Origin of the sequence: Pseudomonas sp. Ost2 (assembly GCF_018326065.1) — a bacterium.
GTDB lineage: Bacteria > Pseudomonadota > Gammaproteobacteria > Pseudomonadales > Pseudomonadaceae > Aquipseudomonas > Aquipseudomonas gingeri.
Genome location: NZ_AP021904.1, coordinates 5,007,648 through 5,063,166 on the forward strand (window position 1 = coordinate 5,007,648; position 55,519 = coordinate 5,063,166).

At 62.6% G+C, this 55,519-nt stretch carries 55 protein-coding genes and 1 tRNA gene (2 of these 56 only partly in view); 21 read left to right on the plus strand and 35 right to left on the minus strand.

What is annotated here, in order from left to right:
* The 4 genes from hcnC to KI243_RS21855 all read right to left on the minus strand — a co-directional run.
* On the minus strand, positions 1 to 551 hold the 5' portion of the coding sequence (gene hcnC / locus KI243_RS21840) for a cyanide-forming glycine dehydrogenase subunit HcnC (protein WP_177086685.1). 718 nt of this gene lie to the left of the window's left edge; the window shows 551 of its 1,269 coding nt (coding positions 1-551); the start codon lies at positions 549 to 551; the stop codon falls past the left edge of the window.
* A gap of 3 nt (positions 552 to 554) precedes the next feature.
* Complete coding sequence (gene hcnB, locus KI243_RS21845) at positions 555 to 1,952, minus strand: cyanide-forming glycine dehydrogenase subunit HcnB (protein ID WP_212809904.1); 1,398 nt, start codon at positions 1,950 to 1,952, stop codon at positions 555 to 557.
* Positions 1,949 to 2,263 carry a cyanide-forming glycine dehydrogenase subunit HcnA gene (hcnA, locus tag KI243_RS21850; protein WP_017129443.1) on the minus strand — a complete coding sequence of 105 codons (315 nt, stop codon included), beginning with the start codon at positions 2,261 to 2,263 and terminating at the stop codon, positions 1,949 to 1,951. Before hcnA ends, hcnB begins: the two co-directional genes overlap by 4 nt.
* Before the next feature lie 105 nt (positions 2,264 to 2,368).
* On the minus strand, positions 2,369 to 3,274 hold the full coding sequence (locus tag KI243_RS21855) for a LysR family transcriptional regulator (RefSeq protein WP_212809905.1): 906 nt from the start codon (positions 3,272 to 3,274) through the stop codon (positions 2,369 to 2,371).
* Positions 3,275 to 3,376: 102 nt separating this feature from the next.
* Here KI243_RS21855 and KI243_RS21860 point away from each other — a divergent pair, with 102 nt between their 5' ends.
* From KI243_RS21860 to KI243_RS21870, 3 genes are all read left to right on the plus strand, one after another.
* Positions 3,377 to 4,219: a type 1 glutamine amidotransferase domain-containing protein gene (locus KI243_RS21860; RefSeq protein WP_177106589.1), complete on the plus strand. Its 843-nt coding sequence runs from the start codon at positions 3,377 to 3,379 to the stop codon at positions 4,217 to 4,219.
* A gap of 117 nt (positions 4,220 to 4,336) precedes the next feature.
* A complete protein-coding gene (locus KI243_RS21865) occupies positions 4,337 to 4,708 on the plus strand; it encodes a hypothetical protein (RefSeq protein WP_017129446.1) in 372 nt (123 codons plus the stop codon).
* Entirely contained in the window at positions 4,695 to 6,149 is a 1,455-nt protein-coding gene (locus KI243_RS21870) for a hypothetical protein (protein WP_212809906.1), read from the plus strand. Before KI243_RS21865 ends, KI243_RS21870 begins: the two co-directional genes overlap by 14 nt.
* A 41-nt stretch (positions 6,150 to 6,190) precedes the next feature.
* On the opposite strand, the gene KI243_RS21875 is transcribed toward KI243_RS21870, so the two are convergent.
* The 4 genes from KI243_RS21875 to KI243_RS21890 form a co-directional block, all read right to left on the minus strand.
* On the minus strand, positions 6,191 to 9,310 hold the full coding sequence (locus tag KI243_RS21875; protein ID WP_212809907.1) for an efflux RND transporter permease subunit: 3,120 nt from the start codon (positions 9,308 to 9,310) through the stop codon (positions 6,191 to 6,193).
* Complete coding sequence (locus KI243_RS21880; RefSeq protein ID WP_017129449.1) at positions 9,307 to 10,557, minus strand: efflux RND transporter periplasmic adaptor subunit; 1,251 nt, start codon at positions 10,555 to 10,557, stop codon at positions 9,307 to 9,309. The genes KI243_RS21875 and KI243_RS21880 overlap by 4 nt, the downstream gene beginning before the upstream one ends.
* Positions 10,554 to 11,819 carry a TolC family protein gene (locus tag KI243_RS21885; RefSeq protein WP_017129450.1) on the minus strand — a complete coding sequence of 422 codons (1,266 nt, stop codon included), beginning with the start codon at positions 11,817 to 11,819 and terminating at the stop codon, positions 10,554 to 10,556. The genes KI243_RS21880 and KI243_RS21885 overlap by 4 nt, the downstream gene beginning before the upstream one ends.
* Positions 11,820 to 11,919: 100 nt before the next feature.
* A complete protein-coding gene (locus tag KI243_RS21890; RefSeq protein ID WP_017129451.1) occupies positions 11,920 to 12,261 on the minus strand; it encodes a hypothetical protein in 342 nt (113 codons plus the stop codon).
* A 142-nt stretch (positions 12,262 to 12,403) separates the two neighbouring features.
* Between KI243_RS21890 and KI243_RS21895 the strand changes: the two genes are divergently transcribed.
* Positions 12,404 to 12,949, plus strand: coding sequence for a hypothetical protein (locus KI243_RS21895; protein ID WP_017129452.1), 546 nt, complete (start codon positions 12,404 to 12,406; stop codon positions 12,947 to 12,949).
* A 38-nt stretch (positions 12,950 to 12,987) separates the two neighbouring features.
* On the opposite strand, the gene KI243_RS21900 is transcribed toward KI243_RS21895, so the two are convergent.
* Positions 12,988 to 13,410 carry a hypothetical protein gene (locus KI243_RS21900; protein ID WP_017129453.1) on the minus strand — a complete coding sequence of 141 codons (423 nt, stop codon included), beginning with the start codon at positions 13,408 to 13,410 and terminating at the stop codon, positions 12,988 to 12,990.
* 345 nt (positions 13,411 to 13,755) lie between these two features.
* A complete protein-coding gene (locus KI243_RS21905; RefSeq protein ID WP_212809908.1) occupies positions 13,756 to 13,914 on the minus strand; it encodes a hypothetical protein in 159 nt (52 codons plus the stop codon).
* An 83-nt stretch (positions 13,915 to 13,997) separates the two neighbouring features.
* On the opposite strand from KI243_RS21905, the gene KI243_RS21910 reads away from it, so the two are divergent.
* Both KI243_RS21910 and KI243_RS21915 read left to right on the plus strand, forming a co-directional pair.
* Positions 13,998 to 14,225 (plus strand): hypothetical protein, encoded by a 228-nt coding sequence (locus KI243_RS21910; RefSeq protein WP_212809909.1) that lies wholly within the window; start codon positions 13,998 to 14,000, stop codon positions 14,223 to 14,225.
* 67 nt (positions 14,226 to 14,292) lie between these two features.
* Positions 14,293 to 14,368, plus strand: a tRNA-Asn gene (locus KI243_RS21915).
* A 136-nt stretch (positions 14,369 to 14,504) separates the two neighbouring features.
* Here the strand turns inward: KI243_RS21915 and KI243_RS21920 are convergent.
* The 5 genes from KI243_RS21920 to KI243_RS21940 all read right to left on the minus strand — a co-directional run bounded on the left by KI243_RS21920 (position 14,505) and on the right by KI243_RS21940 (position 21,290).
* A complete protein-coding gene (locus KI243_RS21920) occupies positions 14,505 to 15,866 on the minus strand; it encodes a cytochrome c (RefSeq protein ID WP_017129461.1) in 1,362 nt (453 codons plus the stop codon).
* Positions 15,867 to 15,878: 12 nt separating this feature from the next.
* Positions 15,879 to 17,654 carry a GMC family oxidoreductase gene (locus KI243_RS21925; protein ID WP_042937110.1) on the minus strand — a complete coding sequence of 592 codons (1,776 nt, stop codon included), beginning with the start codon at positions 17,652 to 17,654 and terminating at the stop codon, positions 15,879 to 15,881.
* A 2-nt stretch (positions 17,655 to 17,656) separates the two neighbouring features.
* A complete protein-coding gene (locus tag KI243_RS21930; RefSeq protein WP_017129463.1) occupies positions 17,657 to 18,400 on the minus strand; it encodes a gluconate 2-dehydrogenase subunit 3 family protein in 744 nt (247 codons plus the stop codon).
* A 162-nt stretch (positions 18,401 to 18,562) separates the two neighbouring features.
* Positions 18,563 to 20,245, minus strand: a complete 1,683-nt coding sequence (locus tag KI243_RS21935; RefSeq protein WP_212809910.1) for a methyl-accepting chemotaxis protein — start codon at positions 20,243 to 20,245, stop codon at positions 18,563 to 18,565.
* 124 nt (positions 20,246 to 20,369) lie between these two features.
* Positions 20,370 to 21,290 carry an alpha/beta hydrolase gene (locus KI243_RS21940; RefSeq protein WP_177086661.1) on the minus strand — a complete coding sequence of 307 codons (921 nt, stop codon included), beginning with the start codon at positions 21,288 to 21,290 and terminating at the stop codon, positions 20,370 to 20,372.
* Positions 21,291 to 21,398: 108 nt separating this feature from the next.
* On the opposite strand from KI243_RS21940, the gene KI243_RS21945 reads away from it, so the two are divergent.
* Complete coding sequence (locus KI243_RS21945; protein WP_212809911.1) at positions 21,399 to 22,295, plus strand: LysR substrate-binding domain-containing protein; 897 nt, start codon at positions 21,399 to 21,401, stop codon at positions 22,293 to 22,295.
* 182 nt (positions 22,296 to 22,477) lie between these two features.
* Entirely contained in the window at positions 22,478 to 23,098 is a 621-nt protein-coding gene (locus KI243_RS21950; RefSeq protein WP_177129372.1) for a glutathione S-transferase family protein, read from the plus strand.
* Between the two features lie 13 nt (positions 23,099 to 23,111).
* Here KI243_RS21950 and lepB read toward each other — a convergent pair whose 3' ends face one another.
* From lepB to KI243_RS21965, 3 genes are all read right to left on the minus strand, one after another.
* On the minus strand, positions 23,112 to 23,780 hold the full coding sequence (lepB, locus tag KI243_RS21955) for a signal peptidase I (protein ID WP_017129468.1): 669 nt from the start codon (positions 23,778 to 23,780) through the stop codon (positions 23,112 to 23,114).
* Between the two features lie 104 nt (positions 23,781 to 23,884).
* The gene (locus tag KI243_RS21960) at positions 23,885 to 24,658 is read right to left on the minus strand and encodes an L-iditol 2-dehydrogenase (protein ID WP_017129469.1); all 774 of its coding nucleotides are present in this window, start codon (positions 24,656 to 24,658) and stop codon (positions 23,885 to 23,887) included.
* A 58-nt stretch (positions 24,659 to 24,716) separates the two neighbouring features.
* Complete coding sequence (locus tag KI243_RS21965) at positions 24,717 to 26,033, minus strand: sugar ABC transporter substrate-binding protein (RefSeq protein WP_212809912.1); 1,317 nt, start codon at positions 26,031 to 26,033, stop codon at positions 24,717 to 24,719.
* Positions 26,034 to 26,320: 287 nt separating this feature from the next.
* Here KI243_RS21965 and KI243_RS21970 point away from each other — a divergent pair, with 287 nt between their 5' ends.
* Positions 26,321 to 27,271, plus strand: coding sequence for an AraC family transcriptional regulator (locus tag KI243_RS21970; RefSeq protein ID WP_177106573.1), 951 nt, complete (start codon positions 26,321 to 26,323; stop codon positions 27,269 to 27,271).
* Positions 27,272 to 27,367: 96 nt separating this feature from the next.
* Here the strand turns inward: KI243_RS21970 and KI243_RS21975 are convergent, their stop codons facing one another.
* From KI243_RS21975 to KI243_RS22010, 8 genes are all read right to left on the minus strand, one after another.
* Positions 27,368 to 28,702, minus strand: a complete 1,335-nt coding sequence (locus KI243_RS21975; protein WP_212809913.1) for an acetamidase/formamidase family protein — start codon at positions 28,700 to 28,702, stop codon at positions 27,368 to 27,370.
* Positions 28,703 to 28,776: 74 nt separating this feature from the next.
* Positions 28,777 to 29,835 (minus strand): alpha/beta hydrolase, encoded by a 1,059-nt coding sequence (locus tag KI243_RS21980; protein ID WP_177086651.1) that lies wholly within the window; start codon positions 29,833 to 29,835, stop codon positions 28,777 to 28,779.
* Between the two features lie 31 nt (positions 29,836 to 29,866).
* Positions 29,867 to 30,613, minus strand: a complete 747-nt coding sequence (locus tag KI243_RS21985) for a DNA-binding domain-containing protein (protein ID WP_017129474.1) — start codon at positions 30,611 to 30,613, stop codon at positions 29,867 to 29,869.
* On the minus strand, positions 30,610 to 31,461 hold the full coding sequence (locus KI243_RS21990; protein ID WP_017129475.1) for a DUF692 domain-containing protein: 852 nt from the start codon (positions 31,459 to 31,461) through the stop codon (positions 30,610 to 30,612). The genes KI243_RS21985 and KI243_RS21990 overlap by 4 nt, the downstream gene beginning before the upstream one ends.
* 158 nt (positions 31,462 to 31,619) lie before the next feature.
* Complete coding sequence (locus tag KI243_RS21995) at positions 31,620 to 31,886, minus strand: hypothetical protein (RefSeq protein WP_017129476.1); 267 nt, start codon at positions 31,884 to 31,886, stop codon at positions 31,620 to 31,622.
* A 46-nt stretch (positions 31,887 to 31,932) separates the two neighbouring features.
* The gene (locus KI243_RS22000; RefSeq protein ID WP_103033063.1) at positions 31,933 to 32,697 is read right to left on the minus strand and encodes an alpha/beta hydrolase; all 765 of its coding nucleotides are present in this window, start codon (positions 32,695 to 32,697) and stop codon (positions 31,933 to 31,935) included.
* A 64-nt stretch (positions 32,698 to 32,761) separates the two neighbouring features.
* Positions 32,762 to 33,199 (minus strand): DoxX family protein, encoded by a 438-nt coding sequence (locus KI243_RS22005; protein ID WP_017129477.1) that lies wholly within the window; start codon positions 33,197 to 33,199, stop codon positions 32,762 to 32,764.
* Complete coding sequence (locus KI243_RS22010) at positions 33,196 to 33,471, minus strand: DUF2282 domain-containing protein (RefSeq protein ID WP_017129478.1); 276 nt, start codon at positions 33,469 to 33,471, stop codon at positions 33,196 to 33,198. The genes KI243_RS22005 and KI243_RS22010 overlap by 4 nt, the downstream gene beginning before the upstream one ends.
* A 300-nt stretch (positions 33,472 to 33,771) precedes the next feature.
* On the opposite strand from KI243_RS22010, the gene KI243_RS22015 reads away from it, so the two are divergent.
* The 4 genes from KI243_RS22015 to KI243_RS22030 are packed head-to-tail and all read left to right on the plus strand — an operon-like array spanning position 33,772 to position 36,825.
* Positions 33,772 to 34,995, plus strand: coding sequence for a SpoIIE family protein phosphatase (locus KI243_RS22015; protein ID WP_212811241.1), 1,224 nt, complete (start codon positions 33,772 to 33,774; stop codon positions 34,993 to 34,995).
* The gene (locus tag KI243_RS22020) at positions 34,988 to 35,557 is read left to right on the plus strand and encodes a SiaB family protein kinase (RefSeq protein WP_017129481.1); all 570 of its coding nucleotides are present in this window, start codon (positions 34,988 to 34,990) and stop codon (positions 35,555 to 35,557) included. Before KI243_RS22015 ends, KI243_RS22020 begins: the two co-directional genes overlap by 8 nt.
* A gap of 19 nt (positions 35,558 to 35,576) precedes the next feature.
* Entirely contained in the window at positions 35,577 to 35,966 is a 390-nt protein-coding gene (locus KI243_RS22025; protein WP_017129482.1) for a DUF1987 domain-containing protein, read from the plus strand.
* A 22-nt stretch (positions 35,967 to 35,988) separates the two neighbouring features.
* A complete protein-coding gene (locus KI243_RS22030) occupies positions 35,989 to 36,825 on the plus strand; it encodes a GGDEF domain-containing protein (protein ID WP_017129483.1) in 837 nt (278 codons plus the stop codon).
* On the opposite strand, the gene KI243_RS22035 is transcribed toward KI243_RS22030, so the two are convergent.
* From KI243_RS22035 to KI243_RS22045, 3 genes are all read right to left on the minus strand, one after another.
* A complete protein-coding gene (locus KI243_RS22035; RefSeq protein ID WP_177146511.1) occupies positions 36,804 to 38,129 on the minus strand; it encodes an OprD family porin in 1,326 nt (441 codons plus the stop codon). The two genes, KI243_RS22030 and KI243_RS22035, sit on opposite strands and share 22 nt — an antisense overlap.
* Positions 38,130 to 38,546: 417 nt before the next feature.
* Positions 38,547 to 39,518 carry a hypothetical protein gene (locus KI243_RS22040; RefSeq protein WP_017129485.1) on the minus strand — a complete coding sequence of 324 codons (972 nt, stop codon included), beginning with the start codon at positions 39,516 to 39,518 and terminating at the stop codon, positions 38,547 to 38,549.
* Positions 39,518 to 40,651 (minus strand): aminotransferase class I/II-fold pyridoxal phosphate-dependent enzyme, encoded by a 1,134-nt coding sequence (locus KI243_RS22045; protein WP_017129486.1) that lies wholly within the window; start codon positions 40,649 to 40,651, stop codon positions 39,518 to 39,520. Before KI243_RS22045 ends, KI243_RS22040 begins: the two co-directional genes overlap by 1 nt.
* A 278-nt stretch (positions 40,652 to 40,929) precedes the next feature.
* On the opposite strand from KI243_RS22045, the gene KI243_RS22050 reads away from it, so the two are divergent.
* Positions 40,930 to 41,625 carry a PAS domain-containing protein gene (locus KI243_RS22050; protein ID WP_212809914.1) on the plus strand — a complete coding sequence of 232 codons (696 nt, stop codon included), beginning with the start codon at positions 40,930 to 40,932 and terminating at the stop codon, positions 41,623 to 41,625.
* Here the strand turns inward: KI243_RS22050 and cfa are convergent.
* Positions 41,607 to 42,794, minus strand: coding sequence for a cyclopropane fatty acyl phospholipid synthase (gene cfa, locus KI243_RS22055; RefSeq protein ID WP_017129488.1), 1,188 nt, complete (start codon positions 42,792 to 42,794; stop codon positions 41,607 to 41,609). The two genes, KI243_RS22050 and cfa, sit on opposite strands and share 19 nt — an antisense overlap.
* Positions 42,795 to 43,170: 376 nt before the next feature.
* Here cfa and KI243_RS22060 point away from each other — a divergent pair, with 376 nt between their 5' ends.
* Both KI243_RS22060 and KI243_RS22065 read left to right on the plus strand, forming a co-directional pair.
* Positions 43,171 to 43,632: a DUF1640 domain-containing protein gene (locus tag KI243_RS22060; RefSeq protein ID WP_177086641.1), complete on the plus strand. Its 462-nt coding sequence runs from the start codon at positions 43,171 to 43,173 to the stop codon at positions 43,630 to 43,632.
* 144 nt (positions 43,633 to 43,776) lie between these two features.
* A protein-coding gene (locus tag KI243_RS22065; RefSeq protein WP_212809915.1) for an IS3 family transposase occupies positions 43,777 to 44,999 on the plus strand; the annotation gives its coding sequence in 2 pieces (ribosomal slippage) (positions 43,777 to 44,128 and positions 44,128 to 44,999; 1,224 coding nt in all).
* A gap of 70 nt (positions 45,000 to 45,069) precedes the next feature.
* On the opposite strand, the gene KI243_RS22070 is transcribed toward KI243_RS22065, so the two are convergent.
* A complete protein-coding gene (locus tag KI243_RS22070; RefSeq protein WP_017129490.1) occupies positions 45,070 to 46,266 on the minus strand; it encodes an amino acid aminotransferase in 1,197 nt (398 codons plus the stop codon).
* Between the two features lie 325 nt (positions 46,267 to 46,591).
* On the opposite strand from KI243_RS22070, the gene uvrB reads away from it, so the two are divergent.
* Positions 46,592 to 48,607 carry an excinuclease ABC subunit UvrB gene (uvrB, locus tag KI243_RS22075; protein WP_017129491.1) on the plus strand — a complete coding sequence of 672 codons (2,016 nt, stop codon included), beginning with the start codon at positions 46,592 to 46,594 and terminating at the stop codon, positions 48,605 to 48,607.
* A 51-nt stretch (positions 48,608 to 48,658) separates the two neighbouring features.
* Here the strand turns inward: uvrB and KI243_RS22080 are convergent, their stop codons facing one another.
* The gene (locus KI243_RS22080; RefSeq protein ID WP_212809916.1) at positions 48,659 to 49,468 is read right to left on the minus strand and encodes a sulfite exporter TauE/SafE family protein; all 810 of its coding nucleotides are present in this window, start codon (positions 49,466 to 49,468) and stop codon (positions 48,659 to 48,661) included.
* A gap of 109 nt (positions 49,469 to 49,577) precedes the next feature.
* On the opposite strand from KI243_RS22080, the gene KI243_RS22085 reads away from it, so the two are divergent.
* Positions 49,578 to 50,354, plus strand: a complete 777-nt coding sequence (locus tag KI243_RS22085) for a helix-turn-helix transcriptional regulator (protein WP_212809917.1) — start codon at positions 49,578 to 49,580, stop codon at positions 50,352 to 50,354.
* Positions 50,355 to 50,380: 26 nt separating this feature from the next.
* Complete coding sequence (codA, locus tag KI243_RS22090) at positions 50,381 to 51,619, plus strand: cytosine deaminase (RefSeq protein ID WP_212809918.1); 1,239 nt, start codon at positions 50,381 to 50,383, stop codon at positions 51,617 to 51,619.
* Between the two features lie 19 nt (positions 51,620 to 51,638).
* Here codA and KI243_RS22095 read toward each other — a convergent pair whose 3' ends face one another.
* A complete protein-coding gene (locus KI243_RS22095) occupies positions 51,639 to 52,097 on the minus strand; it encodes a GNAT family N-acetyltransferase (RefSeq protein ID WP_212809919.1) in 459 nt (152 codons plus the stop codon).
* Between the two features lie 83 nt (positions 52,098 to 52,180).
* Between KI243_RS22095 and KI243_RS22100 the strand changes: the two genes are divergently transcribed.
* Positions 52,181 to 53,152 (plus strand): hypothetical protein, encoded by a 972-nt coding sequence (locus KI243_RS22100; RefSeq protein ID WP_017129496.1) that lies wholly within the window; start codon positions 52,181 to 52,183, stop codon positions 53,150 to 53,152.
* A gap of 6 nt (positions 53,153 to 53,158) precedes the next feature.
* Here the strand turns inward: KI243_RS22100 and KI243_RS22105 are convergent, their stop codons facing one another.
* Both KI243_RS22105 and KI243_RS22110 read right to left on the minus strand, forming a co-directional pair.
* A complete protein-coding gene (locus tag KI243_RS22105; protein WP_017129497.1) occupies positions 53,159 to 53,749 on the minus strand; it encodes a hypothetical protein in 591 nt (196 codons plus the stop codon).
* Positions 53,750 to 53,945: 196 nt separating this feature from the next.
* Positions 53,946 to 54,938, minus strand: a complete 993-nt coding sequence (locus KI243_RS22110) for a diaminopimelate epimerase (protein WP_212809920.1) — start codon at positions 54,936 to 54,938, stop codon at positions 53,946 to 53,948.
* A 165-nt stretch (positions 54,939 to 55,103) separates the two neighbouring features.
* On the opposite strand from KI243_RS22110, the gene KI243_RS22115 reads away from it, so the two are divergent.
* Positions 55,104 to 55,519, plus strand: partial view of a carboxymuconolactone decarboxylase family protein gene (locus KI243_RS22115; protein ID WP_177086629.1) — the 5' portion only. 238 nt of this gene lie beyond the right edge of the window; the window shows 416 of its 654 coding nt (coding positions 1-416); the start codon lies at positions 55,104 to 55,106; its stop codon lies off the right edge, out of view.

Below are 55,519 nucleotides of genomic sequence, written 5' to 3' on the forward strand. Positions count from 1 at the left end.
TCACAGAGAAACTCCAGCGCGCCTTGCGCCTCGGGGCTCACCGCCGGCTCGGCTTCGCGCAGGGACTCGCGATCCAGCCAGCGCAACTGGTCCGCCAGGTGCGGGATGCGCGAAACGATATGCTCGGCATACAAACGATCTTCATCGTCGTAGATCACGTATTTCAGGCCGGTGCGTTCGAACTTGAAATCCATGCCATGGCGCTCGATCAGCTCGCGATGCAGTTCCGGGTACAGCGCATTGGACTGCAAGGCAAACTCGAAGAAGGCCGGTGGCAGGATATGCGGCGTGCTGGCGTCCACCGCCACCGCCGCGCCATGGGCCTCGCGACGGCGTTGGGCGGACATCATGCGAAAGAAGATCACCCCGCAGCCCAGCCCCACCGATTCGCCGATGGCCCACAGGCCGCCGGCCGAAGCGCGGGTCGCGTTGCCCGGACGCTTGGCGTCGATCAGGGCAATCCGCAGTTTCTTCTGGCGCGACAGATGATAGGCACAGGAAGCACCGATCACACCGCCACCGGCAATCACGACATCGTAGGTTCTGCTCATGGTTCAGGCGTCCTTGCCCAGGTGCTGGAAAGCGGAAAAGGGAATCGGCTCGATGGGAAAACGTGGCCGCAACCAGCCGACATCGGCGCGCCCGGTGGCCTCGCGCAGACGGTCGCTGCAATAGCCGACACACATCCGCCCCTGGCAATCGCCCATGCTGACGCGGGTGCGCATCTTCAGGCCGGCCATGTCCTCGACACCCTGGGACAGCGCCCGGTCGATATCGGCCCGGGTCGCATGTTCGCAACGGCAGATCACCGTGTCGGCCTTCGCCAGGTCGATCTGCCGGATACCGCGCCGGGTGTAGCGGTCGACCCCCGAGCGGAATTTCCTGATGCCCGCCAGCTTGTCGAGATAGACCTGGCGCAACGCCAGGGCGGCCTCGGCGTCGAGGACATCGCGTTGCATCAGGATCGATACCGCGGCGATCCGCCCGGCCAGCATCGCCGCCTCGCCACCACGAATACCGCCCATGTCCCCGGCCAGGTGGATATGCGGCTCGCTGCTCTGCTGCCAGATATTGGTCTCGGCACACAGGTAGCCGTCGGCATTGAAGCCATGGCCCAGGCCCATCTGCTGGCTGAGCTGGGTGCGCGGGATAAATCCGTAGCCGACGGCCAGGGTCTGGGCCTCGACCTGATGGGCACGCCGCAGATCCGCTTGCCAGTCAGCGGAATAAGGCGCCAGGGTCACGCGCATCAACTCGTCCTGGCCCTGTGCCTCGACCACACCCCAGCCATAGTGCATGGCGATGCCGTGCAATTTCAGGTAGGCGAGCATGCTCAGGCCATCGAGGAACATCTGCGGCTTGTGCAACAGCGCCAGGCTTTCGCGGGCGATCCGAGCGAAGGCACTGGCCTCGTAGACACCGGCAATCGCTACGCCCGCCGCGTGCAACTGGCAGGCCACCAGCGGCAGCAACGGCCCGGTACCGGCGATCACCGTGGCCCCCAACGGCTTGACCACGCCGCTCTTGATTTGCAGTTGCAGGCCGCCCAGCAGCATCACCCCGGGCAGGGTCCAGCCGGGAAACGGCACATTGCGCTCATGGCAGCCGGCCGCCAGCAGCAACTGCGGGTACTCGATCTGTTGCAGGGACTCGTCGGCATCCAGCGCCATCAGCGTCCGCGCGCCCTCACCGCCGACGATACGGGTGTTGCAACGCACCTCGACGCGATCGACGCAGGTGGCGAATTCACCGTGGAGTTTCTCCAGGGTCGCGCTGTAGCGCGCGCCCAGGTAACCAAGGTCGACCCCGCTGCGCAGCGGCCCGCGATAGACCACGCCTCCCAGCCGCGAGGCCTCTTCGAACAGCACGCTGGACACCCCGTGGCGGGCCAGTTCAACCGCGGCGGCCATGCCTGCCGGGCCACCGCCGACGATCACTGGAGGCAGGCTCATAGCACCTCCAGCACGGCAAACCGGCTGACTCCGGTCTCGATGCGCATGCCCGGCCGGACCAGGGTCTGGCAGGCCCGGCGCTTGAGCCGGCCGTCAATCGATACCAGACAGCTCTGGCACACCCCCATGCCACAGAAGGCACCTGCCACTTGCCCGTGATCGTTGCGCGAAACCTGGCGCAGTCCGACCGACTGGAGTACCGAGAGCACTGTCTCGCCTGCCGCCGCCACTACGCTCTGGCCGTTCAGATGGAGGGTCATATCCGCCCGGACAAGGGGCTGGATATCGTATTTTCGATCCAGGTCGTGCATGGTCCGTATCATCCGTGATTGACATAATCGTCCATCACGATAAGGAGTCTGCCCGGGCAAAACCTTGATCCAGGCCAGTAAAGCCTTGAAAAGCAGGACCGTGTATCAGCTCGCCACCGCCGTGCTCATGAAATCGATAAAGGCCCGGCACGCCGCCGACAGTTGCCGGTGTGGCGGATAGATCAGCGAGAACGGCCGGGTACGTCCGCTCCAGGGCTCCAGCAGCTTGACCAGGCGGCCATTGGCAAGGCGCTCGCGGACGATGAACTCGTAGGTCTGGCAGAGACCCAGGCCGTGCTCGGCCAGGGACACGATGCCCAGCACATCGTCGGTCACCTCGATACCGGCCGCCGGTGCCCAGTCGACCTCCCGCTCACCGTCGCGAAACAGCCAATGGCCGACCCGCCCGCTGCTGGGCATGACAAAGGGCAGGCACTGGTGCCGGGCCAGTTCCCCGAGATGCAGCGGCGTGCCGCAGCGCTTGAGGTAGTCCGGCGCGGCCACCACACAGAGCAGCGCATCCTCCAGCTTGCGGCCGATCAGACCGCTGTCGGGTAACGCCCCCAGGCGAATCGCCAGGTCATACCCTTCGGCAACCAGGTCGACATTGCGGTTGGTGATGCTCAATTCGATCCGCACACCGGGATGCGCCGCGTGGAAGCGCTTCAGTAACGGTGGCAGACGATAGTGGCCGTAGGTGGTCGGCACGCTCAGGCGGATGCGCCCGCTCAGCGCGCCATCCTGTCCCTGGATGGCGCGCTCGGCGTCGTCGATCAGGCTGAAGGCCTGGCGCGACTGCTCCAGATACAGGCGCCCGGCCTCGGTCAGGCTCAGGCGCCGGGTAGTGCGCCGCAGCAACTGGACGCCGAGCCGGCTTTCCAGCCGCGCAATCGCCCGGCTGATCACCGAGGGCGTCGTTCCCAGAGCCACGGCCCCGGCACTGACGGTGCCCTGCTCGACCACCGTGACGAACGCCTCGACATCGCCAAGGTAATCGAATCGCCGCGCCATTATTGCCTCCAGAGGCCAGATGAATTCCTGCAAGGCTACTTTATCGCCCATCCAGGCATCAATAAAGTCGTCAGCCTGTTCATTCGCACTTCGGAGCCTCACATGAAACCCACACTCAAACTGGCCATGGCCATCACCCTCGCCACCGCCAGCCTTGGCGCCCAGGCCGCCAATGTGCTGGTGGTGCTGTCGGATGCCAACCATCTCGACCTGCAGGACGGCAAGGTATTCCCCACCGGTTTCTATCTCAACGAACTGATGCAACCGGTCAAGCGCCTGCTGGACGCCGGCCACCAGGTGACCTTCGCCACGCCCAATGGCGATGCCCCGACGCTGGACAAGAGTTCGCTGGACCCGATGTATTTCAATAACGACCAGGCGGCAATGAATACCCACGCCGCGTTGCTGGAACGGCTCAAGCTGACCTCGGCCGGGGAATCGCCGGTGATCAGCCTGTCGCGGGTCGAGCAGATCGGCTATCGGCATTTCGATGCGGTCTATATCCCCGGCGGCCATGCGCCGATGCAGGACCTGCTGACCAGCCCGCGCCTGGGCAAGCTGCTGGCGGACTTCCATGCCCGCGGCAAGACCACGGCACTGGTCTGTCACGGGCCGATTGCCCTGCTCTCGACCCTGGCCGACGCCGACGGTTTCAAACAGCAGATGGAAAACGGCGGGAAAGCAGCCGGCAAGCCGGACTGGATCTATGCGGGCTACAAAATGACCGTGATCAGCAATCAGGAAGAAGAACTTGCCAAGGGCCTGCTGGCCGGCGGACGCATGAAGTTCTATCCGCAGACCGCCCTGGAACAGGCTGGCGGGCTGTACAGCAGCAACACCTCACCCTGGGCCGCCCATGTGGTGGTCGACCGCGAACTGATCACCGGCCAGAACCCGGGCTCGGCGACCGCGGTGGGCGATGAGTTGCTCAAGCGCCTGAAGTGATCACTGCACAGCCTTGAAAATCCATGCCCCTGGGCACCGACTAACGGTTTGACAGGATTGGAGCTAGTCTTCAGGCGCACCTGACCCACTCGCGCCTGCCGACCGATGGAGCACGCCATGCTGGTGATAAGAGAGGCTCAATGGCGCGCAATCGAATCGTCGCTCCATAGCGCCTTCGAGACGCGCGCAATCGCGCAGTTGCGCGCGTCCCGTGCACACCACCTGCACGAGCTCGACGATGACACCTTGCGCATCTGTGTGCACAACGGGATCCGTGTTGCAGTGGATCATGGCATTTCGGATGAAGCGTTCGTCATGGCCCTTCTCGAACTGATGGTCGATTTTGGCTGGAACTTTCAGAGTTCCACGCAAACCTCATGGGCAATGGACATTCTTTCGCGGAGCGAACTCACGGAAGACGAGAAAATCGCCGAGCTGCTGCGTCACCGGTTATCCCTCATGCTGGAGAAACGGAATGCGCTCGGTTGACCCCGACAATATCAATAAGATTGCCTTCGACAGGGCATCGCACGCCGTCTTCATCAAGACTCGCGGACGAACGAATACTCCCGACACGGAGGAGCTGCGTGAACTCTGGTTCAACCGCTATGAGGAAGAAGGCGGAAAAGTCATCATCGTCAAGAAACAGGAGAAGCCCCTGACTCCCATGGTGGTGCCATGCGAGGCCAGCAAGCCACTACCAGAGCCCAAGGTCATCCCTCCCCTCACGCTCAAGATCATTGAACTGACGTTCCTCTCGGACCATGGGCTGCTCAAGGACAATACGACCGACTGGAAAAACACCGGTGCCTTATATACCAAGCCGGATTGGACGCCGGGCAAATCCAATATGATCAGCCACAGCATCAACACGAAATTCCGCGTCCGGATTGTGATCGAGGCCGAGGGAGAAGCGCCGGATGACGGTAGCATCGAAGGGGCTGTCGGACCCGTTCGATTTTCCTCCGCCGCCGTAACCTTCAACATCGGCAGGAACACGCTGGATCTGACCTCGGACTCAGAACTGCCGAACATCGCCAGCGGAGTGTTCAAGATTGCCTGGACGGCCACCACCAGGCGTGGAGCACAGGTGTCGATAGGCGCCACAAGCAATCATCTTTTTCTGACCTTTTCGACCCCACGTTTGCGCCCATCCGAGCCGGATGATGGGGTTACCTCCTACCGCATGAAACACTCGATCGCGGCAGTCAAGACGATCGGGCTGAGCGCGCCCCACAAGATCGTCGAGACACTGATGGGCTATTTCCCGACCTATACGCTTGAAAAGAACGCGAATGTTCCCGACGAGCTCGGTCATCCGTATTACACACATCCGGAAATCGGCGCCTGGGCCCTTGGCCAGTATCGGAAATACACGGCTGAGTGCCAGGCCATCTGCCGGTTCGTGCGTGGCCTCCTCGAGCAGATCGGATGTCCCGGTACGGTCGAACCTATCGTCGTGTGGGCCGATCCGTTGGACAAGATAGTGAAAGAAGCAGAGTACGGCAGCTCGAGAAGCGGCCTGCGCTTCGTGACCAAGACGGTTCAAATCGAAACGGAAGTGGACGAGGAGTACGAGGTTCCACCCACCGGACTGTTCGGGTCGATCTTCGGCAGTCCGACCAAAAAAATCAGGAAGAAAAAAATCAGGGTGCCGCAAACCTGGAACGCATTTCTGACCACCAGCGCTGCGACGGTCGGGGAGGATGCAACGGACAGTGGCCTGAACCTGTACGAAGCCTGCCTGAAATTCACCCACGCGGGGATCGTCAGATACTACGGGGGTGGAGCGGGAGTATTCAAGACGAAAGAGAAGGTCGTGGCAGCCTTCCATTCGCTGATCTGGGTTCACAGGAAAGCACAGGATCCGGACGACAGGCTCAGCCCGATGATCCCGGTCTGCAAGGAAATATTCCATAGCTGGCGCTAGCGGACGCGTTCCCACGCAGAGCGTGGGAACGCTTTCATGGCCTAGCGCCGACGCTTCATCAGCCAATACGCCGCCGGCAGCACGAGCATCGACAACAGGGGGGCGGTGATCATCCCGCCGACCATCGGCGCGGCAATCCGCTTCATCACCTCGGAGCCGGTGCCGCTGCCCCAGAGAATCGGCAGCAGGCCGGCGATGATCACCGCCACGGTCATCACCTTGGGCCGCACCCGCAGCACCGCGCCCTCGCGAATGGACTCGAGCAGGCCGGCGTTGTCATCCCGCCCCTCCTCCAACCGCGTGGCCCAGGCGTTCTTCAGGTACAGCAGCATGATCACGCCGAATTCCGCCGACACCCCGGCGAGGGCGATAAACCCCACGCCGGTCGCCACCGACTGGTTGAACCCGAGCAGATAGAGCAACCACACCCCGCCCGACAGGGCGAACGGCAACGTGACCATGATCAGCCCCGCTTCGCTGAAGCGCCCGAAGATCAGGTACAGCAGCACGAAGATGATCAGCAAGGTCGCCGGCACCACCCACATCAACCGCGCATTGGCCCGCTCCAGGAACTCGTACTGGCCGGAGTAGGACACGGTCATCCCCGGCTTGAGCTGTACCTGCTGCGCCACTTGCTGTTGCAGGTCGCGGGCGGTGGACGCCAGGTCACGGCCACGCACATCGACATAGATCCAGCCGGACAAGCGCCCGTTCTCGCTGCGCAGCATCGGCGGCCCGGCGCTCACGCCGATATCGGCCACCGCGCCCAGGGTGATCTGCTGGCCGCCAGCGGTCAGTATCGGCAATTGCCTGAGGGCCTGGGGACTGTCGCGCCATTCCCGTGGATAACGCAGGCTGATGGGATAGCGCGCCACACCTTCGACCGTCTCGCCGACCGTGCTGCCACCTACCGCCCCGGAGACCACCGCCTGCACATCGGCGATGCTCAAGCCGTAGCGTGCCGCCGCCAGGCGATTGATCCCGATATCGAGATAGCTGCCGCCGGTCAGGCGTTCGGCCAGGGCCGAGGTCACGCCGGGCACCTGCTTGGCGACGCTCTCGATCTGGTGGGCGATGTCATCGATATCGGCCAGGGAAGTACCGGCCACCTTGACCCCGATCGGGCTCTTGATGCCGGTGGCGAGCATGTCGATACGGTTGCGAATCGGCGGCACCCAGAGGTTCGACAGCCCCGGCACCTTGACCGCCTGATCCAGGGCCTCGATCAGTTTTTCCGGGGTCATGCCCGGCCGCCACTGGTCACGGGGCTTGAACTTGATGGTGGTCTCGAACATCTCCAGCGGCGCCGGATCGGTGGCGGTCTCCGCCCGCCCGGACTTGCCGAAGACATGCTCGACTTCCGGCACGCTGCGAATCATCCGGTTGGTCTGCTGCAGCAGTTGCGCCGCCTTGCTGACCGGCAGGCCGGGCAACGCCGAGGGCATGTAGAGCAGGTCGCCTTCGTCCAGCGCCGGGATGAACTCGCCTCCCAGCTGGCTCAACGGCCAGAAGCTGGACAGGAAGATCACGGTCGCCAGCGCCAGGGTCAGTTTCGGCCATTTCAGTACCGCTTCCAGCACGGGCCGATAAGCCGCGATCAACCAGCGATTGAGCGGGTTCTGCTGCTCGGTGGGAATGTGCCCGCGAATCCAGTAGCCCATCAGTACCGGCACCAGCGTCACCGACAAGCCCGCCGCCGCCGCCATCGAATAGGACTTGGTAAACGCCAGCGGACCGAACAACCGCCCTTCCTGGGCCTGCAAGGTGAACACCGGCAGGAACGACAGGGTGATGATCAACAGGCTGAAGAACAGTGCCGGGCCGACCTCCGCCGCCGCCTCGCCGATCACCCGCCAATGGGTTTCGCCCTGCAGCTTCTGGCTGGGGTGTCGCACTTGCCAGGCCTCGATATGTTTATGGGCGTTCTCGATCATCACCACGGCGGCATCGACCATCGCGCCGATGGCAATCGCAATACCGCCGAGGGACATGATATTGGCGTTGACGCCTTCGATGCGCATGACGATAAACGCCATGAGCACCCCCAGCGGCAAGGTGATGATCGCCACCAGCGAGGAACGCAGGTGCCAGAGAAACACCAGGCACACCAGCGCCACCACGCCGAACTCTTCCAGCAGCTTGAAACTCAGGTTGTGGATCGCCCGGTCGATCAGTTGCGAGCGATCATAGGTGGTCACCAGCTCGACACCCGCCGGCAGGCTGGAGCGCAGGTCGGCGAGACGGGCCTTGACCGCTTCGAGGGTCTCGTGGGCGTTCTTGCCCGAACGCAGGATGATGACGCCCCCCACCGCCTCGCCTTCACCGTCGAGTTCGGCGACTCCCCGGCGCATTTCCGGGCCGAGCTGGATCGTCGCGACCTGCCCGAGCAGCGTCGGCACGCCGGTGGCCGAGGTCTTCAGCGGGATATTGCGAAAGTCATCCAGGGTCTTCAGGTACCCGGTGGCGCGCACCATGTATTCGCGCTCCGCCAGTTCCAGCACCGAACCACCGGCTTCCTGGTTGGCATTGCCCAGGGCCTCGCCGACCTGCTGCTGGGTGATCCCGTAAGCCACCATCTTCTGCGGGTCGAGCAGCACCTGGTATTCCTTGACCATGCCGCCGATGGTGGCGACTTCCGCCACGTTGGGCACGGTCTTGAGTTCGTACTTGAGGAACCAGTCCTGGATCCCGCGCAACTGCGCCAGGTCATGCTGGCCACTGCGATCCACGAGGGCGTACTGGTAGATCCAGCCGACCCCGGTGGCATCCGGCCCGAGGGCGCTGGTCACCCCCTTGGGCAGGCGTCCCTGGGCCTGGTTCAGGTACTCCAGCACCCGCGAGCGGGCCCAGTACAGGTCGGTGCCGTCGTCGAAAATCACATAGACGAAGGAGTCGCCAAAAAACGAGTAACCACGCACGGTCTTCGCCCCCGGCACCGAGAGCATGGTACTGGCCAGCGGGTAGGTGACCTGGTTCTCGACGATCTGCGGTGCCTGCCCGGGAAAGCTGGTGCGGATGATCACCTGGGTATCGGAAAGGTCCGGCAGCGCATCCAGCGGGGTGTTGCGCACCGACCAGATACCCCACGCCACGATGAACAGGGTCGCCAGCAGCACCAGGAAGCGATTGCCGATGGACCAGTGGATCAGGCGCTTGATCATTTCATGCCCTCCATCGCGTTCATCGATGGCGTGGCGGACGTCGCGTCCTGCGGCTCGGCGAGGCCTTGCAGGCTGGCTTCGGAATCCAGCAGGAACTGGCCGGAAGTCACCACCTGCTGCCCTTCGGTGAGGCCTTCGAGAACTTCGATGCGCCCTGCCGACTCACGTCCGGTACGGACTTGCACCGGTTTGTAGCGCCCCTTGTCCCCGGCCAGCATCACCAGGTCGCGCTTGCCGGTACGGATCAGCGCTTCACTGGGGATCAACAGGCTCGGACGCGGTTCGGTCGCAGCGAAGCGCACCGAGGCAAACATGCCGGGACGCAGGCTGCCGTCAGTATTGGGCAACTGGCTGCGCACCGTCAGGGTACGGCTCTGCCCATCGACCCCCGGCAGGATCGCCAGCACCTTGCCCTGCACCCCACGACCGGGATAAGCCGACAACGCCACTGCGACCTGCGCGCCCACCGCCACCGAAGAAGCCAGGGCCTCCGGCACTGAAGTATCGAGCCAGACGCTGGACAGGCCATTGATGCGCGCCAGGCTCATCCCGGCGGAGACGGTCATCCCGGCACGCACTTCGAGGCTCTGCAGTTCGCCGGCAATCGGCGTGGACAGGGTCAGCACGGGACGGACCTTGCGGGTCTTCGCCACCTGGGCGATCACGTCGTCGGGCATGCCCAGCAGGCGCAGGCGCTCGCGGGTGGCCTGGACCAGCCGGCTGTCACCGGTGGCGAGCACCGCGACAAACTCCAGTTGCGCGGCGGACCATTCCGGGATCAGCAGATCCACCAGCGGTGCGCCGGCCGGCAGGACATCGCCGGGTGCGCGATCGTAGACCCGCTCGACAAAACCGGCGGCACGGGCTTGCAGGTTGACCACGTCGCGCTGGTTGTAGGCCAGCGCGCCGACGGCCTCCAGGCCGCCGGGCAGAGATTCGCGAACCACCGCGGCGGTACGCATGCCGAGGTTCTGCGCCAGTTGCGGCGATACGCTGATGGACGTGCTGTCCTCGGCGGCATCGACATACTTGGGCACCAACTGCATGTCCATGAACGGTGATTTGCCCGGGGCATCGAAATGCTGGGTCGGGTACATCGGGTCGAACCAGTACAACGCCGGGCGTTCCTTCTTGCCGGCATCGGTGGTGGCGGACATCGCGGTCCCGCCGTGGCCGAGCCAGTAGCCACCGGCAACACCCAGTCCCGCCAGCGCGAGGGTCAGTACGGAATAAGCGAGCGTCTTCATTTGAGGCCCTCAACATAGGCGAAATAGAGGCTGGCGGACAGTTGGCCGAGTTGGGCCTGCTGACTGATCTCGCGCAGGTGGGCTTCGATCAGTTCGCGGCGCGCGCTGATCACCGCGTTCAATGGACTTTTCCCGGCCTTGTAGGAGGCCAGTTCCAGGTCGCTGCGCCGGCTGGCCAGGGGAATCGACGATTGCTGCGAGCGTTCGACGGCTTTTTTCAGGCGCTCGAGCTCGGCCAGACCACTTTCCAGTTCGGCCCGATGCTCGCGCAACATCACTTCCTGCTCGGCTTCACGCTGTTCGAGCGCGTGTTGCCGGGCATTGATTCGCGGCCCCTGGCGGGAGCCGACGAACAGTGGCAGGTCGAAAGTGAACTGCAACGACGCCATATCGCCGCCGAACTGGCGGTCGCGATGGCCGTATACCAGCTCGACACCCCAGTCGGGTTTCTTCTCGGCGATGGCCTCGGCCAGTTCGGCATTGGCTTCGCCGACCCGGGCGGTGGCGGCTTGCAGGTCCGGATGACGACCCAGGGTGTGTTGGCTGTGGGGCAGGATTGGCGCCCAGGTCGGTGGCCCGTCCTGCAACGGTTGATCGGCGTCGGCACCGATCCAGCGGCGCAGTTTCGCCCGGGCGACGGCGATGTTCTGCACCAACTCGTCGCGACGATCCGCCAGGCTCAGCGCTTCCTGGTCAGCCTGCAGCAGATCCCCGGACTGGGCACCGCCACCGGCGATGCGCGAGGCGGTGGTAGTGCGCAGCAAGGCGACCTGATGGTCCAACTGATCGAACAGGCTCACGCTGCGCTCGGCGTAATAGACCCCGAGCCAGGCCAGTGCGGTTTGCCGCTTGACCTCCAGCAGGGCCGCGCGCTGCTCGGCCTCGGCGACGCCGACGGACGCCAGGGCGAGGTTCTTGCGGGCCAGGCGCTTGTCGCTGTTGGGAACTTCCTGGCGCAGCCCGATCTGCCGTTCGGTCATCGAGTCACCGTTGAACGAATAGCGACCGGAGCCCTGGATCGGCAGATCCTGGATGCCCAGCATCAGCTTGGGATCGGGCAACGCATCGGCCGGCCCGACGGAAGATTGCGCCGACTGCACCTGTGCCATGCGGGCAAGGTTCTCCGGCGCGGTATGTTCGGCGAGTTGCTGTGCCCGCTCGAAACTCAGGGGCTCGGCCTGGACGGCCAGCCACGGGCTCGCGCCCAGGACAACAGCGATCACACCGGCCAGCAGGCGGTGTGAGGGAATGAAAGCGAACATGCGTTCGTCTCCAATGCAGATGATCGAGGTGTCCGCCGTCACAGGCGCACACACAGGCTCCCGCGCCCTTTACAGGGAACGTGGAATGAACATCAGGGCATCAGACGTAACGCGGAGGGCGCCACAGGTCGGCCGGCTCGGACTGGAGCACGGTGGGCGTTGGCAGGGTGAGCGGCAACGGTGGCAGCGAAGAGAAGGTGCCGATATTCAGGATCCGGACCAAGCCACCGATCTTGCACTCCTCCCCCGACTTGCACGGCGACTTGGAGACGGTGCCGTGCTGCATGTCATTGCAGCAGGGGGCATGGCTCATTGCCGAGCCGTCATGACTCATCAGTGGCATCGGGCAGGGTTCGGCAAAAGACGCGGCCGCGGCCACGCTACCGAAGATCGGCAGCATCAGGCTGAGCACCAGGGTCAAGATCAATCGAAACCTGAACATCGGAAACGCCAACTGAAAAGTAGGGTTGAGGGAAAAGATACGCTATTTGAAGGGGCGCGGGTTAAGTAGAGATTAATGTTCTACGCTTCGTTGCGCCGAAGCCGCACGGACTTCCGGCTGTCCCGTTCCCAAGGAGCTCTTCATGGCCATCACACTGCACAATCAGACCGGCTTTATCAGCCAGTTTGTCGTCAAACAGGGAGATCTGATCATCGCCCGTTTACCGGGGCTGGAACCCGATGCAACCCTTATCGTCCCCTTGGATGACACTCGCCAAGTCAATGCCAGCACGGTGATCGACGGCAATACCTATGTTTCGGCCCCGCTGGAAATACGCGGCAGCATGGGCTTTCTCGCCCAGGTCCTCCAGGTGCCCAGCCAGGGAAGCTATGAGTTCGAAGTCGTCGAATCACCGAGCCCGGTGGCTGACCAACTGAGCTTTCAGAAAACCTGCCTCAACCCGGTGACATTTACCCTGACCAGGGACGATAAACCTCTGCAAAACGTGGTGGTGAGCGATTCGTTCAGGGTCGAGACACTGAACATCGGCCATACTTTTTCCGCCTATGCCATCATCAACGGGATCACCACGGCTACCGTCTCGACCAGCAATCCCAACGCGACCATCAGCGCAGTGCAGGACACCTCCACGCTGGAAAGCGGCTACTTCACCCTGGTCGTTCAGTAATCAAACAGCATGCAGAGGGCAAGGACGCCCATGACGCGCTATTCCGCAACCGCCTGCAACATCCACCCGCCTTCGCGCTCCTCGATCAGGCCGCAAGCCAGCAACAACGGACGCAGGCGAATATGCAACTCGGGTTTGACGAACTCCTGTACTGCCGGGAGGTCCAGCAGTCCGGGAACCTCCAGGTCGGTCTTGAAGAACGACAGCCAGGCCTTCTTCAGCACCAGCAGGACCTCGCTCGGAGTGGTCCTGGCGAACTGGCGGTTGACCACCTTGCCCAGTTCGAAGGTGTGCTGGAAGGCATAACCGCTCTCGCTACCCGCCGCGTCCACGCAGCGCATGCACTGGCACGGCCCATCGGCAAACGCCTGGAGCAGGAAGGCATTGAAGTCCGTCACGGGCTTGAGGGAGAGCCGCTTGTCTACCTGGAACAAATCGTCCTGCTGTGCCATTTCGGCCATCGTGCCCTTCCTTAACAATAGAGTGCGCGTGCCCGCGAACGTCGGGAGTCGCGGGTAAAAAGTCGCGAAGTTAATGCCTCGACTTTCGGAAGTCAAAGCAACCCGTGTTTCGCCTGACACCCGGCGCTCAATCCTCCAGTTCGGATGCCGTCGGCATCACCTGCTCGACGGATTGCCTGGACAATGCCAGAGTGCAGAACATCTCACGGTCCATGCGGGCGCCTCGCGCATTTTGCCCAGCGAGAGCAAAGCCATCGCCATCGTGGCCAAGGCATGTGGCAGGACGATGTTTCGATGGATACCACGCTGGCGACACAATGCCTGACTGCGCTGCAAGGTACGCTCCTACTCGCCCCTGGCCAGGTTGAGCTTGGCCTGGGCATTGAGTGCCAGCCGCTCAATGCTTTCCAGCCCTGCCGACAGCGCCAACAGGTGCAGGGACTCCAGGGCGAAACAGGCTTCTTCGGGTTGCTCGCAACGCTGGTACAGGCTGACTTCCGCCATCAACCGCTCGGTCCGCAGTCGAGGCGACCAGTCGGCAGACTCGATTTCGATAATCTCCTCGAGAATGCAAGGTGCCTCGCCAGATGCTTGCCGAGCCATCGGGAGCTGCGTTGTCCGCCGGCTGGTTCTGGAAATGCAACAATCTCAATCACCTGGCGGACCACAGGTGTTTTGAGGAAATCACCCAAATCATAAACGGCGGTTCGAATGGCGCAGACCAGCGACTGGCGCTTTACCACACCGCCCTGCAAGTGCTGAAAGTACCTGTCGAGTCAGATGCCGCCGATAACCCGACCCCTGACCGGAGATAGGTCGCGATTTGCGCGCATCACTTTCCAGGCTTGACTTCTCTTTTTATATCAGTAACATACATCTCATTCCGCGATAGCTCAGTTGGTAGAGCAAATGACTGTTAATCATTGGGTCCCTGGTTCGAGTCCAGGTCGTGGAGCCAGACAAGGTTGCGGGGAAGGCTTTAAAAATCTCTGAAACCACCGAAAAAACCGCCTTCTGGCGGTTTTTTCGTTTTGGCCACATCGGCAAGGCTGACGCCTTGCACGTCAGCCCACCCTCTTCAACTATCGCACCGCCTATGGCCTGGCGATATCCGTGCGCGAAACATCAGGTGACGACTTCGGCAAAGTGTCCCGCAGTTGCTTGACCTGTGCTGCGTTGACGGTCGGCGCCTGGTTGCCCCAACTGGTGCGGATGAAGCTCAGCAGTTGTGCCACTTCTTCATCCGACAGGCGCCAGGCGAAACCCGGCATCCCCAGCTCAGAAGGCGCGGTAGTGGTGGCAGGTAATTTACCGCCCGCCAGCACCAGGCGGATCATCGACACCGGATCTTCAGACAGCACCGACGAGTTACCGGCGATTTTCGGGAATACCCGCGCGTCGCCCTGACCGTTGGTACGGTGGCAGGCCGCACAGTTGTCGATGTACAGCTGCGCACCACGGCTGCCCTCCTGACCCGCAGCCAAGGCCTTGGCGGTGGCCGGGTCGGCGCTGAAACCCGATACCTGACGCTCGCCGGCAGGCAGCGTTTTCAGGTACGCCGCCATCGCGTGCAGGTCGCTATCGTTGAGGTTCTGGGTGCTGTGAACCACCACATCGCCCATCGCACCACCCAACACTGCATGGGTTTCGCTGCGGGCACTGCGCAGGGTCGCGACAATGTCGTCGAGGCTCCAACTGCCCAGGCCGTCCGCCGGACTACCGCGCAAATTCACTGCCAGCCAGCCATCGATCACTGGTCCACCAGACAAGTAGGCCGGACTGGACTCATCCTGCGCCTTCTCCTGCAAGGTCACCGCACGCGGTGTGTGGCAACTGCCGCAGTGGCCCAGGCCCTGGATCAGATACGCACCACGTGCCACCCCGGCGTCCTTGTAGCCATCGGCCTTGAACACCACCGCATCGGGGTCGGGCGCAAACACCTTGCGCCAGATCGCCAGCGGCCAGCGCATGGACAACGGCCACGGCACCGCGTTGGCGCGGTTCTCGGCATTGACCGGCGTGACGCCGTGCATGAAATAGGCGTAGAGCGCCCGCAGGTCATCGTCGTTGACCTTGGCATACGCCGGGTAAGGCATGGCGGGGTACAGGCTGCTGCCATTGGCAGCGATACCGTGACGAACCGCGCGGTCAAAATCCTCCAGTGAATAACCGCCGATACCTGTGGTTTTGTCTGGCGTAATGTTGCTGCTGTAGAGCGTGCCGATTGGCGAGGCAATCGCCAAGCCACCAGCGAACGGTTGCCCCCCCTTGGCGGTGTGACATGCCGTGCAATCACCTGCGTCAGCCAGGTAGCGCCCTTTCTCGATCAACGCGGCCTGCCCGGCTTCAGGTGCCGTTTGCAATGCCCGTGTGTGTGTCGGCCAGAAAGCGAACACCAACAATCCAACCAAAACCGCCACAGCCAATCCAACCAGGCTCAGGAGAAACTTTTTCATCGGTCTTTCTCCTTATGCCTGAACCAGCGGGCCGGGGTTTTTGAGGTACTGCTCACGAATCGCCGAGGCAGACCAATACGCCAGTGCGCCGACCATGCCGGTCGGGTTGTAACCGTTGTTTTGCGGGAACGCGTTGGCGCCTATGGCGAACACGTTATGCACGTCCCACGACTGCAAGTAGCGGTTCAATGCCGAGGTTTTCGGGTCGCTGCCCATGATCGCGCCACCACAGGTGTGGGTACTCTGGTACTTGGTGATGTTGTAGTGCTCACCCGGCTTCTTGGCGTCGCCGGCCATGGCGGTCGGGTTGAGGATCTTCGACATTTCCAACGCCTTGCCGACCAGGAATTGCGACGCCTTGATCTCGTTGTTGTGCCAGTCGAAGTTCATCCGCAGCAGCGGCCGACCGAAACCGTCCTTGTAGGTTGGGTCCAGGCTCAGGTAGTGCTGGCGGTAAGACATGCAGGCGCCCTGCACTTCGAAGTAGAACGAGTGACGGAACGCATCGCTGGCCGCCTGTTTCCACTGCGTGCCCCAGGCGGGCGTGCCCGGCGGTACGTTGATCCCGCGTACCGGGCCGGCACCCGGCTGGCGTGCCCAGATGATCCCACCGCCGACAAAACCGGCCTTGGCATTGTCCAGCTGGTTACCGTTGAGGTTGTCCATGGTGGTGCCCGCGCCGCCGATCCCGATGAATTGGTTGGCCTGCACTTCCTTGCCAAAAAACAGCACCACTCGGTTGAGGTTCTGGTAGGAGTAATTGCGCCCGATGGTGCCTTCACCGCTCAGTGGGTCGTAGGGTTTGCCGATCCCCGAGAGCAGCATCAAGTGCACGTTGAACAACGAAAATGCGCAGAGCAGCACCAGGTCGGCCTGTTGCTCCACTTCACGCCCCTGGGCATCCAGGTACGTCACACCAGTGGCCTTCTTGCCATCGCTGTCGAGATTGACCTTGAGCACTTGCGCATGGGTACGCAGTTCAAAGTTCTTGCGCTGGCGCAGCACCGGCAAGATGCTGATGTTCGGGCTGGCCTTGGAGTAGTTCAGGCAACCGTAATCACTGCAGAAACCGCAGGCGTTGCACGGGCCCATCTGGCAGCCGTAGGGGTTGACGTAAGGCGCCGATGCATTGGACGCAGGGATCGGGTACGGGTCCCAACCCATCTCGCGGGCCGCACCGTAAAACATCTCTGCACCAAGGTAATCACGGTTCGGGCCCAGCGGGAATTCACGCGAGCGCGACCCTTCGAACGGGTTGCCGCCCGCCTGTTTCACCCCTTGGATCACACCGGCCTTGCCGGACGTGCCACACACGTGTTCGAAATGATCGAAGTGCGGTTCGAGGTCTTCGTAGCTGACCGGAAAATCCTGGATGGTCATGTCGTCGGGAATGAATTTGGCGCCATAGCGCTGCTCGGTATTGCTGCGCAACTTGAAGTCTTCCGGCAGCGCGCGGAAGTGGCAGCCAGACCAGTGGCTACCTGCCCCGCCGACACCCGTGCCCGGTTTGAACGAGCCCATCTGCCGATACGGCACAGCCGTGGAGGTCAGGTTGTGCCGCGCGGTGACGGTTTCCTGGGACAAGCTTTGCAGGTACCGGCGATGTACCGAACCTTCAAGCTCATCGACCACTTTCGGGTAAGCGAAATCAGGCTGCGTGTCACGGTCGGCGCCGCGCTCAAGTACCACCACATGCAGTCCTGCATCGGTGAGCTCCTTGGCCATGATCGCCCCGGTCCAGCCCATACCTACAATCACTACGTCTGCTTTTGCCTTGATGTTCGCCATGCTCAACCCCTTCGCCCGGCCAGATCAACCGGCGGCAACGGGTACGGCTTGTCACGCACCGTTACCCAGTCCATGTAATCGGCACGCATGCCGGGATAACCGATCATCTTCCACGCCCCCATGTTTTTATTGCCGCCGTGGGACGGGTCGGCGAAATAGCCGTTGCGCACTTCGTTGAGCAGGTTGCTGAAAAACAGCTTCGAGGAAATGTCTTCCAGCGCCAGCTTGCCGCTCTCGGCGTTTTTCAACAGGTCTTCCTGCTGGGCGGTCGAGAGCTGGGCGAAGGCTTTGCCGGCGAAGTTTTTCTGGCAACTGGCGTCAATGGCCTTGATCCCGACCCGCAGGGTTTCGCGCAACGTGAGGCGGCCCTGGTAGCCAAACTCCGGCGCCGCTTCGATGAATGGCCCCTGCATGTACCAGATGCCGCCATTGGCATAGGGCGTCTGCATGTGCCGGTCGAGAAACTCCGGTACGCCGAGTTCGACGGCACCAGGGCCAACCTGATCGGACGGAATCAGGCGGTCGCAGGCTGCAATCAGGAAGGCCCACTCCTGCGGGGTGAAGAACGTCGGTTTGTAGTCAGCGACCTTGGCTGGTACCGGCGTACCGGTCTGGCTGTCGCTTGCCGGGGTCTGCGCGAAGGCGCCAGTGGAAAGGCCGGTACTGGCCAGTGTGACAACAGGGATCATCGTCAACGACTTGCGTAGAAAGTCGCGACGCCCTGGGGAGGTATCGTTCTCGGACATCGGTTACTCACTCCTGGGTCTAAACACGGGTGTACATGGGTTTTTCTTATGATTTGCCGTGGGAAACGGCAAATTGATTGCTACCTAATTATTATCAAGCTAACAAATAACCCGTAGCTAAAACGGTTATCACCACCTGTTTCAGGGTAATGGCGCACTTGTTCAGATCTTGAATTGGCGTACCAGGCCGTTCAGGTTGGCACCCAGCGAAGACACATCACGCATGGTGCGCGCGCTTTGCTCGGTTTCATCGGCCAGGCTTTCCACCGCGCCAGCAATCTGATGCACGCTGCGGTTGATCTCTTCGGCGACCGAGGTCTGCTCTTCGGCGGCACTGGCAATCTGCGCGTTCATCGCGTTGATCGTGCCGATCAGGTCCGAGATCGAATCCAGCGAAACCCCCACTTCGTTGGTCTGCTGGTTCGCACCCTCGCCGGCTTCGGTCGAACGATGCATCGCGGCGACCGAGGCAGTGGTACCCGCTTCCAGGCGCGTGATCATGTCCTGGATCTCTTGAGTGCTTTGTTGCGTGCGGCTGGCGAGTGCGCGAACTTCATCGGCGACCACCGCAAAACCACGACCGGCTTCACCAGCACGCGCGGCTTCAATCGCGGCGTTGAGCGCCAGCAAATTGGTCTGGTCGGCAATCGAGCGAATCACATCGAGCACCGAGACAATGGAGCGCACGTCCTGTTGCAGGTTGTCGAGGCTGGTACCGCTCAGGCGAATATCCGATACCAGTGCGCTCATTCCCTTGATGTTGTCGCCCACTACCTTGCGCGCGACATGGCCTTGCTGGTCGGTCTCTGCCGCAGCCTGGGCAGCACGCTGGGCACTGACCGCGACTTCCTGGGCTGCCGCCGACATTTCATGGATAGCGGTGGCAACCTGGTCGGTCTCGTTGCGCTGGCGCTGCATCGCTTGTTCAGAACGCAAGGTTTGCTGGGTCGCCTGATGCACCAGACCGTCGAGGTCGGTAGTCATCTTCGCCACCTGGCTGACCATGGTGTGGATCTTGTCGACGAACCGGTTGAACGAGGCGGCGAGATCACCCAACTCATCGTTGCTGGTGATCGCCAGGCGATGGGTAAGGTCACCGTCCCCGGCGGCAATGTCATCCAGGTTGGTCTTGAGCACACGCAGCGGGCGGACAACACCATTGGCGGTCCAGATACCGGCCGTTGCGGTTACCAGCAACAGCACCAGGGTCACCAGGAAGATGCTGCCCAGCAGAGCGCGGGTGCGTTCGGTTACCGCTGCCTGCTCCAGCACCATGGCGGCGTCGATGTCATCCATATTGATTGCGCTGCCGAGCACCATGTCCCATTTTTCCAGGTAAATGGTGTAGCCAAGCTTGGGCACCTGAACACTTTCCTGGCCTGGTTTTGGCGCGAAGTAATCGACGTAGTGCTTGCCGTTTTTAGCCACTTCGACAAAGGTCTGGTAGTGGAAGGAACCGTCCGGATCCTTGGTGTCCCAGAAGCTCTTGCCGATCCCGGCGGTGCTGTCGCCACGGAAGATACGCACGCCTTTGGTGTCGTAACCGAAGAAGTAGCCTTCCTCCCCGAACTTTACCGGTTTGAGCAATTCGAGGGCCTTGTCACGGGCCGCCATATCGCCCTTTGCCGAGGCATCGTGCAGCGGCTTGATGGTGGTCAGGGCCACCTCGACATAGTTCTTCAGCACGTCACGATTGCGCTTGATCAAACCATCCCGGGTTTCGAGCATTTGCTGGTCGGCAGTGCGCTGCAACATCCACGACGCAAGGCCGCTGATAATCAATGCGAACAACAACGAGGGGATGATAGCCAGACACAGCAATTTGCCTTTGACTGTAAGCTTCATGAACGATATGTCCTCCAGGTCAGTGTGGTTTTTCAGCGTATCGACCCGGTTAGAAATATCTTGATAAAAATGATGGCATTTTGACGTCAAACATTAGTCGACGTACTCCGCGTATGAAAATTCCTCAGCGCCTCTCCTCTATAACCGGCAGCTCCCGAGTCCCGGCCCTGAGAAACCTCAGGATCTCGTACGCGACAATCTCCGGTGCCTCACGCTGGGGAAAGTGCCCCGCTCCGTCGATCAGCACGCGTTCGTAGCGCGCCGAGAAGTAGCCTTCGCGTCCCTTGGAACTGTCCGGGTGATTGCAACTGTCCGCACCACCGTGCAGCACCAGCGTGGGTACCGACAATACCGGTGCCGGGTTGAGCCTGGCTTCTTCGGCACGGGAGGCCGCGTCACCTTCGACGAAACCCCAGCGATGCCGGTAGGAATGCAATACCACCGCAGCCCAGTCCGGCCCTGCGAAGGCGCGACAGGCGGTCTGGAAATCCTGCTCCGTGTACCAGCCGGCGGGCGACCAGGTGTCCCACATCATGCGGGCGAAGACATTGCGCTCGTGCTCGACGACCTGCTGGCCGCGGGGTGTCGCCATGAACCAGTGGTACCAGTAATTGCGCGCCTGCTGCAGGGAAATCACCTGGTTCGGATCGTTGGTGCCGTAGCCGACCGACAGCATCACCAACCCCGCGGCCACACCGGGCCTGAGTCCACAGGCATTGGCCACGGCCCTGGCGCCCCAGTCATGCCCGACCAGTACCGGACGATCGAGCCCCAGGGCATCGATGAAATCCAGCAGGTCCATGCCCAGCGCTGCCAGCGCGCCACTGCGCGGCGTATCGTCATGGCGAAAACGCGTCGGTGCAAAACCCCGGAGTGCCGGCGCCAGCACCCGGTAGCCGGCTTCGGCCAGATGGCCGGCAGTGCGTGTCCAGGTCTCGGGACTGTCCGGCCAGCCATGGACCAGCACGGCCACCCGGGCTCCAGCGGGGTTCCACTCCAGGTAGGCGATGTCCAGCAACGGCGTAGTGACAAATGAGTAGTTCATGGCGATTCCTGCGGAGTTGGCGGTTGTCTGGAGAAAGACTACCGTCGCCACCACGAATCATTCATGATGAGTAAAGGCCTATTATCAATTTTTCAAGTTGAATCAGTGATGAACACGGACCGCTCCCTCGTCGCCCTTTCCGCCTCCCTCGACATTGCCTTGCTGCGCACGTTTCTCACGGTGGTCGACACCCACAGCTTCGCCTCGGCCGCCGACCTGCTGGCGCTGACACCCTCGGCGGTGAGCGGGCATATCAAGCGCCTCGAAGACGATGTCGCGGTGAAGCTGCTGTCGCGTACCACGCGCCGCCTGTCCCTGACCGCCGAGGGCGAGATCCTCTACACCTATGCCCGCAATATCCTCAGCCTGGAACGCGAGGCCCGGGCAAAACTGCGGGGAGCCCATATTCAAGGGCGGATCCGCGTCGGCTCCTCGGAAGACTTTGCCGGCACCTGGCTGGCCGCCGTGCTGCAGTCCTTCAGCCGCAGCCATCCACGGGCCTCCATCGAGTTGAAGGTCGGCATCACTTCCGATCTGGTGCAACAGCGGCAACTCGGCCAGCTCGACGTGGTGTTCGGCAAGCAGTGCAGCCGGGTGGACGAAGGCGGCGAATTGCTATGGGAAGAACCGCTGGTCTGGGCCTACGCCGCGAAAATCCCCCTGGATACCGCGATCCCCTTGCCCCTGGCCGTCTTTCCGGAACCTTGCGTCTACCGGGAGGCGGCCATCCAGGCGCTGGCCGTGGCGGGAACGCCCTGGCGCCTGGCGTTTGAAAGCAGCAGCATGGCCGGTTGCATTGCCGCGGCCCTGGCAGGCTTCGCCGTAACCCCGATTGCCCGCAGCCAGTTGCGCGACGGACTCAGGGAGCTGGGCCCGGCCGAGGGTCTTCCAGCGCTGGCGAACGCACGTTTCCATGCCTTTTCCGACCGCGCCGACCCAGCCATCCATGCGCTGATCGAGTCTGTGCAGGAGATCGGCAGGCGCCGGCGGTTCATCGATCAATAAGCTTCGACCTCCCCCCACGTATCACAGTGTGTACAGCCTTGCGCCGGACACACTGACTCAAGCTGTCGCCGCCAGCGGACACACCGTGGATACATCCACGCGATGAACTGTGCCGGTCCCAAGCCACCCGCACCGGGTGGCCCGATCATCACAGTGCAGGGTTCACCCAGGAGGTCATCATCATGAGCATCACCCTTTACGGCTACAGCGGCAGCACCTACGTGCGCACCGTCAGAATGCTTCTCGCCGAGAAAGGCGCGGACTATGAACAGGTTCCGGTCGATGTCCTCCAGGGCGAACCCCACTCTCCCGAACACCTGTTGCGTCATCCCTTCGGCAAGGTACCGGTGATCGACCATGACGGTTTCCGGGTGATCGAGAGCGGAGCCATCACCGCCTATCTGAACGAGGTGCTGCCGGGACCGTCACTGATGCCGGAAACCGCCCGGGACCGCGCCCGCGCCAACATGGCCATCGGTATCTACGACTCCTATGGCTACGGTGCGCTGGTGTCGGTGGCCGGTTATCACCTGTTCCCCGACTTTATCGGCGGGCAGAACGAAGAATCCCGGCGCAACGGCATAGAGAACTCGCGCCGGGTCCTGCGCGAGCTGATGAAGATCAAGGGGCAAGACCGCTTTATCGCCGGGCCGAATGTCTCGCTCGCCGACTTCTACCTGGTGCCGTTCTGCACCTATATCGCCCTGACCCCGGATGCCGCGCAGGTATTCGACGTCGAGGGTTTTGCCCAGTGGTGGCAACAGGTGCAGGCCCTGCCCAGCTTCAAGGCGACGCTGCCCTGAAGCCTGTCCTGCCTCAGAGAATACGCTTGCCGGTGCGATCCAGGCGCGGCATCCAGTGCCCGAGGATATCGGCCGAAACCACGATGTGATGGGCCCGGCCGATCAGCAGGTGGCGTGGCACGAAACCGATATAACGCGAGTCGGCACTGTTGTCGCGGTTGTCGCCCAGCATGAAGTAGCTGTCCGCCGGCACGGTGATCGGTCCGAAATCCCGCGCGGCGGCAACGCCGCGCAGGAACTGGACCCGGCGCACGCTGCTGTCCGCTGCCTCGGTGACGGACACGCCGGGAATGCTCGTGTCGTGGGCACCCGGCTCGGCGATATCGCGCGCATCGCTGTAGTGGGCTGCCACACCGTTGACGAACAGCACCTCGTTGCGCATTTCCAGCACGTCGCCCGGCACTCCGACCAGCCGCTTGATCAGGCGCACGCCGTCCTTGGGCGAGGTGAAAGTCACCACATCGCCACGCCGGGGAGTACCCAGGGCCGCGAGGGAGATATCGCTCAGCGGCAGCTTGAAGTCATAGGCCAGCCGGTTGACCAGCACCACATCGCCTTCAAGCAGGGTCGGTCGCATCGAACCCGACGGAATCGGGTTCCAGTCCGCCATGGAAGTCCGAAAGATGCCGAAGCACAGGAGAAAGATCAGCAGCCCGCGGTTATTGACGATCCAGCGCTTCATATCGACCTCTGAAAGGAATAACGTTTTCAGCGATTCTTGTAGCACCGTGCCTCGGGCCGAGCCAAGTCCCTTGTACGCCGATCAGCGAGTTTTCATGATCGCTGCTAGCTCATCCAGTTGCCGCCGTCGACGTTATAGGTTTGCGCCACGACGAAGTCGCTCTCGGCACTGGCCAGGAAGATCGCCATGCCGGTCAGGTCCTCGGCGGTGCCCATGCGGCCATAGGGCACTTCCTGTCCCACCAGTCGTTTCTTTTCCCCCAGCGGCCGCCCCTCATGCCTGGCGAACAGGGCATCGACACCGTCCCAGTGCTCGCCGTCGACGACGCCGGGCGCGATGGCATTGACGTTGATGCGATGGCCGATCAGGTTCAGGCCCGCCGATTGCGTCAGGCTGATCACCGCCGCCTTGGTGGCGCAATACACCGCCACCAGCGCTTCGCCGCGCCGTCCGGCCTGGCTGGCCATGTTGATGATCTTGCCGCCGTGGCCCTGGCTGATCATCTGCCGGGCAGCCGCCTGCAGGGTGAACAGGGTCCCGGCGACATTGATCGAGAACAACCGGTCATAACTGTCGCGGGTGATCTCGGTAATCGGCGCCAGGTCGAACAGCGCGGCATTGTTGATCAGGATGTCCAGCTTGCCGGCATGCCCGACCACCGTGGCGATGGCCGCGTCGATGGAGCCCTGGTCGGTCACGTCCATCTTCACCGCATAAGCGTTCGGTCCCAGTTCGGTGGCCGTGGCCCGGGCACGCGCCAGGTCGATGTCGGCGATCGCCACGGTGGCGCCTTCGCCGATGTAGGCCTGGGCGAACGCTCGCCCGATACCACGGGCAGCACCGGTCACCAGGGCACTCTTGCCTTCCAGTCGTTTCATTGAGGGTTCATCCATTGCGTCAGATTGGGGGAATGCGCCCGGCGACGGGCGCCGGCGATCAGCCCTTTTTCGGGTAACCCGCACGTTTCATTTCACGCTCGGTATTGGCCTGGGCTTCGGCCAGGGCCTGCTCGACCGTCACCTGCCCGGTCAGCGCCGCCGAGAACGACTTGCCGACCGAAGTGCCGATGGCCTGGAACTCGGGAATGGTCACGTACTGGATTCCCACATACGGCACCGGCTGCGCCGAGGGGTGCGTCGGGTCGGCGTGCTGCATCATCTGCAGGGTCACCCTGGCGAACGGCGCGGCCTTCAGGTAGGCGTCGCTGTAGGTGGACAGGCGGGTGCCCGGCGGTACGTTGGTGATGCCATCGGTGTCGGTGACCAGCTGGATATATTGCCTGGAGGTCGCCCACGCCACGAAGGCCTTGGCCGCCTCCTTGTGCCGCGAGGTGGTGGGTATTGCCAGCGACCAGGCATACAGCCATGAGGAGCCCTTGTCGGTCGCCTGCGTCGGCGCCGCGACAAAGCCGACGTCGTCGGCCACCTTGCTCTGCGCCTTGTCGGTGGTGAAGGAACCGGCGACGCTGGCATCGACCCACAGCGCACACTTGCCGCTGTTGAACAGCGCCAGGGTTTCGTTGAAGCCATTGCCCGATACGCCGGGCGGACCGTATTTTTTCAGGGTATTGACGTAGAAATCGGCGGCGGCGGTCCATTCCGGGCTGGTCAACTGCGGCTGCCACTGTTCGTTGAACCAGCGCGCACCAAAGGCATTGGCCATGGTGCTCAGCAGCGCCATGTTCTCGCCCCAGCCGGCCTTGCCCCGCAGGCACATGCCGTATTGCTCCTTGTCCGGCTGATTGAGCCTGGCGGCGAATTCGCCGAGCTGGGTCCAGGTCGGATGCTCGGGCATGCTCAACCCGGCCTGCCTGAACAGGTCGGTGCGGTAATAGGTGACCGTACTTTCGCCATAGAACGGCAAGGCATACAGCGTACCGCCGACCGACAGGCCCTGGCGCACCGAGGGGAAAATGTCCTCGACATCATAATCGGCGGGCAACCCGGTCATCGGCTCCAGCCAGTGCTTGGCCCCCCACAGCGGTGTTTCGTAGGTGCCGATGGTCAAGACGTCGAACTGGCCGCCCTGGGTGGCGATATCGGTGGTCAGGCGCTGGCGCAGGACGTTTTCTTCCAGCACCACCCAGTTCAGCTTCACCTCGGGGTGCTGTTGCTCGAATACCCTGGACAGGCGTTGCATGCGGATCATGTCACCGTTGTTGACGGTGGCGATGGTCACGGTCTCGGCGGCCTGGCAGGCCCAGGCGGCCGAGAGGCCAGCGGACAGGGCAAGCGCGGTGGCAATCAACTTCATCGTGTTCTCCGGCCTGGGCGCCAGGCACTGTTATTTTTGTTGTTGACCACGGCCGGACGAACGCTGGCCAGCGGTGGCGGACGCTTCGATTACAGCAACTTCCACCGGGACGGACAAACGAATCGGGGATGCCCTTCCGATACTTTTTTAACCGGCCACGGTGAAGCCCCCGGCGATCAAAAAAGTACCGGTCGTGGGCAGGACAGGCGCTAGCGAACCCGGGTGGAGACGGCGTATGGTCAAGGGCTGCACGACAATGAGCTGCATAACAACAAGAGGCACAAGCCATGGCTGACAGTCGAACAGCCCTGTTCGAGCAACGACCGGCCGAGCTGGAAGTGATCCTGCCGCAACCCGACCACGGCTTTCGCTGGCATGAACACGACTATCCTTCGCCGCTCGCCCGCTGGAACCATCATCCCGAATTCGAGCTGCACCTGATCCGCCATGGCAGCGGCAAGCTGGTGGCGGGCGACTACATCGGTGCGTTCGGTCCCGGCCATGTCGCGCTGATCGGTCCCGACCTGCCCCATGACTGGATCGGCGACCTGACGCCCGGCGAGTACCTGGTGGGCCGCGATGTCGTCCTGCAATTCGACGGCGCCGCCCTGCTCGCCCTGCGTGCCACGCTACCGGAACTGGGGAGCCTGCAGAGCCTGTTCGAACGCGCCCGGCGCGGCCTGGAGTTCACTGGCGCGACCGCGTTGCAGGCTGCCCGGCTGATGGAGCAGATTGGCCGCGCCGAGGGCCTGGAGCGCCTGATCCTGTTCCTGCAACTGGTCAATACCCTGGTGCAGGCTCCGGAGCCGGAGGTGCATCTGCTGGCCAGCGTCTGTTATGCCCCGAGCCTGGATGCACGCAGCTCCGAACGGATTCACAAGGCCTTCGACTACCTGCTGACGGAACTGACCGGCGACCTGCGGCTATCGGTCATCGCCCAGCGCCTGGGGATGAGCGAGCCGGGCTTTTCCCGCTTCTTCAAGCGCATCACCGGGCACGGCTTCATCGACCTGATGCGCAAGTTGCGGGTGCAACGTGCCTGTCGGCTGTTGCTGCAGAGCGAGATGTCGGTGGCCGATATCTGCTTCGAAGTCGGGTACGGCAACCTGTCCAACTTCAACCGGCACTTTCGCTTCGAGATGAACCAGACGCCCAGCGACTATCGGCGTGGAGCGGCCATGACTCTGCTCCGGCACAACGGCGCCTACCCGTCCCTGCCTGTGGGTCAGCGGCATTGAGCAGGCGAAAAAAAACGGCCCCGATCGAAGAGCCTGATCGGGGCCGGGGATACAGACGTCTATCCAGACTTGCAGGGAGCACTGCGTGATGGCGGTCTAGGCCAACTGATACTTTTCCCGCACCAGGTGGCCGATGCCCATCCGGTCCAGCACCGGCAACGGACACAGGAAGGTCACCCGTACGGTGCCGGGCAAGCGGCTGATGTCGATGGAACCGTTGAGCGTGGCACGATTGAGCACTTCATCGTAGGGCAGGCCGGTGGCCGCGGCGGCACGACGCAAACCGTTCTCCGTCGCCACATTGAGGTTCACGCCACTGCCGATAAAGGTGATCGGGCCGCTCTCCTCGACCTCGTGCTGGCCCCACAGGGCCCCCAGCTCACGCACCTTCTGGCGCTGTTCGACGTTCATCGGCCGGGCCATGGGCGGCAGGTCATCGAGGTTCTGCAACAGGATCGGGCCATCGATCGCCAGCCCCTTGATCACCTCTACCGTCAGTTCGGTTTCGCCGGAAACGTCGGTGGCATGCCCGGCGATTTCGCCATTGCCCTGCTGCGCATGCATATCCCCCATATACACGCCGGCCCCCGGCACTTTCACCGGGCAGATCAGCACGCAGCCTTCGCGGACCGAGTTGGTGTCCATGTGGCCGTCGGTCTTGGCTTCGTGCAGTTGCTCATGGGTCATGCCATAACGATGGGGCGCGCCCACGAGGTACTGGCCGAAATCCGCGCAGTTGTGCGAGTCCGGCAGGTCCCGCGACGGTGTGGTGCCGATGTTGCCGAGAAACGGCCGCATGTGTGCCGCCAGTCCCGGAATGTCGGCACGGGCCAGTGACAGGATCGAATGCTGTGCCGCCATGTCCGGCAACGCCGACATCTGCGCGGCATTGCCCGCCAGCCGGTCGGCGACCGCCTGGTTGACGGTGAGGCTGACCTGGTTCTCGGCATCCAGCACGATCACGTAGCCATGGCTGAAACGAAACGCGCTGACTTCCGCACCGCAGTTGTTGCAACGGATCGCGTCCTCGCCGATGCCCTCGACATGGCTGGCCGGATGTTCGGTACCGCAGGCCGCGCAGAACTTGGCGACAAACGGATCGCCGTGATAACGCCCTTCGACAAAGCTCATCACGCCCGAGGACGTCGCCAGGGAAGTGACTCGCATGCGGCGGATCTTCAGGGCGACGGCATCGCCCACTTCGGCGCCGGCAATCGCCACCGGCTGCGTCACTTCATGGCCGCCCTGGAAGGCCGGCGTGATCATCGGCCCCCAGCAGCCCGGCGGCGTGCCGGTGATCAGGGTGCCGCCGTCGGCCAGCGGGCCGAGCATGGCCTGGCTCGGGCCGATCAGGCCCTGGGTGTAACTGTCGACGCGTAACCGGTCTACCGGCGTCGGTGCGGCGCTTGCTTCAGAGAGGGTGCTGTTCATGTTCTATCTCCTTGCCTCCACGGATACGGAGGGATCACCAGGGGTGGGACAACAGGCTGCGCCGGGGCAGCCGATCAGGTTCGCCATTTGCCGCCGTGCACCAGTTCGGTCACGGCGTCGGCAAACACCTTGGGGGCTTCCTGGGGCAGGTTGTGACCCACGCCGGGAACCTGCCGATGACTGCGCGGACCGCTGAAACGCGGCGCCGAGGCCTTGCCGTCGGTGGCCGCGATCACGCCATCGGCGACGCCGTCGAGGGTGATGGCCGGCACGCTGATCGCCGGCAACAGCGCGAGCTTCTGCTCGGCCTCGGCGTAATCCGGATAACCCGCCGCCAGCCCCATGCGATGGCGATAGGAATGGATGACCACGTCGACATAGTCGGGGTTATCAAAGGCCTCGGCCGCGCGGTCGAAGGTGCGGTCATCGAAGTGCCAGGTCGGCGAGTTGTTGCGCCAGAGGATCCGCGCGATATCGCGACGGTTCGCCTCGAGCCCCGCGCGACCGCGCTCGGTCTGGAAGTAATGCTGGTACCAGAGTCCCCATTCGACATGCGCCGGCAGCGGGCTGGCAGCCTTGGCGATGTCCTGGATCAGGTAGCTGTTGACCGAGACCAGGCCGACCACGCGACTCGGACGCAAGGCCGCCGCGACACAGGCCGCACGACCGCCCCAGTCGTAGCCGGCGAGCACCGCCTCGGGGATATGCAGCGCATTCATCAGGTCCAGCACATCCTGGCCGAGCGCCGCCTGCTGGCCCGAACGTGGCGTGGCACTGTCGAGGAAACGGGTGCTGCCGTGCCCGCGCAGGTGCGGCACGACCACTCGAAACCCCTGGGCCGCGAGCAGTGGCGCGACCTCGACATAACTGTGGATGTCGTAGGGATAACCATGCAGCAGGATCACCGGCCGACCGTTCTCCGGGCCGGTCTCGTGGTAGCCGATATCCAGCAGGTCGGTACTGACCTGGCGAATCGGAAAACGCGTCAGCGGCTTGCTCGACCGATGCTGGTAAGGCGCCGTGCCCTGGCTCGCCGACGCCAGTGCCGGGGTCATATCCGCCAGGCCGATGGCCGCCGCTCCGGCAGCGGCGGACAGCAGGAAACGACGGCGATTGAACGGGTACTCGGACATGATGGGGTTCCTCGGATCAGGGGGACAGGAATCAGGTGATATCGACGATCAGTTCGCTGGCGAGCCAGCCGGCCAGCAGCGCACCGGCCCGGGCAACGCCCTCGGTTTCACCGAGGCGCTCGACCAGCCACTCGCACAGGGCGGCGAAACTGCCGTTGGCCTGCAGGTGCAGCAGGGCTTCGTATTCCAGTTGCTCCAGCGGACGCAGCCGCGAGGTGAATTGCCGACGCCAGACGATCACCCCGCCCGGTTCGGCGAGCATCTCGCTTTCCGGTGGTGTCACCTCGTCACACAACGCAGACCAGATCGCCTCGGCATTGGTGGTCAGGGCATGGCTGCGCAAGGACGGCGCCAGGCGCAGCCGCGCCGAATCCCAGTCGATCGTCGCCAGGGCCTCCAGTGACAGGGCCTCGGCATCCGCGGCGACAAAGGCGTCATTGAGCGCCGCCTCGATCCAGGCCAGCTCCTGGACATCCGGGTTGTTCGGGAACAGCTCCACCAGGCTGGCGTGAAAACCCTCGGGATAGGCATCCAGGGTCCAGGCGTGGGGCGGTTGCCGGTCGATATGACTGACCGCTGCGGCGAGGAACGCCTCGTCGCCGAGCCAGCGGCGCAATTGCGTAAATGCCTGTTCCAGGCAGCCCACCAATTGCGCCCGATAGTTGTTCTGGTACACCGCCAAGCCCGCGGCCACGTTGCTGCCGAGGCGTCGCGCGACACTCTCGTCCGCGCTGACCAGCCAGTGATGGAACTCGCGTTGCAACTCGGCCAGGTTCATGACGCCCTCCGTGAGCAGCCGCGGGTGTCCAGCGAGCCGAGGGCACGGGCCATGTCCAGCTCCTTGAGCAGGTCGGCCAGCGGCGGGATCCGGTCGTCCCGCTCGATCATGGTGGCGACCGGGCCGAAGCGTGAAATCGCCAGGGCGTAGAGTGCCCAGACTTCCTGGCAGACCGGACTGTCGTGGGTGTCGATCAGCAACTCGGCCCCCTGGCTGTGTCCGGCCAGGTGGATCTGTCGCACGCGATCAGCCGGCAGGCCGTCGAGAAAGGCCAATGCGTCGAAACCGTGGTTGGTCGCACTGACGAAGATATTGTTGACGTCGAGCAACAGCCCGCAGCCGGTGCGCTCCGACATCCGCGCGATGAACTCCCATTCGGTCATCGTCGCACCGTCGAAGGCCAGGTAGCTCGACGGGTTCTCGAACAGCATCGCCCGGCCAAGGAAATCCTGGGCCATGGAAATATTGCGGCAGACGCTGTCCAGGGCCTCTTCGGTATAGGGCACCGGCAACAGGTCATGGGAGTTGAACCGGTCGATGCGCGACCAGCTCAGGTGATCGGAAACGAACAGCGGATCGATCTCGTCGACCAGCGCCTTGAGGCGGCGCAGGTAGTCGGGGTTGAGCCCGTCCGCCGAGCCGATGGACATCGACACGCCATGCAACGCCACCGGATGCCGCTCGCGGATCTGGCGCAGGATATGCCGGGGCTGGCCGCCCGCGACCATGAAGTTCTCGGAGATGACCTCGACGAAATCGACAGGGACCTCGGTCTCCAGGAAATCCCGATAGTGTTCCTTGCGCAGACCCAGGCCGTAGCCCGGAAAAACAGGAATGGAGATGGACATTGCGCGTGCTCGGCTTGAGAGAAAGGGAAGACCGACCGAAGAACACCACGCCCCTGTGGGAACCGGCTTGCTGGCGATACAGACGACACGGTCTGGCAGACACAAGGCGTCGATACCCTCGCCAGCAAGCCGGCTCCCACGGGGTCATGGATTCAGGCTTACTTGGGCTCGGTCAGGGTGCCGCCGGCCTTCAGGCACTCGCTTGGAGTCTTGACCACGACGCCCTGCCCCTTGCAGCTGTTCAGGCCCTTGCAGTCATTCTTGGCGGTGGCGCAGAGGCTTTCGCCCTTGCAGCTGTTGACGCCGTAGCAGCGGCCCGGCTGCTCCTTGTCGGCGGCGCTGGCGGAGACGGTGAAAGAAGCGCAAGACAGTGCGATCAGCGCGGCGGCGGTAGCGATGCTCAAACGGGAAGCGGTGGTAGCCATGGTGTTTCTCCAGATAGATAAGGGTTGCAACAGGTCGGGTTGGGGTTTACTTGGCGTTCAGCGCGGCTTCTTCGATGACTTTCGCCACCGCTTCTGGCTGCGAGATGTACAGGGTGTGGCTGGCCTTGATCTCGGTGACCTTGGAGCCGGCACGCTTGTACATCCAGCGCTGCAGGTCCGGGTTCAGGGCCTTGTCTTCGGTGGCGACAATCCCGTAGCTCGGCTTCTTGTGCCAGGCGGCGGCCCAGTTCTGCGCGCCGAAAGTGGCGGTGGTCGCCGGGACCTGCGAAGCGGCCAGGAAATCGGTGCGGTTGGTGGTCTGGTCGGCGGCGAAGTCTTCGCCAAACTTGGCGCGGTCGACGAACAGCAGGCCGTCGCGGGTGCCATGGATGTCGTTGCTCGGTGACGGCATCGAACTCAGCAACTGGCCCAGGGTCTCGCCGACTTCCGGTTGCAGCGCGGCGACGTAGACCAGTGCCTTGACCTTGTCCCGCTCGCCGGCGATACCGATCACCGCACCGCCGGAACTGTGGCCGACCAGCACCACCGGACCGACCTGCTGGTCGAGGATTTCCCGGGTAGCGGCCACATCGGCGTCCAGGCTGGTGGCCGGCTGATGCACGACGCTGACGTGGTAGCCCTTGTGGATCAGGATGTCGTGGACCACCCGCCAGCCCGAGCCGTCGACGAACGAGCCGTGCACGATGACGATGTTCTTGGCACCTGTCGGCGGAACCGGATCGGCCGCACTGGCAAACAGTGGCGCGCTCATGGCCAGGGCACTGAGGGCCAGGATGGGTAACTTACGCATGGTGCTTCTCCTCAAGCCTTCGGCCTGATGTTGTGGTTGAAAGTCATGTTCCGAGAGGGCGGTGTCAGGCCGGTCGGCGGCGCAGCAGCGCATCCAGCGACCAGTTCCCGCCGCCATGGGCGATCAGCGGCAGCAGCAGGCCCGCCCAGCTCAGGTGCGTCGGCCATGCATCGGGGTACACGAACACCTCGATCACCGCGGTCATGCCCAGCAAGGCCAGGGCCGCGGGCCGGGTCAGCAAGCCCAGCACCAGCAGGACCGGGAACAAGTGCTCGGCATAGGTCGCCAGGTGGGCCGCCAGGTCCGCCGGAATCAGCGGCAGCGCGTACTCCGAGCGGAACAGCACGTAGGTCGAAGGTTTCAGCGTCAACAGGCCTTCGACCTTGGTGCGTCCCGACAGGAAGAACACCGAAGCGATCCCGACACGGGCCACCAGCAGCAACAGGGACTCGGGCAACAACCGGCCGAGGCCGGCACTCACTGCCCCGGCGCCGCGGCTCATGGCTGCTCCGTCAGGGACCCGAAGCCCTTGGGCGTCTTGATCTGGGTGCAGGTGCCCTTGTCCACCAGAACCCAGGCATTGCCCTGGTAGTCGGCGGTGGCGGTGCCCGCGCAGGAAGTGCCTTTGCCGGCGGCGCAATCGTTCTGACCGGCCTTGGACACGCCGTAGCATTTTTCCTGGGGAGTCTGTCCATCGGCGGCCTGGGCACCGACGGCAAACGCGCTGAGTGAAATGGCGAGGGTGGCTGCGAGGGCCGCGTATCTGCTCTTCATGGATATCTCCCGATCAACAATGGATTGAGCGAATCAGCAGCGTCTTGGGCTGCGTTGTTCGACCAGCAAAGTTAATCGCGAGCGTGTATCCCTTCTGTGTCCCGGAACCGGGCAGGAGGTCGCGGGATGTATCAGCCCCGAGTTCGTACACACTCTGATACACGAAGGGCGGTATACGACCCCCCGTCACCGCTCGGCGACCCAGCGAAGATTCGTAACATAAGGTTCATATTGCGGGGATAGCATTGTGCCTTCACTTTGCCCGGCGACCCCAGCATGCGCGCAGAAACCTTCTCCTTCATGCGTCCACAACGGCCCAAGGATCACCGCTGTGCCGGCGATCTGTGCACGGAAGTGCCAGCGATCGACTGGAGCAGCAGCAATGCCCAGGTCATGGAGACTTTCAGCTCACAGAAGGAGATGGTCTGCCTGGCGGTGCTGGAAGATGAGCGGCCCATCGGCCTGATCAATCGCAATATCTTCCTGTCGATGATGAGCAAGCCGTTTCACCGCGAGCTCTACGACAAGAAAAGCTGCATTGCCTTCATGGACAAGGAACCGTTGATCGTCGATGCCGGCATGAGCATTGAAGAATTGACCTTCAAGACCGTGGAATCCGGCGAAAAGACCCTCGCGGATGGTTTCATCATTACCCGCAACGGCCAGTTCGCCGGGCTGGGCAACGGCCTGCAACTGATGGCCGTGGTCGCCGCCATGCAGGCCGAGAAAAACCGCCAGATCATGCAGAGCATCGAGTACGCCAGCGTTATCCAGCGCTCCATGCTGCGAGCCTCGCGCGATACCTTGAAGTCGACCCTGGAAGACGCCGTCCTGCTGTGGGAACCGCGGGATGTGGTCGGTGGCGACTTCTATCATTTCTGCGCCTATCCCGACGGCTGGTTCGGGGCAATTGCCGACTGTACCGGCCACGGCGTTCCCGGTGCCTTCATGACCCTGATCGCCTCCTCCTCGCTGACCCAGGCCCTGGTGCGCTTCGGTCCACGGGATCCAGGCGTGCTGTTAGCGGCGGTGAACAAAAGCGTCAAGGAACTGCTGGGACAGGTGCAGAGCGGCGCGCAGATTCCCGAGTCCGACGATGGCCTGGATGCCGCGTTTCTCTGGTTCGATAACGCCAGCCAGACCCTGAGCTTTGCCGGTGCGCGCATGGCCCTTCATGTGTTGCCGCCCGACGCCCGGCAGATGGAAACCCTGTCCGGGCAGCGCGTGGGTGTCGGCTACGTGGACAGCGCCATCGACTACCAGTGGCCGGTCAGCCGCATCGCACTGTCGCCGGCCAGCCTGGTGTTCATCGCGACCGACGGCCTGACCGATCAGATCGGCGGCCCGCGCAACATCGCCTTCGGTAAGAGCAAGGCCTTCGACACGATACTGGAACATCGCAATCAGCCGGCGACCGTCATCTGCGAAGCGTTGCAACGCACGCTGGCCAATTGGCAGGGAGAGCAAACCCGCCGTGACGATCTCACCCTCTTCTGCGCGCGTCTTGGAAACGATCATGATTAATCCGAATGCTGTCCACTCCGACTGCCACTTCTTCGACCTGGCCCAACAGCGCAATGTGATTTTCTATCACATGGGGTATTTCTCCCACACGATCATCACCGCCATGGCCGAAGTGGTCCGGCTGCAGCTGGAGATCTCGGGGGTCAACGGGCCGACGCGACGCAAGCTGTTCTCGTCTTTCGTCGAGCTGTCGCAAAACATCATTCACTACTCCTCCGACTCGTTGCCCACCGACCCCGGTGACGAATCGTCGCTGCGCCAGGGCGCGGTATGCATCAGTGCGGACGGCGATCGCCACCTGATGCTCTGCGCCAACCCGATCGCCACCAGCGACGTCGATCGCCTGCGTGAAAAGCTGGAGCCCCTGCGCAACATGTCGCTGGAAGAGATCAAGCAGGCCTACAAGGTGACCTTGCGCGCGGAAACCCCCGTCGACAGCAAGGGCGCCGGCCTGGGTTTCCTGACCATGGCGCGCGATGCCTGTGCCCCGCTGGAATTCGATTTCTACCCGAGAGCGGACGAGCCCGGAACCACGCTGTTCTGCCTTAAAGCCACCATTTGAGTAGAGTGACGTAATCACCATGGATAATTTCTACATCGAAGCAACCGCCACATCGCCGGAAGTCGACTTCCGTTTCGATCAGAACCTGCTGACGATAAAGGGCGAGTCCTATCCGGAGAACGCCGCCGCCTTCTATGCCCCCGTGCTCCAGCAACTGCGCGGCTATCTCGCCTCCCGCGAGGACACCACCATCAACGTCCATATCGCATTGGCCTATTTCAACAGTTCCAGCACCAAGATGCTGTTCAGCATCTTCGATGCGCTGGACAAGGCCGCGCAATCGGGCAACGAGATGCAGGTGAACTGGTACCATGACGAAGAAGACGAAACCATTTTCGAGTTCGGTGAAGAACTGAAGGCCGACTTTACCGCCATCATCTTCAACGACCACGCCACGACTCTCCAATGACACCCCGAGAAGGATGATGAGCATGACCGCTTCAGTCACTTTCGCTGGCGCACAGGATGACGCTGAACCGGACCTGTTCAAAAGCGAAACTGACGCGCTTGAACATGCCCGTTCCATTCTGGCCCTGACTGAAGCAGAGGCTCCGGTGTACCAGCAGGCACTCGCCGACCTGACCGTGCACTTCGAGCGGCTGATGCGCGAGACACGCCGCCTGATACGCCGCAGCGACCGTGCCGAGCGCGAGATGAACGCGCTCAATGCCCAGTTGCAGACCCTGGCCCATCAGCTCGAATACCGCGCCACCCACGATGCGCTGACTGGCGTGCTGAACCGTGGCGCGGTCATTGACCTGACCGTCCAGGCCCTGCAGAAAACCGGTGCGGTGATGGTGGTGCTGGATATCGACCACTTCAAGCAGGTCAACGATGAGTTCGGCCACCCCGCCGGCGATGCGGTGATCCAGGGCATCGTCGGTTGCCTGCGGCGTGTCGTCGGCAATGGCGGATTCATCGGGCGCGTGGGCGGCGAGGAATTCACCGTGCTGATGCCCGCCGGCACGCTCGAGGAAGGCCTGGCCCTGGCCGAAACCCTGCGCGACACGATTGCCTCACATGTTTTCGGCCAGCCGGTAAACCGCCGGATCACCGCGAGTTTCGGCGTCAGCGCCAGCCCCGTCGGCACCCGTTTCGACAGTGCCTATGGGCTGGCGGATGCGGCGTTGTACCAGGCCAAGCGCTCCGGCCGCAATCGCGTCGAGGCGGCGCGGGCAGACGCCGCGGCCTGTACGCCGGAACACGCGAAAGAAGAGAACCCGCGCCCTCCTCTTCCCGTTCCCGATCAGAAGATCGAGATAGGGTAGTCGGCGATCAGGCGCAGCTCGTTGTTGTCGCCTTCGGCCTGGTCGGCATTGCCACGGTGGAAAGACTCGCGCAGGCGCAGGGACAGGTCCTTGGCCGGGCCGTTCTGCACCACGTACTTGGCTTCCACATCGGTCTCGTGGTGCTCGCCGTTGGCGCCATAGCCGTAGGCATGGTAAGGGCTGTCCGCGGCTATCTTGCTGCCGTCGATATCATCGCCGTGGATGTAGCGGGTCATGAAGCTCAGGCCCGGAACGCCGTAGGTCGCCATCTTCAGGTCATAACGCGCCTGCCAGGATTTCTCGCCAGGACCGTTGAAGTCCGAGTACTGCACGGAGTTGGCCAGCAGGATCGAGTCGCCGCCGTCGCCAGGACCGTTGGTCCCGAAACCAACGTAGTCGAACGGGGTATTGCCATGGACTTTCTGGAAAGCCAGGGTCACGGTGTGGGCAGTCAGGAAGGTGTACGCGGTGGCGAAGGAGAACGCGGTGTTGTTGATCGGACCGGCCTTGGCCTCGCCCTCATCCAGGGTGCGGTAGAGATTGAAATCGAAGTTTAGCGACTGTGCCTGGGAAATCGGCAGGGTGTAGTTGGCGTTGGTGTAGTACTGGCGCCAGACGTCCTCGAACTCGGAACCGTAGAGGGTGAAGTTGAGGTTGTCGTTGACGGTGTATTTGCCGCCCAGGTAGTTGACGGCACTGGTGGTGACGTTGGCATAGGTGGCGAACAGGTCATGGTCGCTGCTGGTGGTGACCACCCCGGTACCACTGGTGAAGTGGCCGGCTTCCAGGTCCAGGTCCTTGATCTCGCTGCTGAGCAGGTTGAAACCGGTGGCGGTTTCCGGGATCAGCCGCGTACCACCGGCAGCGAACACCGGTGCGGTGGGTTGCATGTCACCGTAGAGCAACTCGGTCTTGGAGACGCGGATCTTCACCGCGCCACCGGCCTTGGCGTAATCGTCTTCGGGAGAGCCGTTGCGTCCCACCGGCAGGTTGCCGGTACCGGCCGTGCCCGGCCCGCCGTCGAGCTTGATGCCCCAGTAGCCGAAGGCATCGACGCCGAAACCGACCGTACCCTGGGTGAAGCCGGAGCTGTAGTTGCCAAAGATACCCTGGGTCCAGTCACTGAGGTCGGACTTGTCATTTTTCCGGTCGCGGTTGAAGTACTGGTTCTTGAGGTGCAGGTTCAGACTGCTGTCGTCGACGAAGCCCTTGGCGTCGCTCTGGTCGGTCACGGTGGTCGCCATGGCGAACTGGGTCATGCCCAGCGACACCGCCAGTGTGAGCAAGTTGATTTTTACCGACATCGTTGTAATTCCCCTGGTTAATAAAGTTTCACTCTCTTGTTAGTGCGAACGACAGAACGCACTCCGTCATCCGCGAGGAGAGTGGAAACATGGAACAATCAATGGCAGAAGTGCCCGAAGGCCAAAGACAATCTTCGCTGCTGCAGAAGGTGGGTCAGGTCGAGCTCTTGCCGGGTGTGCTCCGGAGCACGCCCTGCGGCCACTGACGCGCAGGCGACAGTTGCCTTGCAGGGCATGTGCAATACAGGAACGGAACACTTCGGAAAATCAACCAATGGCCTCTATTGTTATTTTTGACTGCCAGCTTCTATATATATTTTTTTATTACAGCGAGCCATGTTCGTCGGGTTAATTAGCCATGAAAGATTTTTCATTGATATTAACTCGACTAGGGGAAGCAATTAACCAGAGGGGGGATCAGATCGCGTTGCGCGTATCCGGGTCCTGCAAGGCATCAAGGGCCAGGGTCGCGATGGCAACGTCATGGGCCGCCAGTCCGGTCAGGTCGACAAGGGTGATGTCGTCCTCGCTCTCGCGCCCCTTCACCTTGCCCGATAACACATCGCCCAGCAGCACTATCGAGGTGGGCTCCAGCAGGCCGTCACGGACGGCATGGCCGAGGTCGCCACGATCCGTGCACTGCCTGATATCGTCCGCCACCACCCGGCCGGCGACCTGGAACAGCTGGGGATCGATCTCCTGCTTGCCATGGCTGTCGGCACCCAGCGCGACGATATGGGTGCCGGGCCTCACCGCCGCGGCAGGGAACAACGGCTCGGTCGCCGGGGTGCAGGTGATGATCACGTTGCACTGGCGCAGCAGGTCCTCGACCCGCACGGTCGGGTGGGCAGCGATCCCCTCCTCGCGCAGGCGAGCCGCCAGGGCCTCGGCCTTGTGCGGGTCGCGGCCCCAGATGACGACCTTGTCGATGCCCAGCGCAACGGACGCCCACAAGGCCTGGAGCTCCGCCTGATGGCCGCTGCCCAGGATCCCCAGCGCGGTGATGTGCCTGGGGGCTAGGGCGACGGCCGCCAGGGCACCCGATGCGGCGGTGCGCCAGCTGGTCAGCCAGCCTTCGTCGTTGAGCAGTGCCAGGGTCTGCCCGGTGCGGGCATCGAACACCGCCATCAGGCCGTTATTGGTCGGCAAGCCGTGCCGGGCATTGTCGTAGAAGCCCATGGCGATCTTGATGACGAAGACCGGGCCGCCCTTGAAGTAGCCGTACTTGATATGGCAATCACCGGGTGGCTGGTCGAACAGCAGCTCGCCGGGCGCGGGCGATACCACCTGGCCGTCGGCATGCCGGATAAATGCTTCACGGATGGCAGCCAGTATCGCATCGTGCCGCAGGACCGCGCGCAAGGCCGGCCAGTCATGCACCGGCAACATCATGCCGCTCCTTTCAGGTAGCGCCGGAACACCTCCAGGCCCTCTTCGATATTCGCCCGCCCGTAGCCGATCCGGAAACGATCCGTCGGCACCGGGCCGAGCGCCGAGGTATAGATGCTGGACGGCAGCAACAACACCCCGGTGCGCTCGACCAGGTCGGCGGTAAAGCTTTCCACCCCTTCCCCGCCCAGGTAGCGCGGATAGGCAATGCAGCCACCGTCCGGGCGATACCAGTCGAACCGCTCGCTGAACTCGGCGAAGAAACCGTCCAGCACTTCCAGGTTGTGTGACATCAGCTTGTGGATACGCGCGAGGATCCGCTCGCGGGCCTTGAGGGCGATGATCGAGAGGATTTCGCTGGGCCCCGAGTTGCAGATGGACAGATAGTGTTTCATTCGCTCCATGCGCACCAGCAGCCCGGCGTCCTGGCAGGCGATCCAGCCGATACGCAGCCCGGGCAGGCCATAGGGCTTGGACATCACCGCCAGCGACAAGCCACGCTCGTAGACGTCGGCAACCGCCGGCAGTTGCTCGCAGTCACCGACACCGATCAGCCGATAGGCCTCGTCGCTGAACAGATAGAGGCCATGTTTGCGGCACAGTTGCACCAGCGCGTCGAAGCGCTCGCGCTCGAGGATCTTGCCCGTCGGGTTGTGGGGAAAGTTGATCGAGACCAGTTTGGTATTCGGCCGGATGGCCGCGGCCACCGCGTCGATATCCAGGGTCCAGCCACGCGCCGGGTCGAGGGGCACGCCGGTGACCTCGCAGAGGCTCAAGGGGATGGTCTCGGCGGACTGGTAGTTGGGTGTCACGACGATGGCGTGGTCGCCTTTTTCCAGCAAGGCCTGCATCGCCACATAAAGCCCTTCTTCAGCACCGGCAAAACACAGGATATCGGACGACCGGACCTTGTCGTAGGTCGCGGCGATCGTCTCCCGCAGCGCCGGAGCGCCATAGGTCTGGGTGTAGCCCAGCGAAAGGTTCTCGAACGCGGCGCGGTCACTGTCGCTGGCCAGGGCCAGCAACTCCGAGAGCGTCATGCTTTCGGCATCGGAAGCGGTCATATGGTAGCGGGCGGTGAATTCCCACTTGGAGAAATAGGTCTCCAGGCGGAAGTCTGGAAGCGTGGCCATGCGATGTCCCCTGCTGAGCTGAGCGATAGGTCGTCCACCGGCCGCGGACGATCTCGCGGATGCCCGGTCGGTGGCAGTACCCGCAAGACACTATCCCGACTTATACACATTGTCTAATTTATTTTTTATGTCTAAATTAAGCTCAACACCTGCGTATCAAGCCGCTCAAGGCTGTTCCAATATCGCCCGGGAGTACGGTAACGTGCGCACGCCTGGACGAAAGGCACCGGCCTTCCCTGTCATCGCGGTTGCTGTCCACCTGAATCGAAGGCTTGCAGATGTCCTACATGAATTTCATCAATGCCACGGCACAAGGCATCGCCGGATTGCTCTACCCGCATCTGGAGGCCGTGGTACACGATGCCAGGACGGGCCTGATCGCCCATATCGCCAACAATTTTTCCAAGCGCAAGGTCGGCGATCCCTCGCTGATCGAGGATATCCCGCAGCTCGAAGCCGGACCGGATGTGATCGGCCCCTACGAAAGCAACGGGATCAATGGCCGGGTCCTGCGCTCGATCACCATTGCCGCCCGGGACGACCATGGTGAGATCATCGCGTTCCTGTGCCTGAACTTCGATGTGTCGGTGATCAACCAGGTGCAGCAACTGCTGGGCAGCTTCGCCGCCGGGTTCAACACGCAAACCCGGCCGGAGGCGCTGTTCAAGGCGGACTGGAGAGAGAAGCTCAATGAGATCGTCGAACGGATTTCCCTCGAGACCTCAGTGCGCAAAAGCGAGTTCGGCCGCCGCGAAATCACCCTGGCGCTGGCCGAAGCCCGGGCCAGCGGGCTCCTGGAAATACGCAACTTCATGGAATACCTGACCGACTACTTCGAGATCTCCCGGGCAACGGTCTACAACTACCTCAAGGCGGTGCCGGAGCCGTTGATTGCTGCCGGCACGGCGACGATCAAGGCTCCCGCCGGCAGCAGGAAGAACATGAGGAAGGCGGCTCAGGACACGCGCTCGTAGCCGCCGACCACGCCTTTTTTCGAGAGTACCCACTGCCACAGCTGGATATCCCTGGCCCGGAAAGCCCCCGCGCAGGACAGCAGGTAGTAGCGCCACATGCGGTAGAAGCGCTCGCCCATCTGCCCGGCGAAGCGTGGCCAGGCCGCTTCGAAGTTCTCGCACCAGGCCATCAGCGTCTTGTCGTAGTCGGCCCCGAAGTTGTGCAGGTCCTCGACCACGAACAGACCGTCGACGGCATCGCCGATCTGGCCGATGGAAGGCAGGTCGCCGTTGGGGAAGATGTACTTGTCGATCCAGCGATCGGTACTGGAGTTGCGGCGGTTCTTGCCGATGGTGTGCAGCAGGAACAACCCGTCGTCCTTCAGGCAGCGCTCGGCGGTTTCCATGTAGACGCGATGGTTCTTGCGCCCGACATGTTCGAACATGCCAATGCTGACGATATGGTCGAACTGCTCGTCGACATCGCGGTAGTCCTGCAGGCGGAACTCCAGGGGCAACCCGGCGTAACGCTGGCGGGCCCACTCGGCCTGGTCCCGGGAGATGGTCACGCCGACACACTCGACGCCGTAGTTCTGCGCCGCGTAGGACATGAAGCTGCCCCAGCCACAGCCGATATCCAGGACCCGCATGCCCGGCTCCAGGCGCAGCTTGCGGCACACCAGGTCGAGCTTGGCGTTCTGCGCCTCGACCAGGTCGGTTGCCTCGCGCCAGTAGCCGCAGGTGTAGGTCATGCGCGGATCGAGCATGCTCGCGTAGAAATCGCTGCCAAGGTCGTAGTGCTGCTCGCCGACCTGCCAGGCACGCTTGCGGTTCTGCAGGTTGAGCAACTTGACCCGTGCGGCGTGAAACAGCATGGCCATCGGGTTGACCCCATCGGCCAGGCCCGAACGCATCAGGCGGGCAAAGAACTCGTCCAGCTGATCGGCGTCCCAGTCGCCGTCCATGTAGGCCTCGCCGAGGCCCAGGCTGCCCTCGGACAAGGCCCGCTCGGGAACCCCGGGCCTTTTCAGCTTCATATCCCACGGCGCGTTGCCGTTCAGGCGCAGGCCCGCCTTGTCCAGAAGCTCCTCGGCCAGTCGGTAGGAACTGCTGTGGGACGTATCCTCGGTGGAGACACTGGAAGTACTGGAAGAACGGGTGGCTAATGAATCTTCGCACTTTGACTGCATCGTGAATCCTTACTTCTTGCTTGCACTGAAGTGGACAGCGAGGCCATTGTTCGAATCGATCATGGTTCAAACCGTTGACGCAGGCGCTCAAGGTTGACTTTCGAAGCTCGGGAAAGCTTAAGTCGAGGCTTCGGAGCAAGACAAACGAGGATTTGATAAAAGTGCTTTGCGCAATCTGCAACAATTTGCAACAAACCCTGCAAGCAGGCGAGTTTGCTTTACAGACGCGAAGCTAGGCACGAGCCTACAAAATCAGGGGAAATAGCTGGCTATATCATCCAACAGGTTTGAGTCGAAGATTGGTTTCAGAACGCTATCGTCGGCAGCACCGGCAGTCAGAGGGCGTTTCCAGGCCATTGTTATCGCAGGAGCCAAGATGACATTCTCACTCAACCTGTATGACGCGCTGACCGCCATCAGCATCCCAGCCGGCAAGGCCAAAGGCGTGGTGGATGCCTGGGAGGACGAAATGCAGAATTTCGCTACGAAATCGGACCTGCTTCACACCGAGACCCGCCTGAACGCATCGATCTCGGAATTGAGGACTGATATGAACGCCCTGGGTGTGGAGCTGCGGGCGTTGATCAAGGAACAAGGCGCGGAACTCCGAGAATCGATGGCGACCCAGAACTCGGAGCTTCGTGAATTGATATCGACACAAGGCTCGGAGCTTCGAGAATCGATAGCGAAACAAGGCGCGGACCTGCGGTCATCGATCACCTCACTGGAGGCCCATCACAAGCTCGTGCATTGGCAGTTTGGTATTATTTTTCTCTGTATCAGCATTCCCTCCATCAAGCTGGCCTACGACTTCCTGAGCAAGGCTTTCCTCGGCTGAGCCAACCCGACCGGACCAGGCAGCAGGCCTGCCGGATAGAAAGATCACACAATAAAAAAGCCCGCATCGCTGCGGGCTTTTTTCAATCGGGTGTCCCGTCCTGAATAAGGTTTACACCTTCTGACCTTTTTTCAGGAGGACGCAATGGATTCAGGCAAAAGGCGCAGTCAGCGAGATTACACACTGGCTTTTAAATTGTCGGTCATCGATCAGGTTGAAAAAGGCGAGTTGAGTTATAAAGAAGCTCAACGGCGCTATGGTATCCAGGGCCGGTCTACGGTGTTGGTGTGGCTACGCAAGCATGGTCGGCAGGATTGGAGCCAAGGCGCGTCTATTCGAGTGTTGAGGACCAGGTCCATGACCGAGCCAACTCTACCGCTGACACCCGAGCAGCGAATCAAAGAGCTTGAAGAACAGCTGGCGCTGAGTAACCAGAAAGCTCAGTTTTTCGAAGCCGTCGTGAATGTTCTGAAAAACGACTACGGTATTTCCGTCGTAAAAAAGCGACCCGGCAAGTCCTCTCACAAGGGCAAATCGAAGACCTGAGCATCACCAGGGCTTGCCTGTTCATGGGGATTTCTCGTCAGGCCTATTACAAGCGCAATCGGGCTTATGATGCACGGCTCAGCCACAATCAACGGATAGTGGATTTTGTCTTGGAAAAGCGGCGGCGTCAGCCAAGACTTGGAACACGTAAGCTGCACCATTTACTGCAGAGCGAAGCAGAAACGGTGCTGCAGGTAGGGCGGGACCGCTTGTTTGCAATCTTGCGAGAGGTGCGCGAACTGGTCCCGCGCAAGCGGGCTTATCACAAAACGACTCATAGCCATCATCGCTTTCGACGCCATCCCAATCTGCTCAAAGCAGGTCCGGATCAAGTCGTTGCCAATGGGCCTGAACAGGTATGGGTTGCGGATATAACCTATCTGCCCACCCAAGAAAGCGTGGCTTACCTGAGCTTGGTAACTGACGCTTACTCGCGAAAAATAGTGGGCCATCATGTGCATGAAAGCCTGCATACAGAGTCAGTCATCAGGGCGTTGAAGAATGCCGTTGCAGAGCGCAAAACCAAGCAGACGTTGATACATCACTCGGACCGTGGTGCCCAGTACTGTTCTGATCTTTATCAACGACTGCACATCAGGCACGGCATTATCTGCTCGATGACGGATGGTTATGACTGCTATCAGAACGCTCTGGCCGAGCGCATAAACGGAATTTTGAAGACCGAGTTCCTGTTGCATCGCCCAAGGGACTTGGCAGAGGCGAAGAAAATGGTGGATGAATCGGTCCTGATCTACAACGGAGAGCGGCCGCATTTGTCCCTGAAATACAAAACGCCCAATGCGGTGCATCGGGCGTTTTGAGTGAAATAGGTGTCAACCTATTTCAGGACTAGACAGGGTGGTACGACAGGGACAATACCCCATTCGCCCATCAGATCACCTGGACAATCGCCTTCACCACCGCTTCGATATTGCGCTGGTTCAACGAGGCCACGCAGATACGACCGGTATCCAGCGCGTAGATCCCGAACTCGTTCTTCAGGCGTGCCACCTGCTCCACCGTCAGGCCGGAGTAGGAGAACATCCCGCGCTGGCGACCGACAAAGCTGAAGTCACGCTTGGCGCCATACTGGGCCAGCAGGTCGACCATCTGCATGCGCATGCCGCGAATCCGCAGGCGCATTTCAGCCAGTTCCGATTCCCACTGGGCACGCAGCTCAGGGTTGTTCAGCACGGCCGCGACGATGCTCGCCCCGTGGGTCGGCGGGTTGGAGTAGTTGGTACGGATCACGCGCTTGACCTGGGACAGGACACGGGCGGTCTCTTCCTTCGATTCGCTGACGATCGACAGCGCACCGACACGCTCGCCGTACAGCGAGAACGATTTGGAGAACGAGCTGGAAACGAAGAACGTCAGGCCCGATCCGGCGAACAGGCGCACGGCGGCGGCGTCTTCCTCGATGCCATCACCAAAGCCCTGGTAAGCCATATCCAGGAACGGAACCAGGTCCCTGGACTTGACCACGTCCAGCACGTCCTGCCAGTCGGCCGGGGTCAGGTCGACGCCGGTCGGGTTGTGGCAGCAGGCGTGCAGCACGACGATCGACTTGGCCGGCAGTGCGTTGAGATCTTCCAGCAGGCCGGCACGGTTCACCCCGTTGCTCGCGGCATCGTAGTAGCGATAGTTCTGTACCGGGAAACCGGCGGCTTCGAACAGCGCGCGGTGGTTCTCCCAGCTCGGGTCGCTGATGGCAACGGTGGCGTTCGGCAGCAGCTGCTTGAGGAAATCGGCGCCGATCTTCAGCGCGCCGGTACCACCGACAGCCTGGGTGGTCAGTACACGACCGGCGGCAATCAGCGGCGAACCTTCACCGAACAGCAGGGTTTGTACCGCCTTGTCGTAGGCGGCAATGCCGTCGATCGGCAAGTAGCCACGGGAAGCATGCTGAGCCACGCGCTGGGTCTCGGCGTCGACAACGGCACGCAACAGTGGAATTTTCCCACTTTCGTCACAGTAAACACCTACACCCAGGTTGACCTTGTCGGTACGGGTATCGGCATTGAATGCTTCGTTGAGGCCCAGGATAGGATCGCGTGGTGCCATTTCGACAGCGGAGAACAGGCTCATTATTGCGGCGGCTCTGAATGGGGGGTGGAGGGGGTGACAACGCTCCGGCCGATTGCACTAGAGCGGTGCACAAACGGGGAGCTAGTATAGAGCCCATCATCGGCGAGGGCGACCGACTATTGTCGGATTCCGGCAAGTTTTTTGATTTATTTTACGACCGACAATCGAAATGCAACATTAACGTCCGACAGACACCCGCCTTGAAAGCTGTCGGACGCAACACCACATCTAGGCTTATCATGCTTTTTCCCTGCGACCTGCTGTTGCAGGCGATCTTTTTCGTTGCTGCGCGGCTTGCCGGGCAGGCGTGACCCAGAGGTACGTTATGTCCGAATTCCAGCTCGTCACCCGCTTCCAGCCCGCCGGCGACCAGCCCGAGGCCATCCGCCTGATGGTCGAAGGCATCGACGCCGGCCTGGCCCACCAGACCCTGCTCGGGGTGACCGGCTCGGGCAAGACCTTCAGCATCGCCAACGTGATTGCCCAGGTCCAGCGCCCCACTCTGGTGCTGGCCCCGAACAAGACCCTGGCCGCGCAGTTGTACGGCGAGTTCAAGGCGTTCTTCCCGAACAACGCCGTCGAGTACTTCGTTTCCTACTACGACTACTACCAGCCGGAAGCCTACGTGCCCTCCTCCGATACCTTTATCGAGAAGGATGCGTCGATCAACGACCATATCGAACAGATGCGCCTGTCGGCGACCAAGGCCCTGCTGGAGCGCAAGGACGCCATCATCGTCACCACGGTGTCCTGCATCTACGGCCTGGGCAGCCCGGAAACCTACCTGAAGATGGTCCTGCACGTGGACCGTGGCGACAAGCTCGACCAGCGCGCCCTGCTGCGTCGCCTGGCCGACCTGCAATACACCCGCAACGACATGGACTTCGCCCGTGCCACCTTCCGCGTGCGCGGCGACGTGATCGACATCTACCCGGCCGAATCCGACCTGGAAGCGATCCGGATCGAGTTGTTCGATGATGAAGTGGAAAGCCTGTCGGCCTTCGACCCACTGACCGGCGAAGTCATCCGCAAACTGCCGCGCTTCACCTTCTATCCGAAAAGCCACTACGTGACGCCGCGGGAAACCCTGCTCGACGCCATCGAAGGGATCAAGGCGGAGTTGCAGGAACGCCTGGAATACCTGCGCAGCAACAACAAGCTGGTGGAAGCCCAGCGCCTTGAGCAACGCACCCGCTTCGACCTGGAGATGATCCTCGAACTGGGTTACTGCAACGGCATCGAAAACTACTCGCGCTACCTCTCGGGACGCGAAGCCGGCGCACCGCCACCGACACTCTACGATTACCTGCCGGCCGATGCGCTGCTGGTGATCGACGAATCCCACGTCAGCGTTCCGCAGGTCGGTGCCATGTACAAGGGCGACCGTTCGCGCAAGGAAACCCTGGTGGAGTACGGCTTCCGCCTGCCCTCGGCACTGGACAACCGGCCGATGCGCTTCGACGAGTGGGAAGCCATCAGCCCGCAGACCATCTTCGTTTCCGCAACCCCCGGCAACTACGAGGCCGAACACGCCGGCCGGGTCGTCGAACAGGTGGTACGCCCAACCGGCCTGGTGGACCCGCAAGTGGAAATCCGCCCGGCACTGACCCAGGTCGACGACCTGCTCTCGGAAATCTCCAAGCGCGTGGCCGTGGAAGAGCGGGTACTGGTCACCACCCTGACCAAGCGCATGGCCGAGGACCTGACCGACTACCTCGCCGACCATGGCGTGCGCGTGCGCTACCTGCACTCGGACATCGACACCGTCGAGCGGGTGGAAATCATCCGCGATCTGCGCCTGGGGACCTTCGATGTGCTGGTGGGGATCAACCTGCTGCGCGAAGGCCTGGACATGCCGGAAGTCTCGCTGGTGGCGATTCTCGATGCGGACAAGGAAGGCTTCCTGCGCTCCGAACGCTCGCTGATCCAGACCATCGGTCGCGCCGCCCGTAACCTCAATGGCCGGGCCATCCTCTACGCCGACCGGATCACCGGCTCCATGGAGCGCGCCATCGGTGAAACCGAGCGCCGTCGCGACAAGCAGATCGCCTTCAACCTGGCCAACGGCATCACCCCCAAGGGCGTGTTCAAGGACGTCGCCGATATCATGGAAGGCGCCACCGTGCCCGGCTCGCGCAGCAAGAAGCGCAAGGGCATGGCCAAGGCCGCCGAGGAAAACGCCCGCTACGAAAACGAACTGCGCTCGCCGAGCGAGATCGGCAAGCGCATTCGCCAGTTGGAAGAAAAGATGTACCAACTGGCCCGCGACCTGGAGTTCGAGGCGGCCGCACAGATGCGCGACGAGATCGGCAAGCTGCGTGAGCGATTGCTGACGGTCTGATCCAGAGGTTGTCCACAGTCCTTGTGGGAGCCGGGCTTATTGATAGCCCGTTCAGTCCAGCAACATCGCCAGCAGCACCAACGCCAGCAAGCCGGTATAGATCCCGGCATGCAGGCGGTCCGGAATGCGCCCGATCAGGGGGCTCACCAGGCGCATTCCCGCCAGCGATCCGAGGATCAGCACGCCGAACGCGGGCAGATCCACATAGCCGGCGAACCACGGCCCCAATCCCAGCGGGCGGAACCCGGCGAGAGCGACATAGGTCAGGGTCCCCACCACCGCCACCGGCACGCTCAGCGGATTGGCCATCGCCGTCGCCAGCGTCATGCTCAGGCCATTGCGGCGCAACAGCGGCACGGTCATGACACTGCCGCCGACTCCGAGAAAGGTCGCCACGGCACCGATCAACAGGCCACCACCCACCGTGACGACAGGTTTGAGCGGTTTCGCCGGGGAGACCAGCGCCTGCTCCATGAAGCCGCGCCGCGCCAGGCAATCCACCAGGGTCAGGCCCAGATAAACGATAAACGCCCAGCGTACCGCCTCGCTGCTCACCAGGCTCGCCAGCACCGCCCCCGATACCGAGCCAAGGCCGATGAATCCCGCCAGGGGCCAGATCCACGCGCGCCGCAGGTTACCGGCACGCCGGTGCTTGCCCGTGGCGATCAGGGCATTGACGATCATCACGCAGGTCGAGGTCGCCACGGCGATCTGCATCGCCGCTCCGCTGATCGCCGGGTCCGGACTGTCGCCCAGAATGCGGTACAACAACGGCACCACGACAAAACCGCCACCGAAACCGAACAGCACGCTGGTCATGCCAGCCAGTGCGCCAAACAGCGCCAACAGCCCATAGAGCATCACATCGGGTCCTTTCAGGAAGAGAGAACCCCACCTTAAGCGGGCAACATCTGGCGTGCTTGCGCAAGCCAGTCAATACTGTTTGAGTTTCGGCCAGACAGATCCCGCCATGCGCAATACCGCCCTCGCCCTCTACGATCACCTGCCCCAAGCGGTGATCGCCATCGGCACCGATTATCCCCACGGTCACCTGCTGGCCCGCCATCAGCACCGGCGGGCACAATTGCTCTATGGCGCCACAGGGGTGATGCATGTGCTGACCGATGACGGTAACTGGATCGTCCCGCCACAGCGTGCGGTCTGGATTCCCCCCGGGGTGCCACACCAGGTGCTGATGCTCGGGGTCAGTACCCGCAGCCTGTACATCGAGCCGACGGCCGCCGGGGCGATGAGCCCGACGTGCCAGGTGCTGGAAGTCTCTGCCCTGCTGCGGCAACTGCTGATCGCCGCCGTCGAGATGCCGGTGGCGTACGACGAACAGGGCCGCGATGGCGCGTTGATCACGCTGGTGCTGCATGAACTGGCCAGCGCCAGCAGCCTGCCACTGCATATTCCCCTGCCCCGGGACCCGCGCCTGCTGCCACTGTGCCAGGCCTTCGTCGAGCAACCGGATATCCGCCAGTCGCCCCAGGCCTGGGCGGACCGCCTGCATCTTAGCCTGCGCAGTTTCGGCCGGCTGTTCCAGGAGCAGGTCGCCCTGAGCTTTTCACACTGGCGCCAGCGTGTCTGCGTGGTGCAGGCCCTGGCCCGCCTGAGCGCAGGCGAAGCGGTGACACGGATCGCCCTGGACTTCGGCTACCAGAGCCCGGCGGCGTTCTCCACCATGTTCCGCCGGGTGCTGGGTCGATCCCCAAGCAGTTTCCTGCACACTTCGGCTACCTTATGACGACATGCCCGAAAAGGACCACGCCCATGCATATCCTCAACGCCCGGCTGCGCCACCGCGAAGGCCTGTACGACCTGCACCTGGAGGACGCACGGATCGCGAGCATCACCCCGCAAACCGGCCTGCTGGCAGCCGGCCCGGCGGACCTCGACGCCCAGGGCAACCTGGTGGTGCCGCCGTTCGTCGAGCCGCATATCCACCTCGACGCGACCCTCACCGCAGGCGAACCGCGCTGGAACATGAGCGGCACCCTGTTCGAAGGCATCGAATGCTGGGGTGAACGCAAGGCCACCATTACCCACGAGGACACCAGGACGCGGGCGAAAAAGACCATCCGCAACCTCGCCGCCCACGGCATCCAGCATGTACGCACCCACGTCGATGTCACCGACCCGGAACTGACGGCGCTCAAGGCCATGCTCGAGGTGCGCGAGGAAACCCGGCACCTGATCGACCTGCAGATCGTGGCCTTTCCCCAGGAGGGCATCGAGTCCTATCGCAATGGCCGCGAACTGATGGTCGAGGCGATCAATCTCGGCGCCGATGTGGTCGGCGGTATTCCCCATTTCGAATACACCCGCGACCAGGGCGTCTCGTCGGTGATGTTCCTGATGGACCTGGCGGAGAAGACCGGCTGCCTGGTGGACGTGCATTGCGACGAAACCGACGACCCGCACTCACGCTTTCTCGAGGTCCTCGCCGAAGAGGCCCGCAGCCGTGACATGGGTTCGCGGGTGACCGCCAGTCACACCACGGCCATGGGTTCCTATGACAACGCCTACTGCGCCAAGCTGTTCCGCCTGCTCAAGGCCTCGGGCATCAGTTTTGTCTCCTGCCCCACCGAAAGCATCCACTTGCAGGGCCGCTTCGACAGTTTTCCGAAACGCCGTGGCGTGACCCGCGTGGATGAGTTGCTGCAAGCCGGGATGAATGTCTGTTTCGGCCAGGACTCCATCGTCGACCCGTGGTATCCACTGGGCAACGGCAATATCCTGCGGGTGCTGGAGGCCGGGTTGCATATCTGCCACATGCTCGGTTATCGCAATCTGCAGAACGCCCTGGACCTGGTCACCGACAACAGTGCCAGGGCCATGGCCCTGGGCGATCGCTACGGCCTGGAAGCCGGGCGCCCGGCCAACCTGCTGATCCTCCCGGCCGACAACGACTACGAAGTGATCCGCAGCCAGGGGCTGCCGCTGTATTCGATCCGCCAGGGAAAAATACTCATGCGACGCGAACCGGCGCAGGTGGAACTGCTGGAGTGATCCACGCAGCAGCGGATCGCTACAGCGGCTTCAGGTTCTTCGTCATGTAGACCCGCTGAAAACCCGAGTCCGCAGCGCGGTGGGTTTCGACATAACCCAGCCGCGCATACAGCACCAGGTTCTCGCTCATGGCCTCGTTGGTATACAGGCGAATCGCCGGACACCCCGCATCGAGCGCGGCCTGTTCGGCGAACGCCATCAATACCCGACCCAGCCCGCGCCCCTGATATTCAGGAGCAAGCGCCACGTTATCGAGCAACATGGCACCTTGCTCGCGGATCAGCACCAGGATCCCGGCCACTTGCCCGGACACCTCCAGCACAAACAGGTGCCCGGCCTGCAGCACGGCGGCATAGTCCTCCAGCATGGGGCCGGGCTCTCGCCCCATTCGCGGGATATAGATACGGTAGGCCGCATCCACGATGGCCTCGACCCGGGGCAGGTCGCGTGCTTCAGCCAGGCGCATGATCGATTGCATAGTGGGGACTTTCCTTGATCGGCAGGTGCATGGAAAAAGATTGCCTGATATTAATGCCTTACTCCGCCGCCGATGGACCGAGCATGAAATTCGACAAAGCCTACTGCGTCAGCCTGGACGAGAAACTGACGATCTACGATGTCCGCGACCTCAACTTCGACGAGACCGTGGCGTTCGATTCGGCCAGGGAGTGCTTCCAGTGCCCGAACGATGCCTGCCGTACGGCCTTCGACAGCACCAACCAGTTGACCACCTACAATGCCACGAATGTGCGTTTCAAGCGTACCCCGCACTTCAGGAACATGCCCAGCACCCGGCACCTGGCGGACTGTCCGTACCTGAGCCCGGAAACCGCCCCCGGCGTCCTCGACCCCGACCATCCGCAGGACGAGATCGAGGGCGAACAGAACTTCCCGGTCGAACTGCTGCTGACCCGCCGCGTCTACACGCGCAAGGCGCCCGCCGGCAATGACACCCGCCTGCCGGCGACGGCACCCGATGTCGTGCTGCCTCCAGCCGAGAGCAGCGCCGACAACGCGCCCAGGACGGTGCCGAACCGCACCAGCGTATTTGCCCATCCGGTGGAGTGCTTTGTCTCCAACTTCGCCAACAGGGAACTGCTCAAGCGCATGCCGCTGACCATCGGCGAGCAGAGCCTGAACTACCAGGCCTTCTTCAAGAAAGTCGAGTACTGCCAGGACCGCAAGGGCCTGATCTACTGGGGCCGGATCAAGGAAATCAAGGATTACGGGAGCAGCTTCAGCATCGTCTTCGACAAACCGGTCTGGGCCGACAAGAAGCGCTGTTCGGTGAATGTCTACCTGAGCAAGGGCCTGATCGAAAACTACCGCCAGCGCACGGCGTTTCTTGCCGAAATCAAAAGCGTGATCGACCAGGCCGACGATCTCTACTGCTTCTTCTACGGCGTCACCCCGGAGTTGAAACAGGTGCCGAGCAAGAAAAACCCGGAGCAGACCTTCAGTGTCTTCAGTTGTGAAATCGAGAACCTGGATCACTTCCTGATTCGCCAGGCGCCAGGACTCGACGCGGGTTGAACCGGTTCACTCGGATGCGGTGGAAAGACCGGCCGAGGGCCCCGCCCACTGGTAGGTCTTGTGGGCCGCGCAGCGGGTGTCGGCGGCCTTGGAGCGGTCGAAGACGAACTCGAACGTCACCGCCCCCTGATAATCCGTGCGCACGATGCGATTGATATCGAGCATGTGCCAACTGCCATCCTGCTTCAATGAGTCCGGCGAGTGATAGGCGTCGCTGCCCCTGACCACGCCCTGCCGGTTCAGCGTATCCAGGTGAAAATTGATATTGGCCTTGTTGCCGCCGCCCTGGCCGTCGCTGCGGACGATCCGGTAGCGCACCGCACTGACATCGAAATAGGCCGTGTTGCCGGCGGAGGCGAACACCACCCTGGCCTCCAGCTCCCCGCGAAAGCGCCCCACCGAGCAGGAAAAATAATCGGTGCGACTGCCCACCAGCAGTTCCGCCGGCGTGGACTCGATGCCGTCGGTGGCGGTGGAAGATGCCGCGATCCTGTCGCTGGAGTCCAGCCCGGGCCCCGGCTGCGCGCTGCTGGAACAGGCCGTGAACACCAGGCCGGCACACAGCCATGTACTGAATAAACCTCTGACAGCTCTCATCAATGAATTCCCTTTGAATGAATCGAAAACCCGGGCCCGTCTCCACGGCCCGATCCGGGCGAGGCCGTCATCGGCCTTCACCCCATCGATTCATTCAAGCCAAAACCGCCCGCTGCGGACAAGGGCACAACCGCACCGCCGCGGGACGGGCGAGTCCGATCCCGGTGTCGGAGTCGAACCGCGCCCGTGCCGGTCGTCAGCCCTGGCGCCGGGCAGCGCCGAACAGATGGACGCTCTGCAGCTCGCCCGCCTGCGCCACTAGGCGAATCGGCGCGGTGCCGCCGGGCATGCTGACCCGGACCTCGCCCGCCGCGACCCAGCCGGCTTGCCAGGCCGCACAGGCCACGGCACTGGCGCTGGTACCCGAGGATGCGGTCGGCCCTTCGCCGCGCTCGAACACCCGCGCTTGCAGGTGCCCGGGGCCCGCGAGCGTCGCCCACTGCAAATTGACACCGGCCGGACACGGCACGCCAGTCCCCACGGGCGGCGCAAAGGCAATCGCGGCCAAGCCGGTTTCCAGGGCCGGTTCGAGCATCTGCGCATTGCTCGGCAACGCCGATGCCTCGTCGACCAGGGTCACGCAATGGGGATTGCCGATCCGCACGAACTGGCTGCGCTGCCAGGCGCTGTTCAGCCTCGCCAGACCCGGGATATGGCTCAGGTGGCGGCCATTCGACCCGGCGTCACCCATGCCGGCGGCCGCGACGGCGGCAGGACCGAACGCCGGCTTCCCCAACGCCAGCCAGAAACCCTGGATACCTTCGACCTGTGCCGGCTCGACCACCGTGACCACGGGAGAGTCGCCGCCCGGTTGATCGTGATGGACCTGCAACCGACAGCTTCCTTGCGCCGGCAGCAGGCCTTGCTCGGCCAGCGCCTGGGCGAAAATCGTCAAGCCGTTGCCGCTGCGTTCGGCCAGGGTGCCGTCGGTATTGATGATCAGCAGATCGAAGGGGGCTGCGGACTGGAACGGCCCCACCAGCAGTCCATCGGAACGATGGTGCTTGCCACCTCGCCCGGGTGCCTGGTCGCCCCAGCCGCACAACGCCTGCACCGCCCCCGCGGTCCAGGTCAGCCGCTGCGAGGCCGCCTGCGCCGCGTCCAGCGGCACCTCGAAGCCCAGGCCACGCACTTCATCGGGGCTCGCCACGGCATAGATATTCCCGCGTGCGTCGTAAAACGTCGGCATACGCCCTCTCTGCAAGCGTTCACTGGAGCCCACCACTCTAGCCTTGATCGGTCGCGGAAAAAATATTCCCGCGCAGGCATTTTCCCGCGGATTGGCTAGGCTCCTGTCTGTCGATGTCCTGCTGTCGTCGACGCGCGAACCCCTATCTTTCGCAGAGGACATACCATGAACAGCAAGGACCCCGTGGCAGAGCTGTACCGTGAAGGCCGCAAGCAGTTTATCGAGTTGGTACCTGATGGCGGCGCACGCCTGGATGCGCTGTTTCATACCGCGCCGGCATTGGGCGAATTGGCGGTCGGCGTCGTCTACGGCCATCTGCACGAGCGCCCCGGTCTCGATCCGCGGTTGCGCGAAGCCGCGACCTTCGCCGCCATCGTTGCCGCCGGCATGGTCGGGCCACCGCTCAGCGTGCATTTCAAGACCGGCCTGGCTTCGGGCCTGGCTCCCGGCGAATACACCGAACTGCTGTTGCAGGCCTCTGCCTTCACCGGCTTCCCACGCGCGGTAGCCACCGCCGACCAGCTCAACCATCTGTTTGCCGACGCCGGAATGGTTTCGCCACCGGCCAGGCCGCCAAGGGC

Excerpts from the sequence above, each read along its gene's own strand:
- KI243_RS22080 (WP_212809916.1), bottom strand. The coding sequence starts at position 49,468 with ATGCTCTATGGGCTGTTGGCGCTGTTTGGCGCACTGGCTGGCATGACC.
- KI243_RS21855 (WP_212809905.1), bottom strand. The coding sequence starts at position 3,274 with ATGGCGCGGCGATTCGATTACCTTGGCGATGTCGAGGCGTTCGTCACG.
- KI243_RS22110 (WP_212809920.1), bottom strand. The coding sequence starts at position 54,938 with ATGCCGACGTTTTACGACGCACGCGGGAATATCTATGCCGTGGCGAGC.
- lepB (WP_017129468.1), bottom strand. The coding sequence starts at position 23,780 with ATGAAGCGCTGGATCGTCAATAACCGCGGGCTGCTGATCTTTCTCCTG.
- KI243_RS21860 (WP_177106589.1), top strand. The coding sequence starts at position 3,377 with ATGAAACCCACACTCAAACTGGCCATGGCCATCACCCTCGCCACCGCC.
- KI243_RS21910 (WP_212809909.1), top strand. The coding sequence starts at position 13,998 with ATGCTTGCCGAGCCATCGGGAGCTGCGTTGTCCGCCGGCTGGTTCTGG.
- KI243_RS21920 (WP_017129461.1), bottom strand. The coding sequence starts at position 15,866 with ATGAAAAAGTTTCTCCTGAGCCTGGTTGGATTGGCTGTGGCGGTTTTG.
- KI243_RS21985 (WP_017129474.1), bottom strand. The coding sequence starts at position 30,613 with ATGAACCTGGCCGAGTTGCAACGCGAGTTCCATCACTGGCTGGTCAGC.
- KI243_RS21980 (WP_177086651.1), bottom strand. The coding sequence starts at position 29,835 with ATGTCCGAGTACCCGTTCAATCGCCGTCGTTTCCTGCTGTCCGCCGCT.
- KI243_RS22040 (WP_017129485.1), bottom strand. The coding sequence starts at position 39,518 with ATGTTGCCGGTGCATGACTGGCCGGCCTTGCGCGCGGTCCTGCGGCAC.
- KI243_RS21930 (WP_017129463.1), bottom strand. The coding sequence starts at position 18,400 with ATGTCCGAGAACGATACCTCCCCAGGGCGTCGCGACTTTCTACGCAAG.
- hcnA (WP_017129443.1), bottom strand. The coding sequence starts at position 2,263 with ATGCACGACCTGGATCGAAAATACGATATCCAGCCCCTTGTCCGGGCG.
- KI243_RS21865 (WP_017129446.1), top strand. The coding sequence starts at position 4,337 with ATGCTGGTGATAAGAGAGGCTCAATGGCGCGCAATCGAATCGTCGCTC.
- KI243_RS21950 (WP_177129372.1), top strand. The coding sequence starts at position 22,478 with ATGAGCATCACCCTTTACGGCTACAGCGGCAGCACCTACGTGCGCACC.
- KI243_RS21975 (WP_212809913.1), bottom strand. The coding sequence starts at position 28,702 with ATGAACAGCACCCTCTCTGAAGCAAGCGCCGCACCGACGCCGGTAGAC.
- uvrB (WP_017129491.1), top strand. The coding sequence starts at position 46,592 with ATGTCCGAATTCCAGCTCGTCACCCGCTTCCAGCCCGCCGGCGACCAG.
- KI243_RS21870 (WP_212809906.1), top strand. The coding sequence starts at position 4,695 with ATGCGCTCGGTTGACCCCGACAATATCAATAAGATTGCCTTCGACAGG.
- KI243_RS22035 (WP_177146511.1), bottom strand. The coding sequence starts at position 38,129 with ATGTCGGTAAAAATCAACTTGCTCACACTGGCGGTGTCGCTGGGCATG.
- codA (WP_212809918.1), top strand. The coding sequence starts at position 50,381 with ATGCATATCCTCAACGCCCGGCTGCGCCACCGCGAAGGCCTGTACGAC.
- KI243_RS22010 (WP_017129478.1), bottom strand. The coding sequence starts at position 33,471 with ATGAAGAGCAGATACGCGGCCCTCGCAGCCACCCTCGCCATTTCACTC.
- KI243_RS21970 (WP_177106573.1), top strand. The coding sequence starts at position 26,321 with ATGGCTGACAGTCGAACAGCCCTGTTCGAGCAACGACCGGCCGAGCTG.
- KI243_RS21880 (WP_017129449.1), bottom strand. The coding sequence starts at position 10,557 with ATGAAGACGCTCGCTTATTCCGTACTGACCCTCGCGCTGGCGGGACTG.
- hcnB (WP_212809904.1), bottom strand. The coding sequence starts at position 1,952 with ATGAGCCTGCCTCCAGTGATCGTCGGCGGTGGCCCGGCAGGCATGGCC.
- KI243_RS22050 (WP_212809914.1), top strand. The coding sequence starts at position 40,930 with ATGTCCTACATGAATTTCATCAATGCCACGGCACAAGGCATCGCCGGA.
- KI243_RS21965 (WP_212809912.1), bottom strand. The coding sequence starts at position 26,033 with ATGAAGTTGATTGCCACCGCGCTTGCCCTGTCCGCTGGCCTCTCGGCC.
- KI243_RS22025 (WP_017129482.1), top strand. The coding sequence starts at position 35,577 with ATGGATAATTTCTACATCGAAGCAACCGCCACATCGCCGGAAGTCGAC.
- KI243_RS21945 (WP_212809911.1), top strand. The coding sequence starts at position 21,399 with ATGAACACGGACCGCTCCCTCGTCGCCCTTTCCGCCTCCCTCGACATT.
- KI243_RS22030 (WP_017129483.1), top strand. The coding sequence starts at position 35,989 with ATGACCGCTTCAGTCACTTTCGCTGGCGCACAGGATGACGCTGAACCG.
- KI243_RS21995 (WP_017129476.1), bottom strand. The coding sequence starts at position 31,886 with ATGGCTACCACCGCTTCCCGTTTGAGCATCGCTACCGCCGCCGCGCTG.
- KI243_RS22020 (WP_017129481.1), top strand. The coding sequence starts at position 34,988 with ATGATTAATCCGAATGCTGTCCACTCCGACTGCCACTTCTTCGACCTG.
- KI243_RS21905 (WP_212809908.1), bottom strand. The coding sequence starts at position 13,914 with ATGGCGGAAGTCAGCCTGTACCAGCGTTGCGAGCAACCCGAAGAAGCC.
- KI243_RS21890 (WP_017129451.1), bottom strand. The coding sequence starts at position 12,261 with ATGTTCAGGTTTCGATTGATCTTGACCCTGGTGCTCAGCCTGATGCTG.
- KI243_RS21940 (WP_177086661.1), bottom strand. The coding sequence starts at position 21,290 with ATGAACTACTCATTTGTCACTACGCCGTTGCTGGACATCGCCTACCTG.
- KI243_RS22105 (WP_017129497.1), bottom strand. The coding sequence starts at position 53,749 with ATGAGAGCTGTCAGAGGTTTATTCAGTACATGGCTGTGTGCCGGCCTG.
- cfa (WP_017129488.1), bottom strand. The coding sequence starts at position 42,794 with ATGCAGTCAAAGTGCGAAGATTCATTAGCCACCCGTTCTTCCAGTACT.
- KI243_RS21960 (WP_017129469.1), bottom strand. The coding sequence starts at position 24,658 with ATGAAACGACTGGAAGGCAAGAGTGCCCTGGTGACCGGTGCTGCCCGT.
- KI243_RS21895 (WP_017129452.1), top strand. The coding sequence starts at position 12,404 with ATGGCCATCACACTGCACAATCAGACCGGCTTTATCAGCCAGTTTGTC.
- KI243_RS22015 (WP_212811241.1), top strand. The coding sequence starts at position 33,772 with ATGCGTCCACAACGGCCCAAGGATCACCGCTGTGCCGGCGATCTGTGC.
- KI243_RS22100 (WP_017129496.1), top strand. The coding sequence starts at position 52,181 with ATGAAATTCGACAAAGCCTACTGCGTCAGCCTGGACGAGAAACTGACG.
- KI243_RS22045 (WP_017129486.1), bottom strand. The coding sequence starts at position 40,651 with ATGGCCACGCTTCCAGACTTCCGCCTGGAGACCTATTTCTCCAAGTGG.
- KI243_RS22060 (WP_177086641.1), top strand. The coding sequence starts at position 43,171 with ATGACATTCTCACTCAACCTGTATGACGCGCTGACCGCCATCAGCATC.
- KI243_RS21900 (WP_017129453.1), bottom strand. The coding sequence starts at position 13,410 with ATGGCCGAAATGGCACAGCAGGACGATTTGTTCCAGGTAGACAAGCGG.
- KI243_RS21875 (WP_212809907.1), bottom strand. The coding sequence starts at position 9,310 with ATGATCAAGCGCCTGATCCACTGGTCCATCGGCAATCGCTTCCTGGTG.
- KI243_RS21935 (WP_212809910.1), bottom strand. The coding sequence starts at position 20,245 with ATGAAGCTTACAGTCAAAGGCAAATTGCTGTGTCTGGCTATCATCCCC.
- KI243_RS21925 (WP_042937110.1), bottom strand. The coding sequence starts at position 17,654 with ATGGCGAACATCAAGGCAAAAGCAGACGTAGTGATTGTAGGTATGGGC.
- KI243_RS22005 (WP_017129477.1), bottom strand. The coding sequence starts at position 33,199 with ATGAGCCGCGGCGCCGGGGCAGTGAGTGCCGGCCTCGGCCGGTTGTTG.
- KI243_RS22085 (WP_212809917.1), top strand. The coding sequence starts at position 49,578 with ATGCGCAATACCGCCCTCGCCCTCTACGATCACCTGCCCCAAGCGGTG.
- KI243_RS22070 (WP_017129490.1), bottom strand. The coding sequence starts at position 46,266 with ATGAGCCTGTTCTCCGCTGTCGAAATGGCACCACGCGATCCTATCCTG.
- KI243_RS22095 (WP_212809919.1), bottom strand. The coding sequence starts at position 52,097 with ATGCAATCGATCATGCGCCTGGCTGAAGCACGCGACCTGCCCCGGGTC.
- KI243_RS22000 (WP_103033063.1), bottom strand. The coding sequence starts at position 32,697 with ATGCGTAAGTTACCCATCCTGGCCCTCAGTGCCCTGGCCATGAGCGCG.
- KI243_RS21990 (WP_017129475.1), bottom strand. The coding sequence starts at position 31,461 with ATGTCCATCTCCATTCCTGTTTTTCCGGGCTACGGCCTGGGTCTGCGC.
- KI243_RS21885 (WP_017129450.1), bottom strand. The coding sequence starts at position 11,819 with ATGTTCGCTTTCATTCCCTCACACCGCCTGCTGGCCGGTGTGATCGCT.